This is a genomic window from Nocardia sp. NPDC051900, assembly GCF_044452545.1.
Classification (GTDB): Bacteria; Actinomycetota; Actinomycetes; order Mycobacteriales; family Mycobacteriaceae; genus Nocardia; species Nocardia sichangensis.
This window is the reverse complement of the sequence record NZ_JBITBU010000021.1, coordinates 57,672-115,342: the sequence shown is the minus strand read 5'-3', so window position 1 is coordinate 115,342 and position 57,671 is coordinate 57,672. Positions and strand designations below refer to the sequence as shown.

General features: G+C 66.5%; 47 protein-coding genes and 1 pseudogene (2 of these 48 cut by a window edge). 11 read left to right on the top strand and 37 right to left on the bottom strand.

What is annotated here, in order from left to right; translation table 11 throughout:
* Positions 1-498 carry the 3' portion of a GNAT family N-acetyltransferase gene (locus tag ACIA5H_RS30380; RefSeq protein ID WP_397079040.1) on the top strand. It extends 165 nt beyond the left edge of the window, so only the last 498 of its 663 coding nucleotides appear in the window; its start codon lies off the left edge, out of view; its stop codon occupies positions 496-498.
* Positions 495-1,460: a flavin-containing monooxygenase gene (locus tag ACIA5H_RS30375; protein WP_397079038.1), complete on the top strand. Its 966-nt coding sequence runs from the start codon at positions 495-497 to the stop codon at positions 1,458-1,460. Before ACIA5H_RS30380 ends, ACIA5H_RS30375 begins: the two co-directional genes overlap by 4 nt.
* A 30-nt stretch (positions 1,461-1,490) precedes the next feature.
* Here the strand turns inward: ACIA5H_RS30375 and ACIA5H_RS30370 are convergent, their stop codons facing one another.
* The gene (locus ACIA5H_RS30370; RefSeq protein ID WP_397079036.1) at positions 1,491-2,612 is read right to left on the bottom strand and encodes an ATP-binding protein; all 1,122 of its coding nucleotides are present in this window, start codon (positions 2,610-2,612) and stop codon (positions 1,491-1,493) included.
* 324 nt (positions 2,613-2,936) lie between these two features.
* Between ACIA5H_RS30370 and ACIA5H_RS30365 the strand changes: the two genes are divergently transcribed.
* The gene (locus ACIA5H_RS30365; RefSeq protein ID WP_397079034.1) at positions 2,937-3,461 is read left to right on the top strand and encodes a hypothetical protein; all 525 of its coding nucleotides are present in this window, start codon (positions 2,937-2,939) and stop codon (positions 3,459-3,461) included.
* A 7-nt stretch (positions 3,462-3,468) separates the two neighbouring features.
* Here the strand turns inward: ACIA5H_RS30365 and ACIA5H_RS30360 are convergent, their stop codons facing one another.
* Both ACIA5H_RS30360 and ACIA5H_RS30355 read right to left on the bottom strand, forming a co-directional pair.
* A complete protein-coding gene (locus ACIA5H_RS30360; protein WP_397079032.1) occupies positions 3,469-4,791 on the bottom strand; it encodes a hypothetical protein in 1,323 nt (440 codons plus the stop codon).
* 2 nt (positions 4,792-4,793) lie between these two features.
* The gene (locus ACIA5H_RS30355; protein ID WP_397079030.1) at positions 4,794-7,682 is read right to left on the bottom strand and encodes an ATP-binding protein; all 2,889 of its coding nucleotides are present in this window, start codon (positions 7,680-7,682) and stop codon (positions 4,794-4,796) included.
* A 292-nt stretch (positions 7,683-7,974) separates the two neighbouring features.
* Between ACIA5H_RS30355 and ACIA5H_RS30350 the strand changes: the two genes are divergently transcribed.
* From ACIA5H_RS30350 to ACIA5H_RS30320, 7 genes are all read left to right on the top strand, one after another.
* On the top strand, positions 7,975-8,781 hold the full coding sequence (locus tag ACIA5H_RS30350) for an SAM-dependent methyltransferase (RefSeq protein WP_397079028.1): 807 nt from the start codon (positions 7,975-7,977) through the stop codon (positions 8,779-8,781).
* 23 nt (positions 8,782-8,804) lie between these two features.
* Entirely contained in the window at positions 8,805-10,397 is a 1,593-nt protein-coding gene (locus tag ACIA5H_RS30345; protein WP_397079026.1) for an FAD-dependent monooxygenase, read from the top strand.
* 237 nt (positions 10,398-10,634) lie between these two features.
* Positions 10,635-11,822 (top strand): cytochrome P450, encoded by a 1,188-nt coding sequence (locus ACIA5H_RS30340; protein WP_397079024.1) that lies wholly within the window; start codon positions 10,635-10,637, stop codon positions 11,820-11,822.
* Positions 11,823-12,058: 236 nt separating this feature from the next.
* Positions 12,059-13,474 carry a helix-turn-helix domain-containing protein gene (locus tag ACIA5H_RS30335; RefSeq protein ID WP_397079022.1) on the top strand — a complete coding sequence of 472 codons (1,416 nt, stop codon included), beginning with the start codon at positions 12,059-12,061 and terminating at the stop codon, positions 13,472-13,474.
* Between the two features lie 22 nt (positions 13,475-13,496).
* Positions 13,497-14,600: a hypothetical protein gene (locus ACIA5H_RS30330; protein WP_397079020.1), complete on the top strand. Its 1,104-nt coding sequence runs from the start codon at positions 13,497-13,499 to the stop codon at positions 14,598-14,600.
* Positions 14,601-15,087: 487 nt separating this feature from the next.
* A complete protein-coding gene (locus tag ACIA5H_RS30325) occupies positions 15,088-16,329 on the top strand; it encodes a radical SAM protein (protein ID WP_397079018.1) in 1,242 nt (413 codons plus the stop codon).
* Positions 16,326-17,702 (top strand): radical SAM protein, encoded by a 1,377-nt coding sequence (locus ACIA5H_RS30320; protein ID WP_397079016.1) that lies wholly within the window; start codon positions 16,326-16,328, stop codon positions 17,700-17,702. The genes ACIA5H_RS30325 and ACIA5H_RS30320 overlap by 4 nt, the downstream gene beginning before the upstream one ends.
* A gap of 882 nt (positions 17,703-18,584) precedes the next feature.
* Here the strand turns inward: ACIA5H_RS30320 and ACIA5H_RS30315 are convergent.
* The 11 genes from ACIA5H_RS30315 to ACIA5H_RS30265 form a co-directional block, all read right to left on the bottom strand.
* Positions 18,585-19,457 (bottom strand): glycosyltransferase family 2 protein, encoded by an 873-nt coding sequence (locus tag ACIA5H_RS30315; protein ID WP_397079014.1) that lies wholly within the window; start codon positions 19,455-19,457, stop codon positions 18,585-18,587.
* 199 nt (positions 19,458-19,656) lie between these two features.
* Entirely contained in the window at positions 19,657-20,526 is an 870-nt protein-coding gene (locus ACIA5H_RS30310) for an SAM-dependent methyltransferase (protein ID WP_397079012.1), read from the bottom strand.
* A 199-nt stretch (positions 20,527-20,725) separates the two neighbouring features.
* Positions 20,726-21,346 (bottom strand): TetR/AcrR family transcriptional regulator, encoded by a 621-nt coding sequence (locus tag ACIA5H_RS30305; RefSeq protein ID WP_397079010.1) that lies wholly within the window; start codon positions 21,344-21,346, stop codon positions 20,726-20,728.
* Positions 21,343-21,543, bottom strand: a complete 201-nt coding sequence (locus tag ACIA5H_RS30300) for a cold-shock protein (RefSeq protein ID WP_397079008.1) — start codon at positions 21,541-21,543, stop codon at positions 21,343-21,345. The genes ACIA5H_RS30305 and ACIA5H_RS30300 overlap by 4 nt, the downstream gene beginning before the upstream one ends.
* A gap of 81 nt (positions 21,544-21,624) precedes the next feature.
* Positions 21,625-21,792, bottom strand: coding sequence for a hypothetical protein (locus tag ACIA5H_RS30295; protein ID WP_397079006.1), 168 nt, complete (start codon positions 21,790-21,792; stop codon positions 21,625-21,627).
* A complete protein-coding gene (locus ACIA5H_RS30290) occupies positions 21,789-22,799 on the bottom strand; it encodes a nucleoside hydrolase (RefSeq protein ID WP_397079004.1) in 1,011 nt (336 codons plus the stop codon). The genes ACIA5H_RS30295 and ACIA5H_RS30290 overlap by 4 nt, the downstream gene beginning before the upstream one ends.
* Before the next feature lie 93 nt (positions 22,800-22,892).
* Complete coding sequence (locus ACIA5H_RS30285; RefSeq protein ID WP_397079002.1) at positions 22,893-23,486, bottom strand: hypothetical protein; 594 nt, start codon at positions 23,484-23,486, stop codon at positions 22,893-22,895.
* On the bottom strand, positions 23,483-23,800 hold the full coding sequence (locus ACIA5H_RS30280) for a hypothetical protein (protein WP_397079000.1): 318 nt from the start codon (positions 23,798-23,800) through the stop codon (positions 23,483-23,485). Before ACIA5H_RS30280 ends, ACIA5H_RS30285 begins: the two co-directional genes overlap by 4 nt.
* 118 nt (positions 23,801-23,918) lie before the next feature.
* Complete coding sequence (locus tag ACIA5H_RS30275) at positions 23,919-24,425, bottom strand: hypothetical protein (RefSeq protein WP_397078998.1); 507 nt, start codon at positions 24,423-24,425, stop codon at positions 23,919-23,921.
* 38 nt (positions 24,426-24,463) lie between these two features.
* Positions 24,464-25,000, bottom strand: coding sequence for a hypothetical protein (locus ACIA5H_RS30270; protein WP_051021553.1), 537 nt, complete (start codon positions 24,998-25,000; stop codon positions 24,464-24,466).
* Positions 24,997-25,911 carry a hypothetical protein gene (locus ACIA5H_RS30265; protein WP_397078996.1) on the bottom strand — a complete coding sequence of 305 codons (915 nt, stop codon included), beginning with the start codon at positions 25,909-25,911 and terminating at the stop codon, positions 24,997-24,999. Before ACIA5H_RS30265 ends, ACIA5H_RS30270 begins: the two co-directional genes overlap by 4 nt.
* Positions 25,912-26,233: 322 nt before the next feature.
* Here ACIA5H_RS30265 and ACIA5H_RS30260 point away from each other — a divergent pair, with 322 nt between their 5' ends.
* Positions 26,234-27,568, top strand: coding sequence for a serine hydrolase domain-containing protein (locus tag ACIA5H_RS30260; RefSeq protein WP_397078994.1), 1,335 nt, complete (start codon positions 26,234-26,236; stop codon positions 27,566-27,568).
* On the opposite strand, the gene ACIA5H_RS30255 is transcribed toward ACIA5H_RS30260, so the two are convergent.
* From ACIA5H_RS30255 to ACIA5H_RS30145, 23 genes and pseudogenes are all read right to left on the bottom strand, one after another.
* Positions 27,549-28,385, bottom strand: coding sequence for a hypothetical protein (locus ACIA5H_RS30255; protein WP_397079102.1), 837 nt, complete (start codon positions 28,383-28,385; stop codon positions 27,549-27,551). The two genes, ACIA5H_RS30260 and ACIA5H_RS30255, sit on opposite strands and share 20 nt — an antisense overlap.
* Before the next feature lie 138 nt (positions 28,386-28,523).
* Positions 28,524-28,736: pseudogene (locus ACIA5H_RS30250) on the bottom strand (multiprotein-bridging factor 1 family protein); the annotation flags it as partial.
* A 100-nt stretch (positions 28,737-28,836) separates the two neighbouring features.
* Positions 28,837-34,860, bottom strand: coding sequence for a MobF family relaxase (gene mobF, locus ACIA5H_RS30245; protein WP_397078992.1), 6,024 nt, complete (start codon positions 34,858-34,860; stop codon positions 28,837-28,839).
* A 454-nt stretch (positions 34,861-35,314) separates the two neighbouring features.
* Positions 35,315-36,874 (bottom strand): hypothetical protein, encoded by a 1,560-nt coding sequence (locus tag ACIA5H_RS30240; protein WP_397078990.1) that lies wholly within the window; start codon positions 36,872-36,874, stop codon positions 35,315-35,317.
* A 412-nt stretch (positions 36,875-37,286) separates the two neighbouring features.
* Positions 37,287-37,820, bottom strand: a complete 534-nt coding sequence (locus ACIA5H_RS30235) for a single-stranded DNA-binding protein (protein ID WP_397078988.1) — start codon at positions 37,818-37,820, stop codon at positions 37,287-37,289.
* A gap of 124 nt (positions 37,821-37,944) precedes the next feature.
* Positions 37,945-39,630, bottom strand: a complete 1,686-nt coding sequence (locus tag ACIA5H_RS30230) for a ParB/RepB/Spo0J family partition protein (protein ID WP_397078986.1) — start codon at positions 39,628-39,630, stop codon at positions 37,945-37,947.
* Between the two features lie 113 nt (positions 39,631-39,743).
* A complete protein-coding gene (locus ACIA5H_RS30225) occupies positions 39,744-39,944 on the bottom strand; it encodes a hypothetical protein (protein ID WP_397078984.1) in 201 nt (66 codons plus the stop codon).
* Positions 39,945-40,086: 142 nt separating this feature from the next.
* On the bottom strand, positions 40,087-40,857 hold the full coding sequence (gene dprA, locus ACIA5H_RS30220) for a DNA-processing protein DprA (protein ID WP_397078982.1): 771 nt from the start codon (positions 40,855-40,857) through the stop codon (positions 40,087-40,089).
* A 200-nt stretch (positions 40,858-41,057) separates the two neighbouring features.
* Positions 41,058-42,032, bottom strand: a complete 975-nt coding sequence (locus tag ACIA5H_RS30215; protein ID WP_397078980.1) for a DUF4192 family protein — start codon at positions 42,030-42,032, stop codon at positions 41,058-41,060.
* 656 nt (positions 42,033-42,688) lie between these two features.
* Complete coding sequence (locus ACIA5H_RS30210; RefSeq protein ID WP_397078978.1) at positions 42,689-43,234, bottom strand: hypothetical protein; 546 nt, start codon at positions 43,232-43,234, stop codon at positions 42,689-42,691.
* A gap of 355 nt (positions 43,235-43,589) precedes the next feature.
* Complete coding sequence (locus ACIA5H_RS30205) at positions 43,590-44,276, bottom strand: hypothetical protein (RefSeq protein WP_397078976.1); 687 nt, start codon at positions 44,274-44,276, stop codon at positions 43,590-43,592.
* A gap of 61 nt (positions 44,277-44,337) precedes the next feature.
* Positions 44,338-44,547, bottom strand: a complete 210-nt coding sequence (locus ACIA5H_RS30200; RefSeq protein WP_397078974.1) for a hypothetical protein — start codon at positions 44,545-44,547, stop codon at positions 44,338-44,340.
* Positions 44,544-45,047, bottom strand: a complete 504-nt coding sequence (locus ACIA5H_RS30195; protein ID WP_397078972.1) for a hypothetical protein — start codon at positions 45,045-45,047, stop codon at positions 44,544-44,546. The genes ACIA5H_RS30200 and ACIA5H_RS30195 overlap by 4 nt, the downstream gene beginning before the upstream one ends.
* A gap of 5 nt (positions 45,048-45,052) precedes the next feature.
* Positions 45,053-45,529, bottom strand: a complete 477-nt coding sequence (locus ACIA5H_RS30190) for a DUF3085 domain-containing protein (RefSeq protein ID WP_397078970.1) — start codon at positions 45,527-45,529, stop codon at positions 45,053-45,055.
* A gap of 2 nt (positions 45,530-45,531) precedes the next feature.
* Positions 45,532-45,984, bottom strand: coding sequence for a hypothetical protein (locus ACIA5H_RS30185; RefSeq protein WP_397078968.1), 453 nt, complete (start codon positions 45,982-45,984; stop codon positions 45,532-45,534).
* Positions 45,981-46,238: a hypothetical protein gene (locus ACIA5H_RS30180; protein ID WP_397078966.1), complete on the bottom strand. Its 258-nt coding sequence runs from the start codon at positions 46,236-46,238 to the stop codon at positions 45,981-45,983. Before ACIA5H_RS30180 ends, ACIA5H_RS30185 begins: the two co-directional genes overlap by 4 nt.
* A 69-nt stretch (positions 46,239-46,307) precedes the next feature.
* Positions 46,308-47,063, bottom strand: a complete 756-nt coding sequence (locus ACIA5H_RS30175) for a hypothetical protein (RefSeq protein ID WP_397078964.1) — start codon at positions 47,061-47,063, stop codon at positions 46,308-46,310.
* Positions 47,051-48,277, bottom strand: coding sequence for a hypothetical protein (locus tag ACIA5H_RS30170; protein WP_397078962.1), 1,227 nt, complete (start codon positions 48,275-48,277; stop codon positions 47,051-47,053). The genes ACIA5H_RS30175 and ACIA5H_RS30170 overlap by 13 nt, the downstream gene beginning before the upstream one ends.
* 111 nt (positions 48,278-48,388) lie before the next feature.
* Positions 48,389-49,180: a class II glutamine amidotransferase gene (locus ACIA5H_RS30165; protein WP_397078960.1), complete on the bottom strand. Its 792-nt coding sequence runs from the start codon at positions 49,178-49,180 to the stop codon at positions 48,389-48,391.
* Complete coding sequence (locus ACIA5H_RS30160; RefSeq protein WP_397078958.1) at positions 49,168-50,361, bottom strand: hypothetical protein; 1,194 nt, start codon at positions 50,359-50,361, stop codon at positions 49,168-49,170. Before ACIA5H_RS30160 ends, ACIA5H_RS30165 begins: the two co-directional genes overlap by 13 nt.
* A gap of 186 nt (positions 50,362-50,547) precedes the next feature.
* On the bottom strand, positions 50,548-51,099 hold the full coding sequence (locus ACIA5H_RS30155; RefSeq protein WP_397078956.1) for a hypothetical protein: 552 nt from the start codon (positions 51,097-51,099) through the stop codon (positions 50,548-50,550).
* 336 nt (positions 51,100-51,435) lie between these two features.
* Positions 51,436-54,906, bottom strand: coding sequence for a hypothetical protein (locus tag ACIA5H_RS30150; RefSeq protein ID WP_397078954.1), 3,471 nt, complete (start codon positions 54,904-54,906; stop codon positions 51,436-51,438).
* Positions 54,907-54,969: 63 nt separating this feature from the next.
* On the bottom strand, positions 54,970-57,671 hold the 3' portion of the coding sequence (locus ACIA5H_RS30145; RefSeq protein ID WP_397078952.1) for a neuraminidase-like domain-containing protein. The gene runs 3,703 nt beyond the window's last position; the window shows 2,702 of its 6,405 coding nt (coding positions 3,704-6,405); the start codon falls outside the window, past its right edge — the gene reads right to left on this strand; it ends in the stop codon at positions 54,970-54,972.

Genomic DNA, 57,671 nt, shown 5'->3' with positions numbered 1-57,671 from the left:
CTCGCCACCGGCCTGACCCGCAGCTACGCCGCGGAGAAGCTGAACAGCCTCACCGTCCCCGGCGGCATTCCCACGGTGCTGGCCGCGCGAACGATGGCGCTGGTCGCCGTCGCCGACCATCCCATCGGCGGCCTGTCAGTCGGACCCTCGTTCTTTCTGTGCGCACAAATGACGACGCAGGGACCCGCCACTGTCCTGCACGCGGCGTTAGCGACGATGAAGATCCACGCCGTCGCAGTCAAGCCCGCCTGGCGACGCCGCGGTATCGGTACCGCGTTGCTGCGCCCCGCTCTCACCATCGCCCGCCAAGCCGGAGCGAGCGTGGTGTACGGCCAATTCAACACCGACACAGTTGGATTGACCGAGTTTTATCGCCACAGCGGCATGGACGTGTCCAACCCGGATGCGCCCCTGCACATGAACGCACTGATAGATCTGCCCGCCGTCATCACGCCACTGCCCGGGGAAACGCTGTTTCATCGGGTGGTGAACCAGTGAACACCACATCCAAACAGGACCTGATGGGATCGCTCGTTTCCGCCGCGACGCCGGCCGACGACGAACGCGCGGACCTACAGGTGGCTGTCGTCGGTGCCGGTTTCGGTGGGATCGGCATGGGGGTGGCGCTTCGGCGCGCGGGCATCGACCGCTTCGCCATCTACGAGAAAGCCGACGACGTCGGCGGCGTCTGGCGCGACAACACCTACCCGGGATGCAGCTGCGATGTCCCCGCGCATCTGTACTCGTTCTCCTTTGCGCCCTACCGCAACCGGCGCACACGCTACCCCGGCCAGCGGCGAACTCTCGACTACCTCCGCCAAGCCGCCACCGACCATGGGCTCACCGCACATCTGCGGCTGGGCACCGCCATCAGCGAAGCGACCTACCTCGATGACCGGGATCGCTGGCGGCTCACCACGGAATCCGGACAGCAGATAGTGGCCGAGGTCGTGGTTTTCGCGGTGGGGCAGCTGCACCGACCGAACATCCCCGACTACCCTGGGCGGACGCAGTTCACCGGGCCGGTGTTCCACACCGCCCGCTGGGACCACGACACCGACCTGTCCGGCCGCGATGTCGCGGTGATCGGCACCGGATCCAGCGCCGCTCAGATCCTGCCCGCCGTTGCGGAAACCGCGCGGTACGTGCGCGTATTTCAGCGAACTCCGCAGTGGGTGGTGCCCAAACCCGCCACGGACTTCGGGCCGCTGACCCGCACCGCGCTGCGCCTACCAGGCGCACACCACCTCTACCGCCACGCCCTGCACCACGGCGCGGACGCCGTGCTCGCTCCGATCATGCGCCGCGGCTGGTCGTCACGCCCCGCCGAACTCCTTGCCCGCTGGCACCTGCACCGGCAGATCCCCGATCCGGTGCTGCGCGCGAAACTCACTCCCCGCCACCCGATCGGCGGCAAACTGTGGGCGCTCACGTTATTCCCGGCTGGTCTGCTCGAGTAATCGGACAGGTGGTGGGTCCTGGTTGATGTTCTACCCGATGGCCTCCTTCGGTGGCTGGCCTGTGGTGGCGGGCCGTTTGTTGGGTCGGTAGGACGGTCCGTTCATGAATACTTGGTGGCTGGTGTTGATCAGCCGGTCCAGTAGCGATTCGGCGACGACGGGGTTGGGGAACAGTGGATACCAATCGACCGGCGATCTGTTCGAGGTCAGCACCATCGAGCCTCCCGCGGCGGCGCGTTCGGAGATCAGTTCGTAGAGGTCGTCGGCTTGGGTCGCGGTCAGCTCGCGCATGCCGAAGTCGTCGAGGATGAGCACTGCGGGCCGGATGAACTCGCGCAGCCGTCTGTCCCAGGTGCGGTCGGCGTGACCACCGGCCAGGGTGGCCAGCAGCCGGCTGGTTTTCATGAACCGGACCTCGGCGCCCTGGCGGATGGCCAGATGCCCGAGTCCCTGTGCCACATGCGTTTTCCCGACGCCGACCGGCCCGAGGTCCGGTCGCGCCACCCCGGTGCGCAGGTTGTCCGGCACCAATCGGGCCGGAACACCGCCGAAGAACGCGAACGCCTCCACGTGACATTCGGTCCAGGCCCGCTGGTCCATCGTCACCACCGGACGCACGAACATCATCCGCGACATCGCCAGCACCATCACGAATGCCCAGATCCGGCGCTTGCGGCCGCCGATCGGGTCGACCCACGAACCCAGATACCCGTAATCGATCTGGGCTTCGGCACCCGGAGGCGGGTCATCGCGCAGCACCGTCACCCGCTCACGCTGATCCTCTTCCGGCAGGTTCGCTGCGATATACCGCTTCAGCGACGCCGAGGAGGCAACCAAGCCTTCCTCATCGCGCAACCGCTGCCAGATCGTCTGCTTGCTCACCCCGGCCTTGAGCATCGCCACGATGAACTCGCGATACTTCTCGATCTCCGGCCACGTCACCTGCCGCAACCTCGTGTCAGCCAAGTGCGGGAACCACTCCCGCACCAGCTGCGCCCACTCATCCGACGACAGCCCCGGCCCACCCGGAGACAAACCTGCAGCGACCGCCGGATCCACATACTTCTTCACCGTCTTACGGTCCAACCCCAGGCTGGATGCGATCTGGCTCTGCGACCTACCCGCATGCCAGTGGATCAAGATCTCGGTCACATCGACCACGCTGAACGTTCTCCTCGCCAAACCAAGCTCCCACCGCTCGAACCGATGGGAGCAGCCAACTTGTTGCGAGGACCGCACCAGCCGCTAGGCACTCACCAAGACTGGGGAATTACGTGAGCGGCAACCTGAGGAATTACGTGAGCGGAAACCAGCTCACCGGGGGATTTCCGTGAGCGCCGACACAAACGCCTCATCCTCGACAACCACTACTACCCAGCACTGGCCCGGCCCGACGTCGAACTCATCACCGCCCCGATCACCCGGTTCACCTCCAGCGGGCTCGACACAGCCGACAGCGGCCACCACCGCGCCGACGTGGTCATCTACGCCACCGGCTTCCGCGCACCGGAGTTCCTCGTACCGGTCACCGTCCGCGGCCGCAACGGTCGACTGCTGCACGAGCACTGGGCTGAGGGCGCCTCGGCCTACCTCGGATTAGCAGTGCGAGGGTTTCCCAACGCCTTCCTCATCGCCGGACCGAACACCTTCAACCCCGCAGGCAGCAACCCAGCAATGAAGGAACACCAGATCACCTACATCATCCGCTGTTTGCGCTGGCGCGAACACATCGGCGCCGCAGCAATCGAAGTCGACGCAACCGCCATGCAGTCCTACCAGCAATGGCTCGAGCACGCCATCGACGACACCGTGTGGCCGCAGACCGGGCCGAGTTGGTACAAGCACCCCAACGGGCGGGTCACCAACCCGTGGCCGGGCTCGGCACGACAGTTCAAACAGTTCCTGCGCCGAGTGCCGGAAGAAGCCTTCGCCCCTGTCCGACCCGGCGCTCATCTTGAGGACAGAACACACCTTCCGGTGTCCGCTCCAGCAGCGTCCTGAAAGTTCTTTAGTCTGGGGCGGGGACTCCGAGCACCTCAGCGAGGGAAGCATCGGCGAGGTACCGCTGACGGATGGTCGGTGGGCTCAACGCCAGCGCACCCGAGATCCAGGCCCGGTCTCCGCGGACCGGTTCGCGCTCATCGAGGGGTGTGGCCAGCGGTCGCGTCGCGGTCCCCGCCGGGTCGCTGTCGTAGGGATAGGCACCCCAGGCTGCGGCTTCGCTGCGTGAGGGGTGGCACCAGAACGCGGCCATGAGTTCGTGGATCAGAGGGCGCAGATCCTCCTGCGGCAGGCTCGTCAGCTGCTGGGCGAAGGCGTAGAGGGTCGACCGATAGGTGCGCAGTCCCCACGCTGCGGCCGCGGGATTGCCTGGGGTTCGCAGGACTGGTTCGACCATTCCTTCGGCGGTTCTGCTGTAGCCGGTGACGATTCCGTGGTCGCCCATGCAGAACGTTTCGATGAGGAAGGGTGCGTCGGGTACCCGCCATTGCAGGCCGTTGCCGGTGGCGGTGTTGTACATGTACGCGGCAACCCGGTCGAGGTTGTCTGGGGCGGCTTTGCGTGGTTCGTAGCCCCACAGCAGGGCGCGCGGCCGCTGTTGTGTGTGGGTGCGGCAGGCGCGGAGCAGCGAGTCGATCATGCGGCCGGTCCATCCGGCGTCCACCAGGCCGGTGCGGGCGTCGAGGAGTGCGTGCTCGCTGGCGTAGTCGACCAGGAGGCGGCGGGTTTCGGTGATGCGGTCGGCGACGACTTCGATGATCTGTGGTGTGCGGAGGAATTGCCGCATGGCGCCGGCTTGTTGGGGTTGATCGGCGCGGCAGTCGGGATCCAGGGATACCCCTGCGGCGGCGAGCAGCGGTGTGTAATCGTCGAGCGGAAGGCCCAGGCGTGCGCACAGGTCGTGGGCGTTGGATTTCATGAAGCTGTTGAACAGCCACGCTTCCTCGTCGAGGCAGGTGGGGTCGCTGGCGGCCAGGCTCCATGTCAGGCGGCTGCTATAGACGTACTCGATGTCGAGTTCCACGCCGGAGATCGAGGCGAGGCGCCGGGTGAGTTCGTAGAAGATCTGCCCGTCGCGGGACAGGAAACGCAGCCGCGCCAAACCGCGTCGAGCGGCTTCGCGCAGCATCCACGCCACAGCGCCGACCAGCGCGGGTGCGGCGACACCGGCGGCGACATCCCGGATGACCTGCTCATGGTCACTGGACACCGGGACGAGCGCACGCGCTGCCTGACTGGCGTCGCAGAACATGGCCGCCGCGTCCCCGGCGCGCCGGGAGTGTTGGCGCATGATCTGCTCGTAGCGGGTCGGCTCGGCGGGTCCGGGCATCTTCACCATTCTTTCAACACCATCTCGATGCTGTCGGGTGTGGTGATTGCGTGGCGGTGGCAGATCGCCAGTGCTTCCTTCATCTCCGGTTCCGGGTCGACTCCTCGGCGTTGCGCGAGCCGGGCGAGGCTGGCGTGGACGCGGGCGATCCACAGCTGGTCGCCGAGGTTGGTGAACAGGGTGTGTGCGTCGACGAGGGCGGTGGTGGCGGTGTCGTAGTCGCCGCCGTCGCGGCAGAGGATGCCGAGTTGTCGTTGTGCGCGTGCTTGGGCGGGACGGTCGCCGGTGGTGCGGTAGATGATGTCGAAGGCGGTGTCGAGGGCGTGGTGGGCCTGGTCGATGTCGCCGTTGACGCGGTGTAGGTCGGTCAGGCTCAGCTGGCAGCGGGCGATCCAGCGGTGATCAGCGATCGATTCGAAGATTCCCCGGGCGCGGGTGATGTCGTCGGCCGCGGGGGCGTGGTGGCCGGCGAGGCGATGGGCGTCGCCTCGGTTGCGGAGGGTGACCGCGGCGCCGCGGCGGTCGGCGAGCTGATCGAACAGTGACAGCGATTGCTCGAACAACCCGAGTGCGTGGTCGAGGTTGCCGGTGTTGCGGTGGACGACGGCGATGTGGCGCAGGGTGCGTGCCTGCCAGCGCTGGTCATCGAATTCCTCGAGAACTGAGAGTGCTTGTTCGAACATGCGCAGGGCGTGGGAGTTGTTCCACTGGTCGCGGTGCACCAAGCCGTAGCGGACGAGGGTGCGCGCGTGGTCGAGTTCGTCGGCGAGTTTGCGGTAGATGGTGAGGCTTTCGGTGAAGTATCGGCCGGCTTCGGCGAAGCGGGACAGGCCACGGCTGGCGTCGCCGAGGCCGTTGAGGACACCGGCGACGGAGCGGTCGTCGGACTCGCATTGCGCGGTCAGCAGTGAGGCGGAGAACGCGTCGAGGGCATCGTCGAGCCGGCCCTGGTAGCGGCGGGTGTCACCGATGAGTTTCGTGGTGGCCGCCCATCGGCGCTGGTCGGCGCGGCGGCGGAAGAGTGCGGCCGCGCGGGTCAGCATCGTGGCGGCTTCCTCGAAGCGGCCCAGTTCCCGGTAGAGCGCACCGAGACTGCGCAGGATGACCGCTTCGCCGTGGCCGTCGGTGGCGACCCGGCGGGCGGCGTCCAGGGCCAGCTCATGGGTGTGGGCCCATGCTTGCCAGTCCGCGCGCCAATCGAACATCGCTGAGAGTGCGGCGGCCAGCTGCCAGGTCTGCTCCCACAGCCGGGAGTGGTGGGCAAGGCCCACAACGGCAACCAGATTGGGTTGCTCGACGGTGAACCATCGCCGGGGGTCGGCGCAGGCGATCTCGGCCGCGGCGGCTCGGTCGGCGCCGTCGGGGCTGTTGATGTCGGAGTCGGTTCCTGGGTGCAGGATCGACGCGGCAGCCTGTACGGCGTCGGTGTAGGTGCCGACGAGTCGTCGGGCTGCGTTACGGCGGGAATCGTCGGTGTCGTGGCGGGTGGAGCATTCGCGGGCGAAGACGCGGACGAGGTCGTGCAGGCGATAGCGCACAGCGCCGGTGGTGTCGATTCCGGCGATCTCGACCAGCTGGGCGTCGGCGAGATTCTCCAGCAGCTGCTCGGCCGTCTCCAGGTCGGTGTCGAGCAGAGCGGCGAGATTCCAGGCAGGAAAGTTCCCGGCGGTCAACGCCAGCATCCTGAAGGCGGCCTGCTCCTGGTCGCTGCGGCTGTGGTAGCTCAACGCGAACGACGCGCGCACTTGAAGATCCCCGACCGCCAGGAGATCCAGGCGACGGCTCTCATCCGCCAGACGGTCGGCGAACCACGCCACTGTCCAGTTCGGGCGTGACATCAGCCGAGCGCCCGCGATCCGCAGCGCCAGCGGCAGCCCGCCGCACAGCCGCGCAACCTCGCGCACCGCACCGGGCTCGGCGTCGGCGCGGTCAGCTCCGATGAGCAGCGACAGCAATTCGATGGCCTCGGTTTCGGGGAGCACATCGAGGGGCACGTGCATTCCTCCGAGCGTGGCGATGGGTGCGCGGCTGGTGACCAGAACAGCGGATCCGGCAGTGCCGGGAAGCAAAGGGCGGACCTGCGTTTCGTCGGCGGCATTATCCAGCACGACCAGCACTCGCCGCCCGGCAAGAGACGCACGGTACTTGCGGGCGCGTTCGTCGAGACCTTCGGGAATGTCACTGCCCTCGATACCGAACTCGCGCAGGAACCCGGCCAGAACATCGCCCGCCGCAGCGGGGCTGGTGTCGGTGCCGGCGAGGTCGACATACAGCTGCCCGTCGGGATAGGCGTCATGGAGCTGGTGGGCGAGGTGGATGGCCAACGCCGTCTTACCGACTCCGGCCGCGCCGGAGACCGCGGCGATCGTGACCGCCGCGGTGGACGGACTCTCGAGCAGACTCACCAATCGCGCGACCTCCTCGCGGTGGCCGGTGAACGCGTCGGTGGCCGGTGGCAGGTGCATCAGCGTGCGAGCAGCCAGCAGCGCTCCACGAGAAGATCGTGGTGGTGTGGCCGGGCCGTAGTCGGCGGCCCATCCCAGGGTGACAGGGTTGGTGCAGAACAGCCGTGACAGCAGGTCCTGGTAGTCCCAGCTCGGCCGTAACCCGGCCTCCCATTCCATCCACGAGCGCACGACCAGCCCGCGGGGTTTGAGGTTTTCGCGCCTGCACATCTGGTGGAATTCTTCGACGGCCTGCGCGACGGTCCATCCCCAGGCCAGCCGATTCGACTTGAACGCGGAATGCCCGCAATGATCGGCGATTTCGCCGGCGATCGCCTGCAACAATCCGATGGACGGCTGCTGCCCTTGCGCCTGCTGTGCGACGGTTCTGTCGCGAATGCGCCTGGCGCACGTCGGCTCGCATGATCGAGCCCTGTTGGTGTTCATCCCTCATCCGCCCCTGCCACGTACCCGGTGAACAGATCCACGGTAGTCCGACTTCGCTCCGATCCACCGGTGAACCCGCCACGCGGTGATCACCTCGCAGACCGGTGGTCAAGATGAGAGGTCACCTCATCACCGCAGTCGCTCACTGCTCAACAGTCGCTTGAGCAGCGGTGATGCGTGCAACTGGCCGCGCTGTTTGGGCGGACTGCTCTCATCTATCGCCGATCGCGGCTGCCCGAGACGCTGATCGTCACCGCCGTCTGGCGGTGTTGGACCAGCACGAGGGAGGACCATGGTGGCAGAACTCGGTGTCGGTGTGCCCGCCATCCGGACAGATATCCCGCAGTCGGCGCGGATCTGGAACTACTGGATGGGCGGCAAGGACTACTACGAGATCGACCGCATCGCAGGCGATGCCGGTATCGAAGTAGACCCCGACATCACCACGATGGCCGTGCAGTCCCGGCAATTCCTCATCCGCGTCGTGCGCTACCTCGCCCACGAGGCTGGAGCGCGGCAATTCCTCGACGTCGGAACGGGATTGCCGACGATGCAGAACACCCACGAGATAGCCCAAGCCATCACGCCAGAGGCCCGGATCGTCTACGTCGACAACGACCCGCTGGTCCTCACCCACGCGCGGGCGCTGCTCACCTCCACCACCGCCGAGGGCGTGGTCACCTACATCGACGCCGACTACCACGACCCCGAGCGGATCATCGCCGACGCTAAGAACGTCCTGAACTTCAACGAACCCATCGCCGTGATGTTCATGGGCGTGCTCGGCCACGCCAAAACCTACGACGAGCTGCTGCGCATCGTGCGCACCGTCATGGACGCCGTCGCGTCGGGCAGCTATCTGGCGCTGTGGGACGGCACCGACGACAGCCGCGCCTACGTCACCCTGTGCCTCAACTACACCGGCACCGGCGGCACACCCTACCTCCCGCGCCCGCAGGCGCAGCTGAAAGCCGTCTTCGACGGGCTGCAGCTGGTCGAGCCCGGCTTCGTGTCCATCACCCAATGGCGCTGCGGAGAGACCGAGGTCGGTGAAACCCGTCCGATCTCCGCCTACGGCGCGGTCGCCCGCAAACCGTAGCCCTCGATCAGGAAGGCCAATCCATGTCTCATGATTCCGAAGACAGCAACCGCATCCTCATCGTCGGCGCGGGACCGGTCGGGTCGCTGGCCGCGATCATCCTGCGGCGGTGGGGCGTGGCGTGCCGCGTGATCGATAGAGCGGGCGGTCGGGCGACAACCTCGAACGCGTGCGTCGTGCATGCGCGTTCGCTGGAACTGCTCGCCCACTGGGGGATCGCTGACCCCTTGGTTGCGCGGGGACGCCGTGCTCGACGGATGAACTATCACTTCCTGGGCACGAGCGAGGTCGCGCGACTGGACTTCACGCAGCTCGACAGCAGCTATCCGTTCATGCTGAACATCAGCCAGGCCGAGACCGAGCGGATCCTGCACGAGGAACACGCCTCGCTCGGAGGCGCCATCGAATGGAACACCGAATTGGTGTCCCTCAGCACCGACAGCGCCGGTCACATCACCGCGCGGGTGGTGAACAAAGCCAACGGTCGCGAGGAGATCCTGCATCCCCAGCGGCTGATCGGGTGCGATGGAGTGCACAGCACCGTCCGCCGGCAGATGGGCATGACCGTCGTCAGCGGCAAGTACTACGCCGACCAGATGAGAATGACCGACGCGCCGATATCCGGGCTCCCGCTGTCCGGCGAAGACCTCGATTACCTGGTCGAAGCCGACCGAATGACGCTGCTCATACCCCTGCCCGCCGACATCCACCGGCTGCTGGTCAGCGATATGAGCGCCGATCCCGAAACCGAAATCACGCAGGAAGCATTCCAGGCGGTGCTCGACCGCTGCTTCCACGGCACGGTCACCCTCGGCCAGCCCGAATGGGCGTCGAACTTCACCATCCGCATCGGCATCAGCGACTACCGGCGCGAAAACGTATTCCTGGCCGGGGACGCCGCCCACCACCACTCACCCGCCGGGGCCCAAGGCATGAATCTGGGCCTGCAGGATGCCTACAACCTCGCCTGGAAACTCGCCCTGGTCACCAAGGGAGAAGCCCGCGAGGAGCTACTCGACACCTACCAGCCGCAGCGGCGCCCTGCAGCCCAACAGGTCATCAAAAGGACCGAAACGCTGCACGACCTGCTCATGGCGCACGGCACGCCGCTCGCCGAGCGTCTGGCGATCATCCGGGAACCAGGATTCGTCGAACAAGCGGTGAACGGAATCTCCGGGATCGCGACCACTTACCGGCACACAGTCCCTACAGCGCCAGGAATCACGTCACTCGGTGGCCTCATCGCCGGGGACCGCGCCCCCGACGTTGCCCTGACCTCCCGACAGCGCTTGCACGAACTGCTGCACCATCCCGGACATACGCTGCTCGTATTCCAGCGCACCGCCGAGACGACTCCAGCATTGACGGCCTTGCGAGACCGGGTCGCGCAGCGGTTCGGTGAGCGGGTCCGCGTTTCGGTGATCACCTCTCCCGAGCAGCGTCGCGGCGCACCGGACGGTGCCGTCATCGCCGACACCGCTGCGGCCCACAAGCTGTACGGCGCCGACGAAGTCGACGGTTTGTGCATGTTGCAGCCCGACGGCCACATCTTCGGACTGTGCGAATTGCCCGAACAGGAAGCACTTCTCACCGCCATCGGCACCGTCTTGGCCTAGTCACACCGAACGCCATTCACCGCCCACCACCGTCTCGAGGCCAGACCACACCGACAACGTTGGGTGTTGCGTCCAGAACGCTCCGCGGCTCGAGATGCGCGCCCCAGTCCTGCCGACGACCGCTGCCTGCCCCCTGGAGTCCCGTCAATGTCCACCCCATCCTCGTCCCAGCACCCAATGCCTGATCGCGGCCCCGTCGGGCACGGTTCTCCCTACGACACCGGAGACGTTTCCCGTGTGTCTCTGCACAGTCCGGAGTTCGCGGCTGACCCGCACGGCACCTACCGGTCGTTGCGTCAGCAATTCGGGTCGGTAGCACCGGTCGAGTTGGCCCCGGGTGTCCCGGCGATGTTGATACTCCGCTACCGCACGGCGGTGAACATCCTGAACGACCCGGCCCGTTTCCCCGCCGACCCGCGCAAGTGGGAGCAAAGCATTCCGCGGGACTCACCCATTCATGCGATGCTCGGCTGGCAGCCCGCCGCCCGCTTCCACGACGGTCCGACGCACGAACGCTACCGGCAAGCGTCGTCGGACCCCATCACGAAAATCGAGCTGCATGGGCTGCAGACCCTCGTCGAAGCACTCGCTGTCCCGCGCATCAACACCTTCTGCAGGCGAGGCAGCGCCGACCTGGCCGCCGACTACGCGTTCCCCCTCGTGTTCGATGTCCTCAACCACCTGATCGGCTGCTCGCCGGAGATAGGGAGCGACGTCGCTGCGGGTATGGCCGCACGCTTCGACTCCGGCCGCGATGCGGCCGCGGGGATGGCCAGAGCCACCGCAGCACTGACTCAGTTGATTCGCCACAAGCGCGTCGACCCCGGCGATGACATCACCTCACGGCTGGCGCACCATCAAGCCGACCTCACCGAGCGCGAAATGCTCGCTCAGCTGCTGAGTATCTACGGCGCGGGGATCGAACCGATACGCAACCTCATCATCAACACCCTGCTGTTGATGCTCACCGACGACCGATTCGGCGGCGGCCTGCTCAGCGGTGCCTTGATGACCCGAGACGCCCTAGACGAAGTGCTGTTCACCGACCCGCCGATGGCGAACTTCTGCGCCACCTACCCCCGCCAGCCGACCATGGTCGACCGAACCTGGATACCTGCTGACCACCCCGTCCTCATCAGCATCAGCGCCTGCCATCGCGACCCCGAGATCGCTGGCGGTGACCTCACCGGCAACCGCTCCCATCTGGCATTCGGCGCCGGACCACACCTCTGTCCAGCCAAGGACGTGGCCTACGTCGTCGCCGAGCACGCCATCAACCAACTCCTCGACGTTCTCGCCGACGTGCGACTGGCCGTGTCCGTAGAACAGTTGACGTGGCGACCGGGTCCATTCCACCGCGCAGTGCAGCAACTGCCGGTGATCTTCCCCAGCACAACGCCATTGGACGTCGGCAGGTCAATCTGAACTGGGCAGCTCGCACACAGAGTGTAGTGAGAGGCCGACGGGTCCCTGACCTGGCAAAGTACGGTTGAGACAACTAGCCATTTTCGCCTATTAGGAAGGACTACGGCGGCACCGGCCTGTACCGTCAGGACAACCATCTCGCCTGCCGCCAGAACATCTCCTCAGATGATTCTGTCGCTGCTGCAGCAGTCATTCCAGGAGGAGTCGAAGTGGAGGGGGCACACGGACCCGCATGGTTGAGGCGTGAAACCGATTCTGGCCACATCCGCAACGTTGGTGAGGTCATTCGTGAGTATCGCCTGGCCATCGGGTTGAACCAGGCCGCTGTCGCGAGCGCACTGGGGATCACGCAACAATTCCTCAGTCAGCTCGAGACAGGTACCCGCAACCCAGACGTCGAGCACCGTCGGAGCATCGCAGCGGTCCTGGGAATTCCGCTCGAGGAACTCGGCATGGCCGGTCGGCAACGACGGCGAGCCGCAGAGGCCGTGACGCCGGCAGCCGTGGTGGCCAGCCGAGGACGCTGGCGGGTACAACGGCATTGGCTCAACCGGCAGCGCGCCGAACTCGGCCGGCTGGCGGCGCACTGGTATCCGAGTGATAACCGGCTGCCCGGGACCTCGCTTCTGACCGGGGAGGGTTGGCTGCCTTCTCGGCCAGTCGAACTGCAGTCGGTCCGGTTGCGCTTACACGAGGGGCCTCAGTCCGTCCAGGTGGCTGGTACCGAAGAGCAAACGTTGGCAGTTCGGCCGTTGCGTACGGCAGAGACCGCCTTCGATAGTTACTCGGCGGCGGTGAAACACCTCGACCCGCCGCGGCTGTTCGAGTCCCGCCCGAGTTACCGCTTGCTGGCTGGGTCGGTCTCGTCAGGAGTGCTGGACTTCGGACTGGCCTCCTACTTCGACAAGCTCGACGTCTCCGAGGCGCTGGCGCATGAGCTGTCCGCGGCATGCATGGAGCACTGGCCAGATCACGTCTCGAAGTTGCGGAGGCGGCTGCCATTTCGTGAGTTGGTGGGTGATCCCTTCGATCCGGCGCGGCGTGCTGTGATACCGGCGATCACTACTCTCACGATCCGGCTGCGCCGGTATCCGGCTGAGCCATCGTTCTTGTTGCATTGGCGTGACCCTGCCCGGGTGGCGACAGCTGCGGGCGTGTACGACGTCATCCCCGCCGGCGAGTTCCAGCCGTCGAGTGTTGCGTTATGGGATCGGCGTAACGACTTCTCACTGTGGCGCAACATGGTCCGCGAATACGCCGAGGAGCTGTTGGGATCGCCCGAGCACGACGGCAGCCGCAGCGCGGCGATCGACTACGAACGGTGGCCGCTGTATCAGCGGCTCGGTGCCGCCCAGACGGAAGGCAAGCTCCGTGCCCATATCCTCGGCCTCGGGGTCGATGCGCTGACCCTGGCGGCAACAATCCTGACGGTAGTCGTCATCGACGATGATGTCTTCGACGACGTGTTCGGCACGACCGTCCAGTTCAACGACGAAGGAGAAGTGGTCGCCGTCGAAGGCGGCCGAGCCGCCGACGGTGTGCCGTTCACCGCAGCGGCGATCGAGCGATTGTTGGACAATGAGCCGGTTGCCGCGCCGGGCGCTGCGTGTCTGACGTTGGCATGGCAGCACCGCGACAGCGTGATCAGCTAGGGCCGACCATGCGGAGGAAGTGATGGGTGCCAGTCCCCGCACGCTGACCCCCAGCGAACGCGCATGGCTCGACGTGCGCGCTTACCTGCGGTCACATCGAACCACCCTGGACGCCGCCGCAGCGGCGAGCTACCCCGACATAAGCCGGGTCGCCGGCACTCCATTGCTGACCCGCCTCGAATGGATCCCGCCCGCGCCGCTTCCGCTGGACGACATCACCCTCGAATGGTCAGCAGATGACAGCGCGGCTGCCGCACCGGCGAGGAGCTCAGTGCTGCCCGTGCGCACAAGCGACCAGCCGTATGAGACATACGCCGAGGTGGTGGGGGAGATCGCCGCCCCCGCAGTGTTCGAAAACCGGCCGACCTATCGTTTACTTCACGCTGAGCTGGCCAGCGACACCCCGGTACTTGGATTCGGCACGGGCCGCTATTTCGACAGCGTCAACGTCGGAGAAGCCGCTGCCCACGAATTCACCGCCGCCCACCTCGGGCACACGGTCGCCGACGGTATCCGTGCAGCCATCATCGACCCCTGCGATCCGAGACAGCGGCCCACCAACCTCGCGATCAGCACCTTGACCATACGGCGGGACGCCGCCGCCGACGCGCGATCGTTTCTGCTGCACTGGCGCGATCCCCGCAAGGTCGGGCACGCCGGAGGCATGTATCAAGTCGTGCCGGTGGGAATCTTCCAGCCTTCCGGGTACGCAGGATGGAACGTTGACAACGACTTCTCCCTGTGGCGCAACATGGTGCGGGAGTTCGCCGAAGAACTGTGCGGAGTAAGCGAAGACCACGGCAGTGACCTGGCGCCGATCGACTACGAGGCATGGGAATTCGCGGCTCGGCTCGAGCAAGCGCGCCGCGACGGCGCACTCACCGTCTATTGCCTCGGACTGGGAGTAGACCCGCTCAGCTTCGCCACGGACCTACTGACGGCCGTCGTCATCGACGCAGCGACCTTCGATGAGCTGTTCACAACGGCGACAGTGAACAACGCCGAAGGCCGCATCCTCGAACTACAGCCGTTCACCCACGAGCAGGTGCATCGCATCATCGACGAGCACCCGATGCAGGCCGCAGGGATCGCAGCCCTGCGATTGGCCATCACGCAGCTGGGCTGATCCATCACAACAAGGCGTTGTACAACACTGCGTTGTTGGCATCACCGACCCCGCGCGGGCGACGCTATCGGGTATGAACAGCTACGACCACGGCTGATGCCGCAGCATCCCCAACCGTAACAGCATTCGTCGATCCCCATGGCGGAGCAATGTTGGGCAGTAAGGGCGGGGAACCAACGTGCATATTCGACATCCCCACGCCTTGCGTGCGTGCGTCACGCGATTTCTCAACGCTGGCCGTCCCTTTGGGCTCCGCCTGAGCGCCGCCGCAGAAGCGAAGCGATCACAGCTGTGTCCGCATAAAGCCAGCCTCTTCGCTAAGGGGCCACGCTTCCGGTGAATCTATGCCATTAATCCGCGCATTTCGTGAAACTACAGCGCCCAATCAAAATGGGAATCAACTGCTTTGGAAAAATGGAAATCAGCTTCGGTCATTTCCGTCGCTACGGGTCCGATCGAGCCTGTCGGTCGCCCCCTACGTCTGGTCGTGGACGCGGTCAACGAGTGCAACCTTCGATGCAACTACTGCCACCCTGGGAAAGTGTGGCTCGAGCAGCAACTCCCGGCTGCGGTGGTCATCGACGCGCTTGCTGCCGCCGAGGATGCGGGGATCCTCGAGATCGTCTTGACGGGTGGCGAAGTAACGCTGCATAAGAACCTGCCTGAGCTTCTCGAGGCCACGCACGGGCTTGAGCGGTGCGCATCCACGCTGATCACGAACGCCACGAAGCTGACCGACCAGATACAGAGAAACCTCGCAGCCTCAAACCTTACGCGCATATGCACCAGCGTCGACGGGATCACCAACGAACTGCACGGGTCCGCGCGAGGGAAAAACCTGCCGACCGTACTTGAAGGTCTGCAGCGCCTGCACGACACCGGCAAACCGATCACGGTGATCACGGTCGTCCACCAAGGCAACTGGCGGCGAGTGATCGAGTTGAGCGACTACCTAGCCGAATCGGGACTGGCGACCCAGCATCACCTGTGCGCTCCAAGCTTCTCCGGCCAAGCCCGGCAACACTATCCGCGGCTCGCCCTGCGAGAGAACGACTTCCATGAAGTACAAGCCCTCGTCGATCGCCACCACCATCGCCTGCTCCACCAGGGGCTGTACCTGACGTTCAACTCCATGTGGCCGGCCACCGGTATCCGGCCCCTAACGGTCAACCCGGGCCGAACCATCACCCTGCAGCAGCTCTCCGAACAGGTCAAAGACACCCTCTGCAACATCCGCCCGAACGGAGAGTTCCGGCTGCAGGCCGCAACATGGGGCCGCGAGATGGTTGGAAACGCCGTAATCGGCTCGATCCACGATCGACCGGTCTCAGACCTCTTGGCCGCTGCGCAGTCGCTGCTGACCGACGGCGATGCCTGGCAACTGCCACGCACCGTCGAGGCGCAGCACAAGTTCCAACTCGGCGTCGCCGCCGACGAAGAGATCACCGACCAGCTCATCGGACGCACCGACAATGCGCCGCCGAACATCGAGATGACCCCGATCACGAGCGTCGACCAGCACTGGCTCATGAGTAACCCGCTGAACGCCTCGACAGTTGCAGCGCAGCTGCGCACCGACCCATCCAACAAGCGCATCGTGCAACACCCCACCGGCACCGTGCTCGTCTTCGACCGACAACGATCGCTGATCACGCTGCTCAGGCCCTCCGAATGGCAGGCGGTCCGCGACGAACTCCCGCTGGCCATCACCGAAACGAGTCCAGCATGACCCCCCATCTGCGAACCGCGCTCCAGGTGCTGCACGCCGATGAGCGCCTCGCCCAACTCACCGACAACGCGATCAACTCGGCGCCCCGCGACGAAGCCGTTCGGGCAGCGATCCTGCGGCACCTCGCCGAACCCTCAACGCCGGCGGCCGCCGTAGCCGCGGGCGTGGACACCGGGTTGGACACAGTACGTGCGGCATACCGCTTCTGCCGGGAAGCGCCGGCCATCAGGCAGCTCGTCGACTCTATGTACTACCCGCACCGGCTGCGATGGGCCTTCGCTGCGGCAACGGTCCAGCAGTGGCGACAAGCCCCCGAACGTCCCGGCCTCATCCGTGCCAGGCAACCAGTCCTTTCGGACACTGTCGAAATCCACCCGACCCGGGGCACCTGCAACTACGGCTGCGTGATGTGCTTGTGGTCAGATCAACAGAAACTCACCTACGCCACGAAAAAACTCGACACCGACGGCCTGATGACCACCGCTGAGTGGAGTCGTGTGCTACGCGAATTGCGGGACCACAATGTGAGTCGACTTGTCGTCTCTGGCGGTGGCGAAGCACTGCTCAACCCCGATCTGCCGCACCTTCTCGACAACGCAGCCGAGCTAGGATTCGAAATCCACGTTTACTCCACTGGATTCAGCATCCGACCAGGCACGCCGCTATTTCATGCGTTGCTGCGGTGCCAGCGTGTCCGGTTCAGCATCCATTCCCCAGACGCCGCCACATATGACCGCGTCGCCCGCATACGGCCCAAACTGCGCGCCCTTGAGCGCGTCACCGGTAATCTCGCAGCCCTACTTGGCGAGCGCGATAACCGCCTTGCTGTCGGAATCGGATTTGTGGTTCAGCCGATCAACCACCACCAGATCACCGCCATGGCTGAGTTCGCAGACGAACTCGGCGCCGACTGGCTGGACATACGCAAGGATGAGGTCGACGTCACTGACGGACTCACCATCGACCAACTCGCCAACGTCCGCGACCAGCTGCGCACGATCCGAAGCAACCCGCCACCACACACCCGAATCGACATCGCCGACGAACTTGTCGCCCTCGCCAACGGACACCCGCCCGACCGCACTCGCACCGACGAATGCCTCGCCCGCTACTTCCGACCCACCATTGGCGCCTACGGCCACCTCACACCCTGCGATCTCAAAGCCGAACCCCGCTTCGCGCAATCCGGTTATGACCTCGGGTCGGTTAAACGGACACGAATCCTGGATGTCGTATCGACATCAGCGCAACATCCAGTCCCCGACGACTGCGACCAATGCATGCCCTCTTCGCGAACCGGGAACCACGTCTTGCACAAGCTGCTTGCCGACCTCGACGCCGGAATTCGACTGGTAGAGCAGCCATTCGCCTGACAAGCAGGTGCGAGATGCCAGAGCGGTCCACTTCAGTCTGATGGTTTCGGCAACCCCATTACCCCGCAGCACGCCTCCCAGATGCTGGCTGAAGCGCCCGTCCGGGCGCGGCGCCTAGCTGTATGCGGAGTGATGTTCCGGCCAACCTGTGACTGGCCACTAGCGTCGAGAACGGCGTGGCCACCCACCGCAGGATGGTCGTGCTCGCCATACTCGCCGCGGTGCGGTCCTGTCCTGCGAAGCACTGCTGGCCGGTCGACCTCGACCGATTCGTTCACTCGCACCTGCCCCGGCGGCCGCCGGCCGCCGCTGGCGTGATGACGCGGATGCGCATGCGGCGGCGAATTCGCCGACTGGCGACCCGAGACGACGATCGGCAGCGACGCTACTCTCCGCCGGAGTGTGCGACGGCCCCCGTGAGCATGCCGCCGGGGGCCGCGCTGGGGTGTTGGACTCGAAGGCTGCGGCTGCTCAGCGGTCGACGAGTGGTCGGCGGGGGTGGGAGCCCCGAACGATGCGGTGCAGCAGGCATGGGCGTGCTGCACCGCAACTCATTGCCGCCGTCATCCCTTCATCGACGGGACTTTCCAGCCCGGCCGGGACCAGCCAGTGGTGGCTGGCGCGCTGACCGGCAGACTCCATCGCCATGCAACCCGCAGCCTCTCAACCTGACCCCGGTGCTGACGCGCTTCGGGACGGTGACTCTGGCCTGGTCCAGCCCATCCGACAGCGTATGCCGGTGGGCAGCCAGCGTGTTCTCCTACCACTACGGGTGGGTCGCCACCCGTGATAGCCATCCCGAGGCGTTACGCGCCGCGCTCGATGCGGCTGGGTTTGAGCGGGTCTTTCCGGACGATATCTGCGGCAAGCCTCGCGTCCGGCCTAGTGGGTCAGGCGCTGTGTGATTGCGGTCCGCAACACCGACAGCGCGCCCCGGACGACCAGTCCTGCTGCGACGACCGGAGCGAAGAGCAGCCAGGGAGAGCCTTGGTGGTAGTCGCAGTAGAAGCGCAGTGCGCTGCGGTGGTGGCTGCGGATCTTGCGGAATGGAGCGGAGCGCATGCTGCCGCCTTCGCGGTGCCGAATCTCGACGCTAGGGTCGAGTACGACTCGCCACCCGGCACGGTGCATGTCGAGCGCGACTTTGGTTTCTTCGAAGTAGAGGAAATAGCGGGTGTCGAATCCGCCGATCGCGTCGAAGGCTTCGCGGCGAAACAGCATGCAGCAGCCGGAGATCCAGTCGACGTCACTGATCGCTGTTACCGGTTCACCGAAATACCTTCGGGTTGCTGGGTTTTCTGGCCACACTCCCCCCAGCAAGGCGTGCGCGATTCCCACCGCGAGTGACGGGAATCGGCGGCCGGTCGGATAGGGAGTGCCGTCGAGCCGGGCTACCCTCGGTCCGATCATGCCGATCCGGTCGTCGGCCGCGGCGGTGTCGACGAGCGCGGCGATGGACCCCGGTGCCAAGCGGGTGTCGGGGTTGGCGACCAGGATCCAGCCTGCGTTGGTCGCGGCCGCGCCTTGGTTGATGGCGGCGGCCAAGCCGACATTTTTGCTGTTGCGGATGACCGTACCGCCGAATGCTTCGACTAGGTCGGCACTGCTGTCGGTGGAGGTGTTGTCGACACCGACGAAATCGAGGGTGTAGGGCTCCACTGCCGCCGGCAGTGACTCCAGGAACGGCGGCAGGTCCTCCGCGCTCTGGTAGGTGACCAGTACGAGGCCGACGGTCTTGTCGTCGCGAGCAGGCATGCCCGCGAACTTAGCAGGTGCGCCACTGCCTCGCCGACTGCCGTCCGAATGTGGGTCGTGCAATGTTGTTATCCTCTCTGACCTGCGGAAATGTGACAATCCGTGCGGTGTCGATGCTCTTCCCGCCGTCACGTCCTGGATTCGCCCATCGGGAGACCAGGTGCGCGGGCGCGGTAGGCCGGATGCCGGTCTTCCGGCTTTACCGGGTGACCATCCTGATGAGCTGGCGTGGGCGCGGTTTGTGCGCCAGACCGCCGAGGATGAGCCGCTCCTCGAGCAAGCGGGGCCGCTGCGCCGGCCCGGGGGGCCACCAGTCGTCGAGTTCGACCAGCCCCGGTTCGACGATTTCGAGGTCGGCGAAATAGTCGAGGATCTGGCGGCGCGTGCGGTACCAGCCCCAGCCCAGCCCAGCGTCGGTATACCGGCGTTGCAGTTCGCGGGCCAGGTCGTGGGCTTCGGAGCCGTCGTCCGGGTCCCAGAAGTGGGTGATCGCCAGATACGAGCCGGGTGAGAGTGCGTCGATGTACTCGCGGGTGACAGCGGCCGGGCCGAGGGCGTCATCGACGTGGTGGAGGATGCCGCCGAGGATCAGAGCGATCGGCCCGTCGAGATCGAGGTGTTCGGTGATTTCTGGCTGCTGGAGCAGTGCCTTGGGCACGGTGAGGTCCGCGCGGACGTAACGGGTCCTGGGGTCGGTTTCGAGTAGCGCTCGGCCGCAGGCGTAGCAGACGGGGTCGTTGTCGACGTAGACGACGCGAGCGTCGGGATTCTCTGTTTGGACGATGGTATGGGTGGTGAGGGCGGCAGGGAGCCCGGCGCCAAGGTCGAGAAACTGATCGATGCCCATGGTGGTGAGGTAGCGGACGACCCTGTGCACCCAGCGACGATGCATACCAGCGGCGTCGGCGAGGTTGGGTGCGACTTCGCGCAGTTTGTCGAAGACGTAGCGGTCGACGGCGTAGTTGTCCGTACCGCCGAGGCTGTAGTCGTAGACGCGAGCGATGCTCGCGTGGGTGGTGTCGATACCGCTCCGCGTGCGAACACCGGTGATCGGTAGGAGATCGGGCATATGGAACCTCCCCAGGAGGACTGCGGGCGTGTGGTCGGCCAGCTCGTGCGTCTGTTGGAACGTGATTGCGTGTTGCTTTGTGGTGGTGACAGTCCGCATGGCGGTGATCGTTCGGTGGCGCGTCAGTCGGGGTCGGCTGTGCAGCGCCGGAGCCGGATGGGAGCCCATGCATGTGGGTGAACCCGGAGCTGGGATGGTTTCAGGAGATTCCGGCGGTACGCAGAACGAACTCGACCTTGTCTCGGCTTTTGGCCCGTGCCACCTGGAGGTCGCCGGTGTCTTCGGTAGCCATGCCGACGATCGCCGAGAGTAGGAACGGGATCGTGAGATCGAGATCGATGCATGGGTCAGGCTGGTGAGTGCTGCTGGTGAGTAGATCGCGGACTTCGTTGCGCAGCTGGTTGAGCCGCCAGATGACTTGGGCGCGACTGGCTGTGCCGAGGGCAGCGAGTTCGAGTTCCAGACGGATCCACCCCGGGCGGGTGATGAGGATGGACGCCCACAGGGCCAGTGTCGTGACGAGCTGGTCGTCGCTGCGTGGCTGGAAACATCCGATTCTTCGGATAGCGTGGCGGGTCAGCCGGTCTGCGACGTCGTGGCCGATCTGCTGCAGGTGATCGAAGTGGCCGAAGAACTCGCTGCGCGCGAATCCGGCGTGCTCGGCGATCCGGTCGATGGAGGTGGCGGTGTAGCCGTCGGTGAGCAAAAGCTTCGTGGCCGACCGCAGCAAGCGTTGACGGGTGTAGTGCTTGCGCACAGCGCGTGGTGGCGGCGTGATGGTGTCGGTGATGCCGGTGTGGGACGGGCTGGTGGCGGTCACAGCGGTTGAACCTGTTGCGCGGCAGGTCCTTTCCTACCTTTGCCGATCGTGAATTGGACGCGCTGATCGGCGTCGAGGCTGCGGTAACCGCCTACGAGGATCGCCGAGTGGTGGACGAAGACGTCACTGCCACTGTCGCAGGCGATGAATCCATAGCCTTTTGATTTGTCGAACCATCTGACGGTTCCTTGTTCCATCGTCGGATTCCTTGTAGTTGAGGGAGGAAGCGTTGTTCTGAACTGGACCGGGGCAGTCGAGGTGCTCACGGGATTGCGGGCTCAGTTGTGGGTTGCGCCGGGGGTGGTGTCGTGGTCGGTGCCGTAGTGGGTGAGCACGTCGTGGGTGGTGGCAGCGGCGCGCCGATGCGCGAGGGTGGTGATGGCGTCGTAGAGGTAGAGCGCGGCGAGCGAGTAGAGGATGGTGGTGAGGGCGGTGCGGAGGGTCATGATGTGGAGATTCCTTCCGAAGCTGTCGTCGTGGTTTCCAGGCGGGTGGGTCGCTCCGCTGGTGGATCGAGGGGCAGGACTTCGGCCAGCCAGGTGCGGGCGGTGGGGTAGTCGATGCGGGTGGAGACTTCGATGCGGCGTCCGGCGGGGTCGCGGGTGATGCGGCCGTCGGCGGCGATCCGTACGGTTTCGGCACCGAATTCGACGGCCGGAACGCCGAGGGCAGCGGCGAGGGTGACCGGGTCGTTCATCCAGCTGGAGGGCCGGTGGGTGAACCATTCGGTGGCGTTGGCGGCGACGAGTTGAGCCCATGGTGGCGCGTCGGGGCCGGTCAGCCACGCATACAGGTGGGAGTCGGGGCCGACGGTCAGTTCGGGGGCGTTGGTGTGGGTGGACAGCACGCATCGGGGCCGGTGAGCGGCGCGCAGGACCAGCCCGAACGCGGCGGGGTCCATGCGCGGGTTGTGTGACGCTTTGCTGGGGTTGCGGTAGCGGTCGAGCCAGCCGCCCTGCATGGTGAACTCGATTTGCTCGATGTGGTGGGGGCAGGTGATGAAGAACTCGGCGAGGTTGGAGACGGGCCCACACCCGACCCAGATGATGTGGCGGGTGGAGGTCTCGCACACGCTGGAGAGGAAGTCGGTGACATCGGTGGGCACCGGCCGCGCCTCGGGCAGGTGGCCGTGCATGACGAACCGGCCGGCGGAACCGTCGAGTGTGCGGCCGGCGACGACGGGGACGTCCCGGCGGCCGATGCGGTCGAGGAAGGCGCGGGCGCAGCGGGCGCGGTCGTGGTTTGGGGTTTCGTCGTTGGTGACCACGATCAGGTTCGCGACGAGTTCGGCGGCGACCCATAGCGTCAGTGCGTCATCGAGGTCGTGACCGAGGTCGGTGTCCAGCACAACGGTCTGGTGTTCGAACACCGCGGAGCCAGACGGCCGCGCGACCGGCCAAGGCGATGGCGCGGCGGGCGCGCCGAGGGAGCCGTGGTGGGGTGGCGGATGCAAGAGAGAATCCCTTCGGGTGTGGTCGGGTTTGACCCAGCGGCGGTGCCTGCGCAGACGTCGCTGAGTCGGGTGACGGGTTGCAGATGTGGTTGGTCAGCGCGAGTCAGGCGCGGGCGAACGCAACCCGCCTTGCTCGCGGCCGCCGTCGCGGTGGGGCACGGCTATCAGCTCGATGCGCCGCGGTCGCTGGACAGGTGGCATGCCGTCGGCTCGGCGGCGGGGCTGGCGGCGACTACCCGTGAGAAGGCCGGTGATCAACGCGTCGTAGCGTCGACCGAACTCGGCGATGGCCGGTGTTAACGGGCAGTCACCCAGTTGGGGAGGCCATGTGGCGGAGATCGCGATCCACATGGAGAGTCGATCGATCAATTGCCCGGCGGTCACGATCTCGGGGAAGTCGTTATCGACAAAGACCACCGACCCCGGCCGGTTCCCCAGATACCAGGTCAGTTCGTCGTCGATCACACGGATGACGGTGTGGTCCGGATCAGCCTCCACCCCTTTGAGGAGTCGGTCTTGGACGTCGCCGGGGTTGGAGAAGTCCACCCCGTCGAGACAGGTCATCCACAGCGTGACCGCGACTCGAGCGGCGTGTTCGAGATTCGTCACCGGGTTCGCTACGCCGTCCCAGAGCGCGACCAGTCGGTTCATGTCGGGCAGCGGCGGCGTTGGCGGGTGTGTGCTCACAGGAGTCCTTCGAAGGTGTCCTCGCGGGTGGGGCCGGTGAGGAGGGCGAGTATGGAGCCACCGGGAACAGGGGTGGGGCGGTGCAGGGTGGCGCCGTCGTCGGTATCGGCGGTGACGATGCGGATGACCATGGTGCGGGTGGTCAGCAGCCGACGACCGCCGGGTAGATGGGTGGCGTCGGGGACGACGATCAGCCAGACATCGGGCTCGCGGCTGGCGTGCTGAGCCAGGGCGGCGATCGTGTGGCCGTGGCTGTGGTGGTCGAGATGTGTTCCGCCCCAGCGGTATCCCCAGCTCTGCGCGCGGTGTCGCATGAGCGCACCGACACGGTCGGGTTCTGCCAGAAGCGGGACCTGCATGTAACCGAGGGCGATCGGCGCATCAGCAGACAGCGGTGCGTGCGGGGGTGTCACAAAGCGCTCCTGGGATGGCTCACGACGCACCGCCGCGTGGAAGCGTCGAAAGCTGCTCGACCCGGGCGTTGTAGGCGCGCTGCGCGGCGAGTACCTCCACCAGCGTGGTTTCGTCTTGCGGATGGTGGGCGTAGGCCACCCACTGCTGCGCCATTGCGGACACCAGCTGACCCACCGCGATCTGCCCGGCGGGCACATCGAGCAGACCCGCGAGCTTCGCGTCGATCGTCCTCACACACCAGGCGATCTCGCTGTCGATCGCGCCGCGAGCTGCCCCGCTGGCCTGAGCCCGTCGGTGATGAATGTCGATGATCGACACAGACAGCATCGCCACCCACTCGAAGCTGTGGCCCATTGCGGCAGCAGTGCCGGTGTGGGATGCCCGACCGCGCAACCATGCCTTCGCTCGCCAGCCCGCGGTTGTGAAGACAGCCAGCAGTTTCCGGTATTTGTGCTGGGCGGGTAGTTGTGCGGCGAAGTGAGTAATCCATTCCTTCGCCTGTGGCAGCCCGGCCAGGCTCGGCACACGCGAGTCCATGGGTCGTGTCGCTCCTGTTCTCGTGGTCATGGTGTGGGTCGGATGCCGCGCCATCCCAGGGGCAGCTCCACACGGCGGGCATGGATATCGGCCAGCAGATCGGCGTAGCCTTCCCGGACTTCAGCGAGGTGGAACCACGCATCGTGGCGCAGCTGCTCGTCGTCGCTGTGGCGAACGGTCCACCAAGCCGAGGCGTATGTCTCGGCGACATGACTGATCACCTCGCCGAAGGAATGGGTGTGCCTGCGTGCACCGTTTGGGCGTGGCAGGTGAAACACCGCCCACGAGTTGATCTCGCCCACGACCGCCATGACCTGCTCGTGCACGTCGACCTGGCTGAAACCGGCGGCCTGATGCCGGCGATTGAGGCGCGAGGGCAGCAGCGTGGCGTGCAGATCGGCGAGGTCACGGGCGAACCCGATCAGCGGCGACGAGTTATCGGGGTCGAGGTGACCGGAGATCGCTGCCAGCAGCTGCTCGGGCGTCAACAACGCTTCCGCGCCGACATTGCAGGCGACCGTGGGCTGTTTGTGGGCCGTTCGCTCCGACGGCGCGCGGTTCACGACAGCCTGCCCACGCGTTCGGCGGCCGGTATCGGTGGTGACGCAAGTTGTGAGGACAGCGTGCATCGGGTGAACGTGTGACCGTGCGCGGTGTAGCGGTCGATGCGCGCGCACAGCGCCGCCAAGGCTGCGGTCGGCGCGTCGTCACGGTGGCGAGACTCCTGCAACTCGACCATCAACTGGCCGTCGTCACACTGCAACAGGCGGATAACGCCTTGGTGGCCGAACGGACTGATACCGAGTTCACCGGCAGCCATCGCGGCGGCATTGGCGTCATCAGCCAACGCCATATACAACGCGTCCACCGGCTCGATCAACTCCGACCACTCCAGCCGAGTCAACTCCGCGATGATGTCGAACCGGGTCACCGTCGGAATCGCACCCACCTTCGACTCCGCCAACACGCGCACGTCCACCCGAGGTGCCACGGAAACCCCGGACTCCGGCTCCGCCCCCCACCCGCGGTCGCGATCGGTGGTGCTCTGCAGGTAGTAGATGTGTGCCTGCGGCATGCGCGTGAGCCGTTGGATAACCGCCTTACCGGACGGCCCGAGACCGGTTAGATGCTCGCGCGACGGCACGATGAGATGGCCACCGCCTTGGCCCTCGATCTCCTCCATCACCCGCCACAGCGACTGCGTGCGCGGCGAGCCGGGGTCGAACAGCCGCTCCAGATCCACCTTCCACGCTGCGGCGACGTACTCTAACCGCCGCATCACCGCGAGAGCAGGATCCTGACGATCGACCTCCGCGACAATTGCCCGCAGCATCCGCTCTGGCGCCATCGGCTCGATGACCACCTCGCCAGGGCCGAACGCGAACGAGCTGGCGTACTCGTGCATCGCCCGCACGACGGCATCATGAGCCTGCGTGGTGGTCAAAAGTGCCGCTTGTGCGTATCCGAACCACATGGCACTGACTCCTCAGTAGTCATTGGGACTTGGCCGACAGAAGCGATACAGCCCAAACTTCACGGTTGCGATGAGCTTCCGCATGAGGCTGCGGTGGCTTGCTTGCTTTCGTGCTCTCCATCGCAGGCCCTCCTTGATCGGGGCACTCGGAGGACGGCTGACAAAACCTGGAAGCCAGCACGCCCAGCCGTCGAAGTTTTGGCGGATGAAACTGGGACGGCGTGCTGAGTGCTGGTCCTACCCTGGCCTGCAGGAATGCGCTGTGGAAGGCTTTTGCTGTTGACAAAATGGTTGTCCACAGAGCGCGGTGATGACTTGTGGGATGCTGGTGCTCAACCGAGAGGAGTTCATGGATAGCGACTTCCAAGCGGCACTGTCGGCACGTGTAGTCGAGGCACAGTCCACTGCGCGGGTCCCCAGCCTGACGGTGGGTGTCGGCGCCAGGGGGGTTCAGTTGGCTGCCGCCTCTGTCGGTTATGCAGACGTCGAGAATTCGATTCCCGCCACCGGTGAGAGCAGCTATCGCATCGGGTCGATCACGAAGACCTTCACCGCAGCGCTTGCCCTACTGCTCGTCGAACGGGGTGAGCTGATTCTGGATAGCCCGGTAGGTCGATATCTCCCGGGCACGCCCTTCAGCCATCTTCCTGTTCGCATGTTGCTGTCGCATAGCAGCGGCCTGCAGCGCGAAGCGCCCTCCGATATGTGGCAGAGCATGCACGGACCGTCACGAACCGAACTCCGCGATATGTTCGAGCGTACCGAACTTGTCGGGGCCCCTGGAGAGCGCTGGCATTACTCCAACCTCGGCTACGCGGTCCTCGGCCAGATCATCGAAGAGGTCACCAGTCAACCGTGCGACGCCTTGATCACGGAAACTCTGCTGAACCCACTGGGGCTAAACCAAACCAGCTGGGCTCCGCCGCCTAATGCTGTGGTCGGCTACCGGCTCGACCCGCACATCGATGCAGTCCACCGTGAGCCGGTCATGGACCAGGCTGCGATTGGCGTCGGGGGCCAAATGTGGTCTACCTCAGGTGATTTGCTTCGCTGGGGACATGTGTTGGGTGGAGGTGACGCGACCGTCCTGCCCCTCACAGTAGTGAAAAAGATGCACACGCTTCAGGTCATGGTCGATACGGTCGGCTGGACACGAGGTTGGGGGCTGGGCTTGATATTAGAGCGGCGGCACGACCGCATCGCCGCAGGGCATACCGGCGCGATGCCCGGCTTCCAATCCGCGCTGATGCTGGACCGTGCTACCGAACTCACAGTGGTGGTCTTATCCAATGCCACCCGAGGAATCAGAGCCGCTGACCTCGCCCTCGAAATTCTGGAAATGGCCGCAGCAGTCCAGCAGCCGACACCGGTGCTGCCTTGGTCCCCCGCACCGCCTTGCCCCGAGCACATTCAACCGATCCTGGGTAGCTGGTGGTCGGAAGCTGACGAAGTCGTATTCCGCTGGGAGCGAGATGGGCTGTATGCGTCCCTCCTCAGCGACCCTGTAGCGGGGGGGACTCACTTCGTCGAAGAAGGGCCAGGGAGATTCCGTGCTGTCGAAGGCAGACTGCAGGGGGAGTTGCTTGAGGTTGATCGAAAACCAAGCGGGATCGAAATGCGCTGGGCAACTTACCCGCTCACCCGAACTCCGCGATAAGGGTCGCCAAGCGTTCTTTGACCGGCGATACCGTGGGACCGTGACAGGTGTGTAATCGCAGTTCGGCGGACCGAAACATGTGCAAGACCCGTGGCGTAATCGAACTGGTGGCTACCCCGTTGATTGCCTCCTCGATCGAAGATGCGGCGGCTTCCTGGTCACCAATTCGCAGCTGGGCTTCGGCTTGCTCGAGCTGCCAGATAGTTCGGTTGCGCACAAAGACTGCCGGGCTAGCTGAATCCTGCTCTCGCAGATAGTTGATCGCGGATCGGAGTTGGCCGAGGTCCAACAGGGACGATCCTCGATGTCCAGCCAGAGCGGCATCATCGAACACCTCGAGCCAGACCGGGTCGGGCTCGCTCGGACGATGCCGTGACAACTCCGCCTCAGCGGTGACCAGCATTTGTGCACACAGGTCGGACTCACCCAACCTCGCGTGAGCTCGCGCTGCCATCGTGCAGACGAATGCGTTCAGTCGGTGATTGCCACTTCGCCGCGCCCATGCCAGAGACGCATAGGCTCGCTCGGCACCGCGCGCGGGATCGCCAGTCCACGTGCTCATGAAGCTTGCGTTCGGCCCTCCGATAAAGGCAAGCAAGTCCAGCGCGCCGGCCTGTTCGGCGACACGTTTAGCCGCAATGAACGATTTGTCGGCTAGCACGACGCTACCGCGGTCGAACAGCATCCAACCCGCCAGTTGATGCGCCTCGGCGATGACGCGCAGCAAGGAACTTCGATAGGACTTGGCAAGCTGGGGAACCATCTTCTTCGCTGCGTCGGCGTAGGCGACTACCTCGTCGAGGTGTTCACCGGCCATCGTGTGGTCCGCCGCTCGCACCCGTGCGATGAGCTCGCGGAGCGTAGTCTCTGCTGAATCTGGCTCAACCACAACGTGGCGTCTCGACAGTCGGGCAGATTCTGTGAACGGAGCCGCGAGACGACTCAATCGACCGCCTGTTTTCAGGACAGCGTCAAGACGATCCACCAGATCAGGGTGCGGGCGTCGTTCTGCTTTCTCGATCCGGGCCAGCAGGTCATGGCTGACAAGTACTAGCGGTGCCAGCTGTCGTAGCGACAATCCAGCAGCAACCCGCCGAGCACGAAGCTCAGCACCGAAGAGTGCTTCCGCTGTGGCAGGTGGTTCGAACGAGCGAGGGGCTGATCCCACCGGGCAATTATTGCGCGTGGCAATCCCGGCGCACCAGCAAGGAAGTTGCTTCGTTCGTTACTCCAGGCTTGGGCGAGGGTTTTGAAGCAGTTCGGTCAGGTCATAAACCAAGTTCGCCATCGTGCTGACGATGATATTCGGCAAGCGGGCTGGGAAGGTCTCGGTCGATGTTGTCGTCTGGTGGAGCAGGTGGATGATGCTGTTCGTGCGCGACTTGCGCCGAGTCAAGGGTGCGCCGCCGAAGGTGCTCTGCACAGTATTCGTCCAGCTCCTGATGAAGTTCGGTGATGCGCCGTATGTGAGCTTCGGCTGCGGTGTCGGCGTGCGTGTCGATCGGGCGGCGGCGATCGGAGAGAGCTGCTGCCGGGGTGCGCAGTAGACGGTCCCAGTTGTCGGAGGTTCCCGCAAGGAGGATTGCTTCGCGGTTGGCTTGGCGTGCCGCATAGCGGGCGATGGTGTGTTCGCGGCTGCGCTGGATTTGTTCGCTGACGAGGGTGTCGATTCGAGTTTGAAGTATGCGTCGTTGGTTGCGGCGGTAGCTGGGCGTGGTCTCAAGAGTGGCGCGTGCGTTGGCGAGTTCGGCTGCGCTGGCGTGGAAGGCTCTGGCGGTGGTGTGGAAGTGCTGGTCGGCGGTGCGGGCGTCGCGGATGGCTTGTTGCGCTGCAGTGTGGCGTCGGATCAGTTCGTCAGTGTCATGTGCGTGGTCGGTGGTGTGCTGGGCCGGGCCGTACAGGAAGTCGTCGGTGTCGGCGAGGGCGAGGCTCTGGCGAAGTTGTTCGATGCGTTCATCGAGTTGGGTGTCGGTGAGCGCGAACAGTGGATTGTTCACGGCTGGACCCGCGATGACGGCGTCGTCGGAGGCGGATCGCGACGCAGCGTCGGGTAGCGGGTGGTCACGCACCCAGGCTTCCATCGCGGCGCGATGCGCTGGATTTCGTGTCGCGCGCCAGTCACGGCGAAGCATCGCGAGGGCGGCGGGTGCGGGGTTGGTGGTGGTGATGTGATGGCAGCGGGCGGTGATGTGGTCGGTGGGGTCGTGGTCAGGGATGCCGGGTTGGTTGTTGTCGCGGCATTCCCCGCACAGTCCGTCGTCCGCTCGGCGCGGTGGTACGGGGGTGGTGTCAGTGCGGGTGCGTTCCAGGCCGCAGGCCACACATCCGAGCCAGCGGGTGTTAGGGACGGCGGCGAGGTCGTAGTCCAGCGTGTAGTAGTTCGGGCGGTCGTCGGGTAGTGCCTCATGGTAGTAGTGATGCACGACGCCGTCGGGGATGATGCGGTCGTAGGGCTGGTCGTCGACATCGGCGCGGGTATCGACGTAGTCCTGCTCGGCGCGGCGGGCAACGATCTGTGCGTCGGTGAGCGGGTCGCGGCGCCGAGTGGGGTTGATGTATTCGTAGTGATCGCGGGCTGCTTCGTGGCGTCGCTCGCGCCGATACGCCGGTGTGGTGGGTGTGGTGCTGGGTTGGTAGACGTGCGGGTCGGTGTCTGGTGTGCACGCTTCGATCAGTGCGCGATGTTGGGGGTAACGCTCGCCGGCCCACCGAAGTCGCGCGCGGGCGACGGGGAAGCTGTTGCGGTAGAACGTTTCTGCGATGTCGGCGAGGACGGCGCGTTGTTCGTCGGTGGCGATATCGCTGAAGTCGGCGAGCGCTTCGGCCGCGGCGGTGATCTGGCCGGTGTGCATCAGCTGCGCCACCGTGCGCAGGTGTTCGGGAAGCTCGGTCCCGGGTGCGTTCTCGGCGGCGCGCTCGGGACCGGTAGTTTGTGCCGCTTCGGCCTTGAGGCGTGCGCTGTCGTTGCGGGCGTGTCCGAGGTCGGAATCGGTCTGTGGGGTGGGGTGATCGGTGGATTCGGGCGTGGTCGTGGTGCTGGGTTGGTGGCTGGTGGTGTCGTTGGCTGGGGTAGGGGTGTGGTGGAGCAGGGCGTCGATGCGCCAGGCCAGGGCGTTGGCGAGCTGGTCCGGGCGCAGGCCGGTCGCGTTGTCCGGTTGGGCGCTGAGCAGTAGTTCGTGGGCGGTGGAGAGGATTTGGTGTGGTGCCCAGCCGGTGGCGGTGGCGCGATCGATCGCGGCGACGACACGGGGCCACGCAGAGTCGGTGAGGACGCGCTCGGCGGTTTCCCCGCCGAGGACTGCGTGCAGATCGGTGATCCATTCGGGTCGCAGGTTGCGGTGGCCGGTGGTGGTGTCGAGTGCGGAGGGTTCCAGTTCCAGGCGTGACCACAGTGCGGCGGCGGGCATCTCGTCGGGCAGCGGCCGCAGTCTCGCGGCGTTGGTGAGGAGGGTTTCGATGTCGAGTCCGGCGCGGGCGGCGACGTCGATTTTGTCGGCGAGGACCGGCCAATACGGGTCCGCCACGATCCGGGCGTCGAGGTGTTGGAGGCTCGGCGCCCATCGGTTGACCGGTCGATGGACGTCACCGATCGCGTCGGTGACCCGCGCGTCGAGCAGCTGCTGGTGCTCACGTTCGAGCACGCTGTAGCGGGTTGGGCCGGTGGGACGTATGTCGCGGTCGTCGACGTGCAGGCTCGCGCGCCAGACTGCGAGTTCACCGAGCAGGTCGGGGTCGGCGCCGATGAGGGGCCGCGCCCAGTGCGGCGCCGGGCTCGGGGTCCACGACTGGGCGTCGATGCGGATTTGTTCGGCGAGGTCGGTGACGATGCTGGCGCGGGCGGTGAGTTGAGTGGAGTCCAGGGCATCACGGAGACCGCGGGGGATGCCGTGCGCCCACGGCAGCGGTCCGGTGCCGGTGGAGTGGGTGCCGGTGGGGTCAAGGCGCCAGTCCAAGACGGCGGCGACGTCGTCGGCGGTGTCGAGTTCCCGCGCTCCGGCAGCGGTATACAGGGCGGCGACCGGGTCGCGCCCGGACACAGCGAGCACGGCCAGATGCTGGCGCAGCACCGGGTAGGCGGGGCTGTCGGTCAGGTGTGGGCGCAACGCTTCGGCCGCCCGGTCGATGCGCTCGATCCCGTCGGGACCGAGAGTCGTTTCGGCGGCGACGCCGATCACGTCGAGGTAGATGTCGAGCGCGCGCCCGATTCGGGTGTGGGGATCGAGGGCGTCGCGCAGTTGTGTGTGCGCGGACTTCTGCGCACCGTCGCGACCGAGTATGCGCACCAACCCCTCCACCGCGGTGCGCGGAAACACCGCCGATTCGCTCCAGAACGAACCCTCGGAACCGTCCAGCGCGGTGGGGATGTAGACGTGGTTGGCGTGCACCCCGCGGGTCATCGCGACATACAACTGCTGGCGTGACTCGCCGCCGGTGAGCGCGACATGGCACGTTTCGGCGGTGATTCCTTGCGCGGAATCGATCGTCGCCGCGTACCCGAGCCGCACGTGCGCGGCAACGTAGTCGGCGGACAACCGCACCCGGGCGCTCGGTTCTTTGTCCCCGGAGTGGACGCGGGTGGCGGTGAGACTGCCGTCGTCGTGGACGGCGGTGACGGTCCAGGCGTCGCCGTTGCGCACCCAATCGCGGGCGCCGACGCGCAGTCGCCTGTTGTTGCGGCGGGTGCGGATCGTGTCACCCACCGACGCGGCGAGCCCGTCGGCAAGTGCGCATTCCGCCTCCACAGTGCCGCCCGCGCGGGCGAGCCGGTCGGCGCGGGCGCGGGCGTTCAACGCGGCGACGACCTCGTGGTTGGCGGCCAGCATGATCGCCGTGCGCCCGGCGAGGTGGTCGTTCATCCACGCGGTGAAGGCGTCATCGTGGGTGGCGCCGTGATGGCCGCCGTGCACGCGCCCGTTGTCCAGATACCAGCCCAGCGCTGCCGGATCACCCTCGCGCAGCTGCAAACTGGCGGTCGATTCCGCCGAGGAGGCGAACCGCACCACGTGGGTGAGGATCAGGGTTTGGTCGGGTGCGGCGGCGTGCATGTCGGTGTCGGCGCCGCCGGCCTCGATCGCGGGCAGCTGGTGATCGTCGCCGATGCACCGCACCGTCGCGCCGCGTCCGGTCACGAACTGGAGCAGGCGTAGGCGTTTGAGGTTACCGAGTTTGACGTGCTCGTCGACGATCACCAACGTGCCGGAGTCGATCTGCAACACCCACTCCGGCAACGTAGTCGGCACCTCCCGCTCGAAAGCGGGGTCGTCTGGGTGCGGGGTGTGGCGGGACAAAATGTCGAGCAGTTTGTCGACGGTCTCCACGCGCGCGCCGATGGATGCGCCGAGTTCCGCAGCCGCCGCGGCGGTGGGCGCCAGGCCGAGGACCTGTCCGCCGCTGGCATGCCAGGCGTCGGTGAGCACCCGCATGGCGGTGGTTTTGCCGGTGCCTGCGGGAGCGTTGGCGGTGTGCACCCGCAGCCCGGAGGTGGCGAACCCTTCGACCACGCTGACCTGCCCGGCATTCAACGGCCGTTCCGGGTGCGCGGCGTTGTAGGCGCGCACAGCATCCGCGACCGTTCCCGGCAAGAGCTGTCGGGCGCCGGACTGCACCGACAGCTCGATCAACGCGTGTTCCACCGACAGAACCTGCTTCGAGCTGTACAGCTGTGAATTCGCCGCGGTGTACACGCTGGCACCGTGACGGCGGCGCAATAGTTCGGGCACATCGTCTAGTTCGGGCGCATCCGCGACATCGGGGTCTCCCCGCGCGATCGAGTACGCGGGCGAAAGTGCCTCAGCGACCACCGCTTCGGTGACCTGCTGCCACCGCTGCCCGCGGATGTGTCCGCGAATCTGCCGTTCGACTTCGGCGCGGACATTGTTGGGCCGCCACGTCGAGCGGTGCTCGCCGACCACCTCGAGCACCCGCTCGGCGGTGCGGGCGATCCACTGGCCCGACACCGCAACCCGCGGTGTCCGCTGTGGGTTCAGCGCCGCCGCCACCATCTGCGCCACCGGTGCCCGTCCGCCGAGCAAGGTCGTTGCCTCAGTCCGCCAGTCGGCGCGCTGTTCGGCCCGCGACCGCAGGTGGTGTTTGGCCGGGCGGGTTTCCAGGGTGGCGCGCTGCGCCAACTCATACATTTCCGACGGGACAGGTTCGCGCCCGAACCGCTGCTGGAAGTCCGCCGCGAGCTCGCCCACGCGGGCTTTGATCGCTGTTTCTCGCCGCGACCATGCTTGGATCAGTCGTGCGGGGATGCCGACGATCTCACGGACCGGGCGTTTGGCCGGATCCGCCGCCGGTAGTTCGGCGAATTCCACGCCTACGAGGTCTTCCAGGTGGTGCTCGAGCCGGGTGTTGTAGATCTCGGACACTGTGACCACGGCCTGGTAGATCGCGGTGCCGTCCAGAGTGCGCCACTTATCGTCCAGCGTGCGTACCCGGTTGGCGATCAGCACGTGCGTGTGCAGGTCCGGATCCCCGGCGCGGGAGTCGCGGTGGGTGAAGCACGCCGCGACCATGCCGTCGACGTCGACTTGGCGCACCCCGTTGCGGCCCAACCGGGTGAAGATGGCGTGCTGTTCGAGCCATCGCAAAGCGTCGCGTACCGCCTGCTGATGGGCGAGTTCGATCTGGTCCGCGACCGCGCGCGGTGCGACAGCCCAGAGCGCCGACACGGATTTGACGGGCGAGAAAGTGATGTCGAAACCCGCGACCGCGGTCGTGTTCGGCCGCGAGTTCTTGGCGACCCACCCCGACAACTCTCGCGCATCAACGGGTGCGCGCCCATACTCTTCGCTGAACATTTCCGATGCGATATGGGTGCGTATTGTTGCTCGTTCTGCATCGGGAATGGCGGCGTGCGGGTCTGCTCCGTGCGCGATATTGTGTTGCTCGAACGCTTTCGCGCATCGTTTTCGGAACGCGGAAACCGCGGCGTAAATGCGATAGGGATTGCCCAAACGCGACGCTTTGTCGGCCGCGCGTGCCGCATCCTTGTGCTTGGCGCCGAGGCGTATCTGCTCGTCGTAGACCTCGGCTTCGATCAGTTCGGCGTTCGGGTGGCGTCCCAGTCCGAACAGGGATTTCATCTGCTCTTCGGTGACTTCGGCGCCATCGGAGATGCCGAACGCGCCCAATCCGGTGCCGTGCCACACGCCGGGTGCTTCTCCGTGCGCGGAGTAGTAGTCGGCCAAGCTGTCACGGCCACGAGAGGTGGCGTCGTGCGCGGCGACATTGCGCAGGTAATACTGATAGCCATTGCCTGCCACGACTTTATGAATGGTCGCGGTCATATATCTATCAAGCGCTCGCAACGCCAATATCACCAGTGCTTGATTTGATTATTTTCAGTCAAATCGCGCATTTCCGCCGCTCGTTACCGAATCGTTATCCTCGATGCAAGAGGTGTGTTCGAGAAAAGAGGGAAGAAGAGGGTGGGGGGTGGGGGTAGGAGGACTGAGCGGAGTGGCGTGTGGACGGTATGTGGATGAATGAGGATGGGGCGTAGATGCGTGGTGCGGTAGCGGCATGGTGTCGCAGGGAGGTGGCGGGACGGGACGTGGACGTGGTCCTGTGCCGGTCGTCGGCGGTGGAGCGGTTCAGGCGCGCGCGTCCATCCGACGTCTCGGCGTGCGTGTGCGGCCGTCGATGGGTCTGTTCGACAGTTCGGGGTGGTGACCGGTCCGCCGTGGGCGCGGTGGCAGCCACGGCGGACCGGGGATTATCGGGTGAGGACGCGGGCGGGGTTCAGGCCGCGGTCGATTGGCGGCGGGCCGCGACGAGACCGAGGTCGATACGGCAGGTGGTGCAGTAGCCGTCGGTGTGGACGACACCGGGGCGGGCGCAGGCGTCGCAGCGGCCGATCCGCTGCCCGGCTCCCAGCGCCGCCGTTCTGCGTGGGCGGCGGGCGGCCGGGCGCGGTGTCGGAGCAACAGGGGTGGTCTGGTCGAGGTTCATCGCCATCCAGCGAGTGATCAAGCGCCAGGTGGGGCCGGTATTCGCGGCGGCGGCGCGGATGCGGTCGAGCATCGCGCGTGCCTGCCGCGGGTGCGTGGCGGCGATGTAGGCGCAGCGGGAGTCGACGAAGCTGCGCATGCCCCACCCCAGGGCCAGCGGCGCGATACCGGGGTGGCCGTCGGCGCGGCAGACGTCGCAGAGACCGTCGTCGCTGACGTGGTCGCCGTCGAGGGCGTGGAGCGCGCGCCGGTCGCTGGCGGGTCGGTCGATCCAGCAGCCGACGCACGGCCAGCCGAGGTAGGGGGTCATGGCCGCGAGGTCGTAGTCCAATCCCGATCCTTGCCAGGTGGACTCGCGGAGGTCGAGCTCGGTGTAGGGCAGATACTCGTCGCGGTCGTCCGGAACGGGCAGCCCGGTGCGCCGGGCTGCGAACCGGCTCTGGTCGGCCGGGGTGATCCTCGGCGGCAGGGCGGGGCGGGCACGGTGAGAGCGTGTGCGTCGATCACCGCCGCCCGCGGGAGCGGGGTCGGTGTCGTGGTCGCGCAGGAACGCGCGAGCGGCTTGATCGAGGGCGCTGTCACGGCCGTCGCGTGCGCCGCGGCGCGGAGATGACTCGGGCGCGAGGAGGTGTCGGTCGGCCTCGGTGTAGCAGTGGGCGACGTGCAGGAAGTAGCTGCGGTCCCACAGGTCGGCTTGCACGTGCGCCCACATCAGGTCGACGGGTTTGCGCGGTTCGGGCACCGGCGGGGTGCGGTCGGTGTCGGGCTCGGTGTCGATCGCGTAGAGCCGGTCGGCGGCGTAGGCGGCGTAGATCTGCTCGCCGCGCTCGGTGGCGCGGCGGTCGCGTTCACGGTGACGCAGATTGACCGTGGCGGGCACCGGCGTGCGGGCTGCGCGGCGAGCGGCGATCGCCTCGGCGCTCAGGCGCGCGGCGTCGGTGGCGGCGGTGGGGGTGGCGGTGAGCCGGTCACGGTTGCGCCGGTCGCGGATGGAGCGGCGCACCCATTCGGCGGCCTCGATCGAGATGTCGGATTGCTGGGGCATCTCGGGCCGATACAGACCGGGTTCGGAGTCGGCGGTGTAAGCGATGATCACGTCCCGCAGTTCGGGTCGGCTCTTGGCCATCCAGCCCAGCTGCCGGGACGCGACCTTGAACGGGGACCGGGTCAACAGGTCCGCGGCCCGGTCGAGCAGTTGGCGCTCCTGCGGGGAGGCCAAGGCCAGAACCTCGGTGAAACGCTCACGCGCCCGGTCGGGATCGACCTCGAGAAGGTACTCGATCTCACCGAGCGCCTCAGCGAACGGGGAATCGGCAACAGCAGTTTCGGGAGTGTTCAACGTAGCGGTCATCACGGACTCCTGTCGTGGTCGTGGAAACAGCTCGGCCCCGTACCGGATGCGCGCACAGCACGGACCCCGGTACGGGGCTGGGCGGCTGGTCGTCTGACCCGCCTGAGTGCGACCGACCAGGGTGGGATCCCGACACGGCGAAGGGAACGCGCCCACCCGGGCGGCGGCGAATTCGTGCGCTGAGCGCACCGGCCGGCGCGGGTGGTGGACGTCGCGCGGGCGAATTCGGTGACGGCCGGGGCGCGGGCCCGCAGCCGTGGCGGGATCACGGCCTGGTAGCACTCAGCAAGGCGGGACAGACGGCCAGACGATCAGCCCTCACCCACCGAAAACTCGACGGCACGAGCGATCAGCGGTGGCCGCACAGTGAATCTCCTGCCAGTACCGGCGACACGATGCGCGTGAGTTCGGATCAGAACGCCGGATCTTCCACCCCAGAGCCACCGCCGAAGGAGCTCACGGCGTTGAACCCCCATGGGTCATCGCTCCTAGTTCCCGCTACCGCGCCCACGAGGTCCCGGGCCCGGTCATCGCTGTCGGAACGACCGGCCGCCGTGCGGCTGTAGCCATTGCCGGGATGGCGGGAAACGCGGTTGACCTTGGCGGTGGCGAAGCGCAGCGATGGCCCGATCTCGTCGACCTCGAGTTCCATTCGGCTGCGCTTGTCGCCTTCGGCGGTCTGCCAGCTGCGCTGCCTCAACCGGCCGGACACGATCACTCGCGCACCTCTGGTCAGCGACTCGGCAACGTTCTCCGCGGCCTCGCGCCAGATGCTGCACGGCATGAACAGCGCCTCGCCGTCTTTCCACTCGTTGGCGTTGCGGTCGTGATACCGCGGGGTGGAGGCGACGGTGAAGTTCGCGACCGCGTGACCGGCGGGGGTGAACCTCAACTCTGGATCGGCGGTCAGGTTTCCGATCACGGTCAGCACGGTGTCTCCGGCCATGAGCATGCTCCTTCTCGAGGTGTGGACGGATGGGGATGGATCGGTGATCGTGCTGCCACCGAGTTGTGGCCCTCGGTGGCAGCACGGGCCGCCGGACCGCCTCACTCCCAGAACAGTGGTGGTGTCAGGAGGCGAGGTCGATGTGGTGGTAGTCGATGTCTCCGGCGGCGGCCTGTTCGACATCGAGCAGCGCGAAGTCCAGCTCGGTTCCGGCTACGGCGTCGGCGAGGAAATGCAGATACCGTTTGGTGGCCGCGGAGCTGTCGCGCCAGAAGCTCTTGCCGATCGGCGCTTCGGCGGCGGCGATCTGCATGGCGAGCACGATCATCCACGCCCGCGAGGGTGTCGCGGCGTGGATCGCTGCGACCAGTTGCTGGGTGGAGCCGCCGACGCCGAGCAGTTTGGTCACCTTCTGCAACACGCTCGGATCGAGGGTGTGGGAGATGGATTCGGCGACGAACGCCGCCGCTTGCCGCGGCGGGGTGCGTCCGGCCAGCAGGCGCGGCAGGAACTCCTGCCGCCGCGCGTTGGCCGCATCTCCGCGTTTGTTCAGCTCGATCACCCGCCGCCGGTCCTGGCGCGCCTGCTCCCGCTCGGCGGCCGCCTTCGCGGCGGCTTCTTCGGAGCCGTCACCGGTGTCGGGGACGATCTGTTGCAGGCCGCTGTCGGCCAGGGCGCTGGCGGGCAGGAAGTAGGTGGGGATCCAGCGGTCGCGCCACTGAACCTGCTCAGCGTGCACCCGCCCGTCGGCGGGCTCGGCGGACAGATCACCGCGGGTGCTCCAGTCGACGGCGTCAGGGTCGATGATCGCGCCGGTGTCCTTGTCGACCAGCAGCCCGTTCTCCTGCACCTTGAGGTACACCACCCAGCGGGCCGGGTCGGTGTAGATCTGTTCCTCGCTGACCGGCTCACCGTCGGCGGTGACCAGCTCGCTGGCCGGGATGTAGGCCGCGTCCGGTTCGCTGGTGTCAGGTTCGGTGGCGAGGATCCCGAACCCGTACGCGCCGTAGAGCAGCGACTCGTGAAGGCGGGCACGGGTTTCGGCGCGGTCGTTCTCGATCCGCTTGGCGGTGGCGGCGAAGCTCCACCGGCCCGCCGTCGCCAGCCGCTGCACCGCGTCGGTGTCGCCGAGGTTGTCGTAGTGGGCGATCACCGCGAGCTCATCGAGGGTGTACTGGCGCTGTTCCAACAGCCGTTTGGCGGTGTCGGAGCCGCCGACCGCGGCGGTCTTCTGAATCTCCGACCGCTTGCGCTGCAACCCTTTCGCGACCCGGGTGGCGGAGGCCCCCAGATCGAGCATCAACGCGATGCCGGTGGCGCGGTCGGCGTCGGTGAGCGGGACGCGGCGGTCGTTGAGGTTGATCTGGGTCAACGTCCGCGCGATCCGCCGCTCCTTCGGGTCGACGTCGGTGGGGGCGTCGGTGACCCACACCGGCACCCGCGTCAGGCCGACCTCGCGCGCGATCAGCGTGCGGATCTGCCCGTCGACGACATGCACGGAACCGTCGGGCTCGCGTTCGGCGCGGATGGGGTTGCCGACACCGAACTCCCTAATCGACGCCGCTTCCTCCGGATGCGCGGTGAGATCGAAACTCTTGCGGACGTTTTCGGCGATCACCAACTCCGCCGGATCCAGATACTCCGCCTTGGCCTCGGGCACATCGAGCACCACGGGCTCCTCGAGGACGGTGGAGTCCTCGACCACAGCAGTGCTCTGCTTCGCAGCCACGGATGTGGTCTCCTCGACAGTCACCGAGTCGATGCCAGGACCGGGGTCGGTGACGGCGGTCAGGGTGGAAGTAGTCAACATGGCTCCTTGATGACAAGCGGCGCGGCGACCCCACCAGTCACAGGTGAGGCCGCCGCGCCGGAAGACGGATACAGGCATGACGGGACGGGCGTGCGCCGAGGGCGGATGAGAGGTCAGGCGGCGCGTTGGGCGCTGTGGCGGGCGACGTTGATCGGGTGCAGTCGCAGCACGCCGTGTTCGCCGTCGTCGAGGAACGCCCAGTAGCGGCCCCGCCAGCCGGGGTAGTCGCCGCGCCCGCTCCAGCACCGCCGAATCGGTGATGGAGGGCGCGGCTCCGGCGTAGCCGAGGTGCTCGAGACGGTCGTAGTCGCCACGAGCAACGGACTGCACGGCAAGGCTGGATGCGGACATGAACAAACCTCCTGGGATCGATGGGACGGACTCGACGCCGCCGCAACGGGTGGGTCGGGTACGGACACGAAGTGCTGTCGCCAGATCAGCAATGCCTGCGGGCGGTTACGTGGTGGCAGCCCACGGATGCCTCTGGTCAGCCGAGCGCGGCGGGGTCGGCGTGCAGGTCGTCGATGACCTGGTGGGCATCGGTGACCAGGCGGCGTGCCCGGAGCGGATCAGGTCGTGGCAGCCCCTCGATGCCGAGGAGTAGACGGGGCCGGGGATCGCGAACACCGGGCGGTTGAGTTGGTGCGCCCAGCGGGCGGTATTGCGAGTACCGCCGCGGATCCCCGATTCTGGGATGACCAGTGCCCGTGACAGCGCCGCGACGAGCCGGTTGCGTTGCAGGAATTGGTGTTTGGCGGCCGGGGTGTCGGGTGGGTACTCGGAAATGAGCAGCCCGGTCTCGGCGATCCGGTCGAATAGCTCGCCATGTGGGGCGGGGTAGGTGCGACCCAACCCGGTCGCGACCACGGCGACCGTGCGACCACCCCGGTTGAGCGCCGCACGATGGGCGGCGGCGTCGATACCGAACGCTCCGCCGCTGATGACCGTCCAACCGCGCTCGGCCAGATCACCGGCGACATCATGGGTGACGTGCACCCCGTAGTCGGAGGCGGCGCGCGCTCCGAGGACCGCGACGTGGAACTGCGACAGCGGACTGTGCCGCATTGTGCCGCGCATCCACAACACCACCGGACTCCCCGCAGTGATGCCAGGCACGTCGAGGTCGGTCACAGCCCTCGGCCACTCGGCATCGTCGCGGGTGACCAGTCGAGCCCCAACCGAGGCAGCGTGGTCGAGGTCGCGGGCGGCCAGATCCGCCAAAAGCATCCGGAACACCGGTGGCGGCAACCCGACCGGTGGCCAGCTGGGCAGCGGCCTCCTCGACCTCGTGCGTGGCCATCAGCTCACGCACGACCGGCGCGGCGGTCAACGCGGCGCGGGCCAGGATCACCCATGCCAGCCGGCGGGAGAGGGTGTGCGATGCGGGAATCATGAAGCCTCCACAGGGATCGATGCGGGTGCGGGGTTCAGTCGATGTCGATGCCCAGTTGCGCGGCGCTCGCGCGCCCGGCACTGATCGCGGCGCGCAAGAGCGCGACCGGGACGGCGCGGTGGATTCCGGCAACCATCGCCTGCACTGTCGGGTTGTCGGGGTCATCGGCCACCGCGATGCCGATCGCCGCCGCGGCCCGGTCACGGTCACCGTCGACGTAGGCGGTGACCGCGCACAGCATTGCCGCCGCGGTGCGGTGCGGGGAGGGCAGCGTCCGCACCAACAGCGCCCACAACCGCTGTCCGCGTTGTCCCTTCGCGCCGACGGCGAAGGCATACAGGCTGTCACGGACCAGCCCGTCGGTCAGTGCGTCGGCGAGCTCGGCGACCTCCGCAGCCGACAGCACGCCCTCGTCCCGGACCGCCTCGACCTGCATCAAGGCCAGCCGCAGCCGTTCCCGCGACAGCTCAAGGTCACCGCCACGCACCGTCACCAGTGCGGCGACCTCGGCAGCCAGGCCGGCATCCGGCACCAGGTCGGGTGGAAGGTCGGCGGCGCTGCCGCCGCGCGGCGCGGCGTAGGGCAGCAGACCGTGCTCGCTGCCGAACAGACTCGCCCACGGGTGGCCAGGGTCGCGGCCGGTGACCGACCAGGCCGCCACCACCCCGACACCCAGGTCGGTGAGTTGATCGCGGATCCGGGCCGCTAGTACGCGGTGCTCGTCGCGGGGAAACCGTGTACCGAGGGGGTCGTCGACCACGACCACGGCGACGGCGTCCGGGCGATACTCGGCACACCAGCGGCGGATGTGGGCCAGGATCGGGCTGGTGGCCAGGTAATGGCCGGTTCGGGCCAGGTCTTCGTGGCGGAAGCGTTCCACTCCGATAAACCCGGCCGACCCGGACGTGGGTTCCCGCAAGGTCATCACGACCAGTGACCGGTGTGTCGGTTCCGGCAACCTGGCCAACACCTCGGCGATGAAACGGCCGGGATCATCAACGAACGACACGACAAACCTCCTCGATCACTGGGACAGGAGCGCGCCTCACCCACATCGGGCGAGACACAACAGGAAAGACACGCGCACCGAGCGGCGCGGGCCGCGCGACGGTGGCGGAATCGCTAGAGAGCGTGAGGCGGGGACGGTGGATGCGCCCTGGAGGGGGAGGGGCGCATCCACCATCGCGCCTCGACGCCGGGTGAAGCAGCGGGCGACAGCCCGGCGCGGGCAGCATCGGGCTTCGACCGACGGGAAAGCGAAAGTGACTGTCCCCCCGATGAAGTCCGAACCCCTGTAGGCAGACTAGCCCCGTCGCCCATTCGAACCAGAGGAGATGCCCTATTCAAACGCGCACCACACGCGGGAGATGCGGGCGGCCACACCATGGGTCTACTGCCGGTGAACCTCACCTGTTCGTCAACATGGCTACCGCAGGCAGAACGACCGGATCATCTACCAAGGGATCCATGGACGCCTCGACCCTCGTGCTGAGGATCTCGGTGAGGATCACACCGTCCACGAGGCCCACGCTGGCGACGACCTGCCGTTTCCGTGGTTTGTTCGGTCTGACCATCGGTGCTGGCGCTCCGATACATCGGTGCTATTCACAACGCTGTTTCGGCCGGGCGGGGCACAGTGACCTCGGAGTTGACGAAAAGCGCCTGCTACCAGTGTTCGATCAGGTCGAAATGCAGCTGCCCGTAGCCATCGGGGACGGCGGTTCCGACGGTGATGCGGTCACGAGCCCACGATCCCACTGCCTCGAATCCGAGATCGCCGATGGCGCGCTGCGGGTGGAGGTCGCCACCTCCTCGCCCATTGCCCTCCGCTGTCAGGATCGGAAGCGGATGAATGCGGAGCTCAACGTCGTTGGCCGGGACGACGTTCTTGTCCACGTAGACCCGCTTGTCATGGTTGATGACATAGCGGCCGATGACGGCCGAGTCCGGGACCGTGGCCTTAGTTGCGGAATCTGCACGGTCATAGAGGCTTTCCGGTGTGATACCACCGGGCTCGATGTCGGCATAGTGACCGGCCCACACGACCCGGGTTGGTTCGGTCAGCAACCGTTCAACTGCCTCAACGAATTCGTCGCCGATCCACGAATGCTCCATGATCTTGATGCTCATGTGGTAGTCCCACGGGTCGACATAGCCGACGATGTCGTCGGCGTCATCGGCGAGCAGGACAGCTCTGAAGAACTGGCCCATAGCGAGAGGCACCTTTCGAGAGAGATCGATGAAATGCGGAGGTGGAGCGCATGACGGGCCCCGGGACTCGCCTGATGCAGGCCACCAGCTCAGCGGCGCTGGTGATCACCACGGGCAGCGGTGGCCGGTGTGCCGGTCGAGGTCGCGCACCGCGTCCGCGACGGGTGCCCCGGGCTTCCTACAGGACGGCGACGGGCTTCGGTGTGCCGAGCGCTGAGCGTCCGGGCAGCGATTCGGTGCGGCGGGAGACGAGCCGGTCACACGACACCGGGACTTTTCTCGCAACCAGGCTGCACCGATCTTCGGGCGTGCGCGGCAGTGCGCCGATGCAGGCGCGCGTCCTGCCCGTGGGGTGTCACAGCCGCAGGCCCCCGTAGCCAAACATGGCTGCGAACGCGAGATGAGCGCGCAGCAGGTCGACCGGGTGAGACGTCCCGTCGGCGGCGGGTGCGGCGTCGCGGACCTTCCGGATCTTCAGCAGTTTCGCGCCGCGCAGCTTGATACCGGTCACCGGTGGTGTGGTGTCGGTGCCGGGATCGTGGAAGGTGGTGTAGTCCGAGATCGGAATCCACACCTCATACCAGGCGTCGGCGGGCTGGCCTTCGCGTGGCGCCTCCCGCGAGTCGCGTTCGTTGGCCTGCCACCGCCGGCAGGGACAGGCCGGGTCGTCGCAGCGAGCGAATTTCTCGGGCGGGTGCCGGTTGTAGCGGGTCTGTCGTCCCGCCAGCATGGGGCACGCCTTGCGGGAGTAGTGGCCGCATTCGGGATGTACGCCCGGCTCTGGGGAGATTCCGCGCAGGTGGTCGGCGGGGCGGATGTAGAGCATGACCCGGTCATCCAGGGGCTGCCCGCAGACCTGGCACAGCCTGCGGGACAGCGTCTCTTGTAGTCGTCGGTGGTCGATTTTGCCCCAGACCGGGCGGGTGCGGTCGCGGTGGGCGAGGGTGATGTGCGGGACCACCAGTCCCTGCGCCAGCGGTGCGTGCGCCAACCGCACAGGGATCGGCGGCCGCGCGGGTACTGGTACTTCGGAATCGGTCAACGACGATCACCTCGAATCACTCGGAGGATGGGCCCACCTGCAGTGGCAGACGGGCAGAGTGTCAGGACTCGGTGGACTGGATCGGTGCGGCCGAGACCTCGAGACGGATCACCCGCTCGGCGGTCCGGGGGGCATGGATGCGGACCTCGATCACCGCGCGCAACGCGCCCGGAACGGGCGGTTCGGCGACCCAGGGGGCGAACCGGTCGGGGTCGCGGTGGGGAAGGTTCGTTTCGATCCAGGTCACCAGCTCTGTAGCGTTGGTGATCACCACGGCCAGCGGCGACCGGTGTGCGGGTCGAGGTCGTGCACCGCGACCGCGACGGGTGCGCCGGGCACCTGGATGCTGACCGACCGCGGCAGCAACGCCTGGAGGCCGCTGGCAGCGAGATTGCCGCGCGCGACCACCCACCGGCCACGCTCATCGAGCTGGGCGGGCAGCAGCCGCCACCCGTACCCGCTCGGCAACCGATCGAACAGCTGTCGCTGCCAGAGGTCTCGGCTGCCGCCGTCCTCATCGACGGTGACTTGCGTGGTGTACTCGATGCGTACCAACGCCATCACGACCGCTGTTGGCGCCCCTACCCCGGCCGCGACAGGGTCCACGCCGGGGAACACGCCGATCGAGGCGCCCGGCCGGGGCGGGGTGGAGAACGCGGCGTGATACCCCGCGACGAGCACCTGTGCGGTGGAAGCGAGGTCGGGCAGGACCGAGCGGTATCGAGGATCGGTCTGCAGGCGGGCGAGGTAGCGGCTGGAGTCGATCCCCACCGCGATCACCCCACGCCTTGGGGCGGGTGCTGGTCAGCGCCGGAAGTTGGCGTGGGGGTGGGCGCTGTTGGGCTGAACATCATGGTGAAGCTGCTGGTTGAGACGGTGATGGACAGCCACCCGTTCACCGCGGCGTAGGCGCGGATCAGCTCGATGAGCGTGTGGCCGTCGAAATCCTCGGTGAGATCGAGGTATTCGACGAAGTCGTCACCGAGCGGGTCACCGTGGTTCCAGTGGGTTCCGGGGCCGTGGTCGAGGGCGTAGACGACGTGCGCCTGGTAGTCGGGGCTGTCGGGTTCGCCGGGCTGGTGGGGGATGCCGTTGCTCATCAGGTAGATGCCGTGGTCTTTGACCCAGATCAGCGACGGCACCGCCGGGCCGGGATCGGCATACGGACAGCGGGAATGCTGCGAAGCGGCCATGGCGTGCTCGGCGAGGTCGATCACCTTCGACAGCGGGAACCACAGTGCGACCGAAGCCATGTTCAGCACTCCTTTCGGTGGGAGAACTCGGTGGGCACCGCTTCGGGCGCGCCGCCGCCGAGTGGGCGGACGGATTCGATGAACCTCAACGGCAGCAGCACCCCGGCCTGCTCGCCAGCGCGGGTGAGCACGGTGTGGTGGCGGTGCACCACCTGGATGCGGACGTGGTCGTGGACATGGCCGCCGCGGGTGATGACCGTGGCCGCCACCCGGGCGCGGCGGAGCCGATGCAGTTCGGTCGCGAGGAGCGCGACTACCGGATCACCACCCTCGCTGTTCCCGGAGGCCGCGGCGGTGCTGGCCAGACGCTGGCGCAGCATGTCGCGGGCGGCACCGAGGTCGTCGAGGTCGGCCTCGGCGTCGAACCAGGCGTCGATGCGCGCGAGGACCAGGCGAAGGAACTGCTGCTCGGATGCCTCAGCGATCGGTGCTGGCGGGGTGTGGTAGTCGCTCATCGGCGACCGCCCCGCAGACGGCGCCACCACGTGGCTCGGCGGATCGGGCCGGGCCGGGAGCCAGTGGCCAGCGCTGTGGCGAGGATGTCGCAGGCGTTCGGGCTCAGGTCGGCGTAGCGCCAGTCGGTGTCGGGATTGTCGCGGTCGCGCAGCAGCAGCCGCACGTGGTGGCTGTCGGTGCTGGCGATAACGCTGTGGCCGTCGACGTCGTGCAGCCGGATGAGGATCGTGGCCAGATTCGGGTAGTAGGGCACGGAAAGATCCGCCTTTCTCGAAAGGGATGTTGAGGCCGAAGGTCGGCGCCCAAGCCGTGATGTGCGTGGTCAGGCGGTTTCGAGTTCGATGAGGTCGGCGTAGCGGTCCATGCCGTCGAACGCCTCGCAGTCGCATCGCGGAAACGGGCGCAGGCATTCGGCGCAGAATCCGCAGGCGGTGCAGTGCGGGCCGGGCTGTTCGGGGTCGAATTCGCCGCAGCCCAGGCACTCCCAGTCCACGGCGGCGCTGTAGCCCCAGGTGTGCGGCAGGTAGGTGCGGTTGGAGTACCAGATTCCGCCGTCCCAGTGCCCGTAGCGCTCGTTGAAGATGTAGGCGGAGTGCTTGTAGGCGGGGTCGACGGTCAAGATCACCATCTTGTCGCCGCCCAGCCACCGCTCCAGTCGCTCCCGCCCGGACCAGGAGTCCAGTGGCCCGAACGGCAGGGTCGGCAGGAAGTCCTCGGCGGCGATGCGGGTGTCGCTTCGACTGTCGCCTTTTGCGGGGTGGACGTTGTCGGGCAGGATCCCGTTGTGCGCGAGCACGGTTCGCTCGTCACCGCCGACGAGGAAGGGATGACAGTTGTCCACCGCGAGGTGGCCGTGGGTGGCCAGCCGGGAATGGAACAACGCCGCCCCCTCGGGATGACGCTCCCGCACGGTGGCGAACTCGGTGATCACTTCCTCGGCGTTCATGCCGCGGCCGACGATGATGCCGGTGTCGGTGAGCACGGCGTAGCCGTGGCCGTGCGGGTTGGCCAACGCCCCACTGGTCAGAGCGTCGAGGTCGGGGCTGATACCGGGTTTGAGAAAAACTAGGATGCACATGCGAGGGCCTCCATTTCGGCCAGCAGCGGGGAGTACTGGGGGTGTGAGCGCACCCAGGTGGTGAAGGAGGTCCATTCCCAGCCGCGTCGGCGCGCGATATCGGCCGCCGACAGCCCGCGGGTGTATTCGACTGACGCCGCGGCGAAGGCGAGGGCGGCTTGGACCTGCTGGGGGTGCAGGGAGCTGGCGAAGACTCGCAGCTCGAAGGTGTTTTCGGGGCAGACGTTGACGGCTTGGTAGCGGCCGTAGCCGTCGGTGCCGCCCTTGGCGTACTCCTGTGCGTTGGACCGCTGGTGGGAGGAGAATCGTGCCCATTCCGAGTCCCGCCGGCGCGCCAGGGTGGTGACGGAGCGTTCGTTGCGGTAGACGAATTTGAGCCAGCGGTAGGCGTGGGCGGGGTTGGTGAACCCGGCGCGGGAGAGGTGGACGTGGATGCCGACGCCGTCGTCGGTGTAGCAGCCCAGCAACCGCAGCCGACCCAGCAGCTGCCACGGAAAGCGTTGCAGCGCAAACTTATACGACATGGGATGGGTGACGAGTTCGAATCCGCAGGGGATCGAACCGTCTTCCTTCAGATACGCCAGATCCCGGACGTGCGCTACGGCGGTGTCGACCGCGTCGCGGTAGCTGCGGTCGGGGGTTTTGATCTCCAGTTCCATCCCGAGGAACAGCGGGCCGTCACCGTGGAACCGCAGTGCGGGGGTGTAGTAGGAGTCGTGGACGGCGTGATGGGTGGGGGAGTAGGTGTCGAAGCAGTTGTCGCAGTAGGTGGTGTCGACCGGGACGAGGGTGAAGCATTCGCAGCATTCGTGGTAGTCCTCGTCCGCGCACCGCTCGCACACCCGGTTGCCGCCGTCGACGCAATAGAGCTGGTCGGCGAGGCTGGCGCAGTCGTCGCAGGTCTCGTAACCGGACGCGCACTCGGCGCAGACTTCTGTGCTGGTGCCGACGACGCTGCGGACGGCGCGGGTGTAGATGGCGCAGTCCCCGCATCGCTGCCAGCCGGTCAGGCATTCGCGGCACAGCAGGGTGTCGTCGATGGTGCGGGCGAGGGTGTCGGTGCGGGCGTGGGCGGCGCAGCTGTCGCAGCGCGACAGCCCGTCCGCGCAATCCGGGCACACCCGGTCGCCGTCGATGGTGGCGATGAGGTCCTCGCCGCGGATCGGGCTGGAGCATTCCTCGCACGACGCGTCGGGGAGTGTGGAGGCGGGCATGACGAATCAGGTCCCTTCTCGTGGAATGGAAAGAACCCCGCACCCGGCCCGAGAAGCAGGCGGTTTGCGGGGTTCTGAATGGGCGGCAGCTCGTGGTGGCGTGTTCGTGGTTTATGGGGCGCTGGCTTGCTGGCGGGGCTGGTGATGCGCCGACGACAGTGCGCGGGGCCCTTCACGGCCTGACGTAGTGGTGGGTGCGGTGTGGCAGGTGCAGTCGGGGAATGCGGTTTCGCAGTCGAAGCACCAGCCGCAGTCACCGCAGTAGCGGCTGGCGCGGTGCAGGTCCAATTTCTGGCAGTACCCGCACAGGTACCGGCGTCGCTTCGGCCAGCGCAGCGCCAGGGGCAGGTAGCTGTTGTTGGAATACCAAATCTCGTCCTGCCAGTACCCGTGGTGGTGGCCGAACAGGTAAGCGTGGTGGGCGTAGGCCGGGTCGACGGTGAGGATCAGCAGTTTGCTCGCCCCCAGCCACGACGCCAGCCCCCGCGCCCCGCGATGGGTGTCGATCGACCCGAACGGCGCCTTCGGCAGGTACTCCTCCGCTGCGATGCGGGTGTCCGAGCGCGGGTCGTAAGGTCCGGGGTGTACCCGTTTGGGCAGTGTCCCGTTATGCGCCAACACGGTTCGGGGGTCACCACCGAGCCGGAACGGGTGACAGTTGTGGATGCCGATTGCGCCGTGGGTGGCGTAGCGGGAATGGAACAACGCCGGACCGGCCGGATGCGCGGCGCGCGCTTTGAGGAACTCGGTGATCACACGGTCGGCGTTCATCCCGCGCCCGACCAGGATCCGGTGGTCGGCCACGATCGCGAACCCGTGGCCGTGCGGGTTGGCTTGCGCACCGTAGGCCAACGCGTCCGGGTCCGGGGTCACCTGCGCGGGCAGGTAGGTCAACAGGCACATTCCAGGTCCTCCATCTCCGCCCACAGGGGCTGGTAGTCGGTGTGATCGGCGACCCAGGCGGCGAAGCGGCCCCATTCCCAGCCACCGGCGCGGACGTCGGCGACGCGCAGGCTGCGGGTGTAGTGGATGGAGGCGGCGGTGAACGCCAGCGCCGCCTGCACCCGCTGGATGTTCAGGGAGCTGGCGAACACCCGCAGTTCGAGGGTTTTGCGGGGGTAGGGGTTGATCGCCTGATACCGCTCCAAACCCAGCGCGTGCTGGGGGCCTTTGGCGGTGTCCTTCGCGCGTGCCCGCGCCGTGCGGTCGAACGGTGCGTATCGGGAGCGGCGCCGCGCGAGGGTGGAGACGGCGGATTCGTTGCGGTACAACAGCTTCATCCACCGGTAGATATGCGCGGGGGAATCGAACCCGTCGCGGCTGGCATGGACATGCAAACCGACAGAGGAGTCGGTGTCGCAGTCGAGGTCTTCCAACGCCTCGAGCAGCGGCCAGGGGAACCGGTCGATGGCATACCGGTAGGACATGGGATGGGTTACCAACTCGAATCCTGTGGGCTGGATCGAGGAATCCTGCTTCAGATACCCCAGGCCGCCGAGGTGTTCGGTGGCGACGGTGACGCATTCGCCGTAGCGGTAGTGCGGGACGATGATCTCCAGCTCCAACCCCAGAAACAGTGGGCCTTCGCCGTGGAAGCGGGGGTCGGGTTTGTAGGTGTAGTGCCACACATGGTCTCGGCCTGTCCGGCAGTCGCAGGTGTGACCGGGGCGGGTCAGGGTGTCGCAGTGCGGGCACGGGGTGAGCCGGTGGGCGCAGCGGGGGCAGGCGCGGTACCCGCCGGCGACGTAGCGGCCGTTGGCGGTGTAGCGGCTGCACTGGAAGCAGACGTCGAACAACACGGTCGCGCAGCGCAGGCACACCGGGTCGTCGGTGTCGGTACGCACTGCGGGGCTGGTGGGTTTGCGGCAGGAGACACACGGCCCCAAGCCGGGTACACATTGGGCGCAGTATTGCTGCTCATCGGCGGTGTCGATCAACGCGAGCGAGGGCTCGCGACAGCGATCACACAGCGATATCCGCCCCGCGCAGCGAGGACAGACGAACTGGTCTTCGACCGGGTACCGGTCACCGGGGTCACCACTGCCGCAGACCGCGCACAGCGCAACAGGGAGGGTATCGGGCATGACGGGCCACCTTCCGGAAACGACAGAACGCCAGACCGGAAGGCGTCCTCCGGTCCGGCGTTCAGGGGCAACAGGGCGTTGGTGATGTGGTGCACCGCGAAGCCGCGGGTCGGGGGCTCACGCGGACGAGTGGTCACCGCATTCGTCGGGGCGACAGGACCCCGCGACCAGTCGGGGAGACTGCGGCTATGCCGCGCCGCGGGCTGCCACGGCGTCGTGGGCGGCCTGCTCGAGGGCGAGCAGGGGTTCGTCGGCGTGGCCGTGCCAGCGGGTTTCGAACCCCGCCCGCTGTTTAGGCACCACACCGTCGGGTGCGGCGACGAAGAACTCCTCCAGCCGGGGATAGGTCGTCGCGTGCTCGGTCAGCCACACGCGGGTGTGGTCACCGTCGAGCGTGCAGGGGACCTGCAACCTTGCGGCGATTCGGTGCAGGATCTCCACGGTTTCGGCGCGGCTTCCGCGGGCGAGGGTGTCGACGGCACGCCAGGCGCGGGCGGGTGCGGTGTAGCAGCGGCGGACCCGGTAGACCGCCCACCGGCAGTGATCCAGCTGCGCTTCGGCCAGGGCGAGGATGTCGTGGGCGCCGTCGCGGCGCAACCGATCAGTCAACGTCTTCCCCGGTCCGAACAGTCCGGAGTTGCGGTTGAGCGCGACAGCGACGTACTCGTCCACCACATGCTTGAACGCCTCCGCCGGCGCGGCCTGGAAACGCGCCAGCTGCTCCGGCCACCCTGGCACTGATACGAAGCAGCATTTTCTTGCCGCAGTGACCGTGTCTAGATGAGAGCGTGTCCAGGTACAGCGTGTTGGCGCTGTACGGGTATTAATCTGGATCGGATGGTCACTTGTCTCGTTTCCAGGCGCGTCTGTGTGCTCTAGATCATATTGTTCGCGGTTGTCGCGATTGCACGATCGGCAGTGGCCGCGATGGCTGGCGCGCCTCACGCTGCGCTGCGGCGTGGGGCCGCCGTCAATTCAATTGGGTTGCATTGAAACACGACACGATCACGGGGGTGGCCACCTCTCGCCCAGCCCCCTGACCGGCAGCATCACCGACACGAGGTTCGGCTGGAGTTAGGCCTTCCATGTAGCCAGCAGCCACAAATCCTTGCTGGTCGGATCGTATGACCGGGTCCAGGGCGTGTCGAGCTTCGGTGCGTCCTGTCCTTCTGCGTCGAAGAGGAATTCCAGCTCGTCTCCGGGCACTGCGGGCGGCCGGTACACGGCGACCTTCTCGATCGCCGAGATCCGATTGGCGCTCCAGAAGGGGAACATGTCACGGGTCAGTGTGAGCGTCAACGGTGCTTGTTGTTCCTTGGAGGACGCGAACGTGGCCCACGAGTTGGGGAATTCGTGGCGCAACGAGAACAGGCGAACCCGGCCGGCGGTGCCGTTTTCCCCTTTGGTGAGTTTCTCCACGCGCGCCACCGCGTCCTTGCGGAGGTGGTTCCGGTCCTCGCGAGCAGTCAGTCGCATGTGCAGGATGATGTCGCTGATCGTGTCGTAGTCGAACAGTCGATATTCGCCGGCGTTCTGGCCGGGAAGTTCGACGGTCCAGGTGCTGATGGCCCCGGACAGTTCGAACGGCAGTCGACGGTTGTCGGTGCCGCTGGTATCGAACACTCCGCTGTCCTGCGATCCGCTGGAAATCACGACTTGCTCGATGGGCCGATGAGTGTCGGTGAGGTCGGCGTTGATTGACGTCCGAATCGAGCTTTTGTTCAACCGAAGTGTGCAGTTGATGCTCGCGTAGGGCCCTGTGACGCAGGGGATGCTCACCGCGACTGACCGAATCCGGCGGAAGTAGTGGCCGGGGCCGTCGAGATCGAAGAACTCCTCGGGTATGTCGAACTGACAGTGCCCGGTGGCCCGCAATTTGATCAGCTGCAACGGGTTGAGCGCAGCGAGGCTGATGTGCTTGGTCAACTCGAGCTCTCGAATGTTGTTGTCGTGGTATGCCAGTTCCATCCGTTTGAGGTCGAAGAGCAGCTTCTCGCCGGCTAGCAGTCCTTCCTTGCCGGCCTGGTAGTCGATTCGGATGAAGTTCAGCTTCGTGTCGCCGAGTTCGTACTGGAGCGCCAGCTGAGCTTTCGTCGCGAGTTCGGTCGCCAGTTCGAAGGTGCGTGAATATAGCAGGCGGACTTCACGTTTCATCCATGCGTACATGGCCTTGTTGGCTGCCCGCCCGTTGGATGCGGCACCCTCGGCGTTTAGGAATTCCTCGATTTCTTCCAGTTGGCTGATCTGCTTCTGGTGGTTGCGCCACTCGGTCTCAGCGACCGCTTCCCGTATCTGAGCGGCGCGCAATTGCTTGTAGATCTGGTTGATGTCGCTGGCCGCGAGGCTGCTTTGCTGCGCCCAGTCTTGTTCGCGGCGGGCGTATGACCCGGCCTTGGCGGCGATGCCGGCCTGGAAGTTCATCGAGTCGGCTAACGTCGTGGCGATGTCGGCGGCGAACCGGGCGAACTTGGATAGCTGAGTGCCGCCGAGCCCGAAGTCGCCGCCGAGGCCCCAGAAATGGAACTTGACGCCGAAGTCCGGGATCATCGAGAGCCCCTGGCCGGTGAGTTCGGCGATCTTGATGACGTCGTGGATCGTGCGCGCCGTGGTCAGCAGGTCGAGTTCTTCTGCCTCGAATCGGTTCAACAGGCGTCCGGCGGCTTCCTCGATCACGTCGCCGGCGATGTCGATCGGGACGTCGCGCTTGGCGATCGACGGTTCGGCGGCTTGCAGGTTGAACTCGGCAAGCGCCTTGATGTCCAACTCGTCGAGTTCGGGAATCTCGATGTCGCCGAGTGCACGCCCGAGTTGCTGCTCGTAGAAGGCGTAGCGGGTGACGGCGGTGTTCAAGGAGCCGACGAGCCCTTCGCGTGCCTTCACCGCTTCCTGTAGCTGGCCGTACTTGACGTGTTCGGTCAACGTCGCCAGGGTCCGCTCGTGGCGCGCGCGCAGCAGTGTGAGCGCTTCTCCGTCTTCTTTCTCCAACGCGGACAAGAGATTTGCTCCGAGCGTGGCCACCTGTTGCGCCAGTTCGGTGGCTTGGCGGTGCAGCAGGGAGAAGCGCACCAGCGGAAGCCGCTGCGCGGTGCCGTTGATGATCGCGCTGGTGTCCAGGCCTGCCGCGGCGGCGCGCGCCAGCAGGGCCGGGTCGATGGGCGGCTCGAACAACGGTATTTGTCGGAAGACTCCCTCGATGTTGCGGCTGTTGCGGATCTTGAATAGCCGATCCGCGACGGTGTCCCAATAGCCGATCAGCTTGTCGTTGCGCGGAACCCCGAAGTACAGGCTGCGGCCGATGCCGCGAACGGTCGACAGACCCGCGCCCTCGGATGCCCCGCGCGGTCGCGGCGCGATGTCGAACAGGAGTGAACTTTCGACGTCACGCATCGTGTTGCCGAAGGCATCGAGGCCGTTGCGCAGCGAGGCATAGGTCTGGACCCGCACCGACCCTTTGGACGGCACCGCCTGCGGCCGGGGACCAAGGATATTCGCAGCCAACACGTACAGCTGCAGCGCCTCGTCGATCGCCTCACCAGTATCTTGGCGGAACAATGAGTCCCCCCACGCGATGAGGTTGTCGAGGTAGGCCATCACCGTCTTGAACATGTAGGCCGACTGGCGGAACCGGGCCACCACATGCGGCCGGAACGGCGCGTCCTTCCATGCCTGGATCGCGTTGATCGTGTCTCGCGCCAGCACCGGGTCGGTGCCGGTCGACAGGTTCACCAATATCCTTTCGATGCTTTCGACGTCGATGGTCTGGAACGGCTTGACCTTCCAATAGCGTTCGGGGGAAATCTGTGCCGAGACGTCGGTGGGGTCGAACAAGAAGTGAAACCATTGCCGGGCTTCGGCGTAGCGTCCGCTGCGGCTGAGGTTGACTGCGATGATGAACGGCACGTGGTAGAACAGCTCCCAGTTGTAGACCGAGTACGCACCGCCGGGGGAGAAGTCGAGATCGTCTACAGGGTGTGGGGAGAGCGCGGTGTCGGGGACCAGCGCCGGGTTGGGGGCGTAGGCGGCGAACACGTCCCGCGACAGCGTCGGTCTCGGCGCGCCGTCGACGAGCGTCGCGGTCAGTTCGGCCGACAGCACGACCTCCGAACGGTTCGACCGTCGCACCACGGTGCCGGCAGGCACGCGCACCTCGTGGCCGGGGGCGGCGGCCACCGGTGTGCGGTCGGCGCCGAGGAGGTGACGCCCTGCTAGGTGGACGGCACCGGTACCGGTCAGTGTGAGGGTCACGTCGTCGGCGAGGGTCACCACTTCCGCGGCAGGGATGGTTACCGGTAGGCCACCCACTCCGCCGGTGGTTGCAGCCACGGGCGCCGACACCCGAAGCCGCAGTTGGTGTTCGGTGTCGACGGCCTGCAGCGCAGGAGTCGAGCCCGACAGAAGCCGGCGGGTGAGTTCGGTGACCCATGGGTGGTAGTGCGGGCTGAACTGGTAGGACAGGTTGCGCTCGCGCACGACGATCTGCTTCTGCTCGGTATGCGAGCCGGGCAGCCGCGGCCAGATTTTGCCGAGCAGGTCGGCGTCGATCAATCGGATGGCGGCGGCGTCCTTGGCCAGATGGAAGCTGCGGGCGGGATCGATGGTCATCGCTTGCTACCTTTCGAAAACTCGCAGTGCGTTTACATCGACGCGGGCCTTGCCGATCCCGGCGCCGGCTACCACCGTGATCTTCGTGTTGTCGGTCGCCAGGCCGGCCTTGTCCAATGCGTCGTGATCGACGAGCACGACGCGGTCCGGTGCCAGGTCCGCGATACCAGGGGACTGGTGCGCGTCGACGACGACGTGACGGACACCGCCGTCGATCATCACGTCGCGGATGCCTCCGTCGTCCACGACGTCCCCGACCCCGCCGACGACGACGGGGATGTCGCCATCGTCGCGAAGGTCGTTGAGGTTGAACTTCTTCACTGCATCGTTGCCGCCGGTGTGCGGGGTCACCACGGTTAGGTCGAGCCCGCCACGCGAGCCGAGCACGGTGTCGTCGAACAGCACCGCAACGTCGGGGGAGGTGATGATGTCGGGTCGGCGCGCGGTGGTCAGTTCCGGCCAGGGGTCCAGCAGCGGGTTGCCCGGATTGATCTTGTCCGGCACGCGTAACTCTTCGACAGGGATGAACGGCACCACGGTCCGGTCGTGGATGTCGCTGGGCGCGAACGAGACCCCCGGGTCGGGGTCGGGCACGATCCATTCCTCCCACGACTCGGTGGTGGTCTCCAACAGTGAGGGTTCGACGAAGAACGTCCGGCTGGCGTCCTGGAAGAAGAACGCACTCACCAGCGATCCGATGCCGCCGGTACCGATCGCGATCCCGTTGGCAGACGGCAGCACGCTGAACGGACCGCATTTTGCGAGAATGCCCAACGTGGACTTCGTCGGGGTCTCCGCGCTGCCGTTCACGCTGGTGAACTTTTGGGTGAACCCTACCGTCAGTGACCCCGACCCGCGATAGCGGTTGATCTCCGCGGTCCCCGCGTTGTACGGGGTCGGCGGCCGCTGGCCGGGCGTTCCCCGTTCCACCGGACTGTTACGTCCGCGCAGTAGGAAGGTCTGGGTCATGGCGCCAGTGAGGTGGATCTGTACACCGGCTTCCTCGCCCTCATCCTGATTCCACAGCGTGGCGTGCACGAACACATCAGCCGGATCGAACACCGAGTTCGTGAACCGGGCTGGCACCCGCCCGAAGCCGCCGGACGTGGTGGGCGACCACTTGCCGCGAACGTACTCGCTCCAGTGCAGCTGCACGTCGACGCGGCGCCCGACACCCTTCTTGCCGACCTCGCCTTGTACGTCGTCGACCGTCGCCTGCGCCAGCGGCGTCGGCTTCTTGCTCTTGGCGCCCGACCCTCCTAGCTGGAACGTCGCATCGATGGCAAGCTCGGCGGCGCCCAGCGGCTGACGGACGATCATCGTGAGGTCCGACCGATCGGCCTGGGGGTTGGAGTCGGAGGCATCGGACTTTTGCAGGAACGTCACCCAGAACACGTGCAGGCGGTCGCGCCACACGACCGGCACGATGTGATCGCCCTCGATGTCGATGCCCATAGGTTCCCACGGGGTCCACATCCCGTGCTGCAGGCGGCGGTAGAAGTACTGGTGCGGCAGGCCGTGCGTGCGTGCGATTACGTGCAATGTGGTGGAGCCCGGGTCGAGAAAATCCTGTTCTGTGTAGAAGCCGACTACGTCGAGGCGGGCGATCTCGTCGAGCTTGCGCAAATAGACCAGGAACGCGTCCTCGACCACGTCCGCGGAGACGTCGCTCTGCAGGAGCGTGCCCTCGAGTTCGCTGAACAGGTGCGACTTGTCGTCGCGGAACTCCGGCTCCAGCCAATTCTCGGGATAGAGGAAGATCTTGCGGTTGGCCTCCCAGACCCGGTATCGCTTCATCCATTCCCAGTGGTCGGCGTTGATCGCCGACGAGTGCACGCGCGGCTCGATGTTGAGCAGGCATCGCTGCACAAACAGCTGCAGCGACGATATCGCCTGCCGGATGCGCGTGGTGCGCAGCACCGGCTCGGAACCTGGGTCGATGAGCAACAACTGGTAGAGCTCGTCCACCGAGGTAAGCCCGGTGGTGTGCAGCACGGTGGCCACCAGCGCGTCGCGCTGGCGCTGGCGCAGTCGGTCGGAGATCGGTTTGGCGACCTGTCGCCAGCGGGCGGGTCCCAGATGGGCGCGGACGGCGTCCTTGACCTCACGGGCAATGCGGCGGCGGTCGTCGACCGTGGTGGCCGGGTCGACGACCTTGCACCACCCGGCCACGGTGGCGGCGTCGACACCGAGCCGCTCGATCAACGCCAGCACCGTCCATGCCCGGCGGACCCCGTCGAGTGTGCCGAGATCGGCGGCCGAGAGCCCGAGCCCTTTGACAGTCTCCCGGACCTGTTCGGGACGTCGCTTCGTGACGGCTGCCAACGCGTCGCTCGCGGCGTTGAGCGGATCGGCGCCGCCCCGCGCAGCGGACAGCACGTCGACCAGCCCTTCCGAACCCGCCGCGATCTCCTTGCGTAGCGCGACATAGCCGATCAGGCGCAGCAGTGCACCGAAGCGGTCGGTGGTGTCGTCGTCGGGTTCGACAGGCAGCGCGTCGAGACCGAACTCGCCGCACTCACGCGCGCTGAGGTCGAAACGATCGACAAGCATCAGCGCCTTGGTTAGCAGCAAGTGCGCCTTTCCAACCCGCTGAGGATCGGGGCCAGCGCCAGCGAGTGCGAGAAACGCCTCGACGAGTCGCGTGCCAGCAGGTCCCGACGGATCACCAAGGGCATCGTCGCTGTTCAGCAGGGCGGCGGTCACGC

Coding starts and splice junctions, on each gene's coding strand:
- ACIA5H_RS30360 (WP_397079032.1), bottom strand. CDS start 4,791: ATGCCCGGACCCGCCGAGCCGACCCGCTACGAGCAGATCATGCGCCAA.
- ACIA5H_RS30355 (WP_397079030.1), bottom strand. CDS start 7,682: ATGAACACCAACAGGGCTCGATCATGCGAGCCGACGTGCGCCAGGCGC.
- ACIA5H_RS30350 (WP_397079028.1), top strand. CDS start 7,975: ATGGTGGCAGAACTCGGTGTCGGTGTGCCCGCCATCCGGACAGATATC.
- ACIA5H_RS30345 (WP_397079026.1), top strand. CDS start 8,805: ATGTCTCATGATTCCGAAGACAGCAACCGCATCCTCATCGTCGGCGCG.
- ACIA5H_RS30330 (WP_397079020.1), top strand. CDS start 13,497: ATGGGTGCCAGTCCCCGCACGCTGACCCCCAGCGAACGCGCATGGCTC.
- ACIA5H_RS30320 (WP_397079016.1), top strand. CDS start 16,326: ATGACCCCCCATCTGCGAACCGCGCTCCAGGTGCTGCACGCCGATGAG.
- ACIA5H_RS30315 (WP_397079014.1), bottom strand. CDS start 19,457: ATGCCTGCTCGCGACGACAAGACCGTCGGCCTCGTACTGGTCACCTAC.
- ACIA5H_RS30310 (WP_397079012.1), bottom strand. CDS start 20,526: ATGCCCGATCTCCTACCGATCACCGGTGTTCGCACGCGGAGCGGTATC.
- ACIA5H_RS30300 (WP_397079008.1), bottom strand. CDS start 21,543: ATGGAACAAGGAACCGTCAGATGGTTCGACAAATCAAAAGGCTATGGA.
- ACIA5H_RS30295 (WP_397079006.1), bottom strand. CDS start 21,792: ATGACCCTCCGCACCGCCCTCACCACCATCCTCTACTCGCTCGCCGCG.
- ACIA5H_RS30280 (WP_397079000.1), bottom strand. CDS start 23,800: ATGCGACACCGCGCGCAGAGCTGGGGATACCGCTGGGGCGGAACACAT.
- ACIA5H_RS30265 (WP_397078996.1), bottom strand. CDS start 25,911: ATGTGGTTCGGATACGCACAAGCGGCACTTTTGACCACCACGCAGGCT.
- ACIA5H_RS30260 (WP_397078994.1), top strand. CDS start 26,234: ATGCTGGTGCTCAACCGAGAGGAGTTCATGGATAGCGACTTCCAAGCG.
- ACIA5H_RS30255 (WP_397079102.1), bottom strand. CDS start 28,385: ATGGCCGGTGAACACCTCGACGAGGTAGTCGCCTACGCCGACGCAGCG.
- mobF (WP_397078992.1), bottom strand. CDS start 34,860: ATGACCGCGACCATTCATAAAGTCGTGGCAGGCAATGGCTATCAGTAT.
- ACIA5H_RS30240 (WP_397078990.1), bottom strand. CDS start 36,874: ATGACCGCTACGTTGAACACTCCCGAAACTGCTGTTGCCGATTCCCCG.
- ACIA5H_RS30235 (WP_397078988.1), bottom strand. CDS start 37,820: ATGGCCGGAGACACCGTGCTGACCGTGATCGGAAACCTGACCGCCGAT.
- ACIA5H_RS30230 (WP_397078986.1), bottom strand. CDS start 39,630: ATGTTGACTACTTCCACCCTGACCGCCGTCACCGACCCCGGTCCTGGC.
- dprA (WP_397078982.1), bottom strand. CDS start 40,857: ATGCTTTTGGCGGATCTGGCCGCCCGCGACCTCGACCACGCTGCCTCG.
- ACIA5H_RS30210 (WP_397078978.1), bottom strand. CDS start 43,234: ATGGGCCAGTTCTTCAGAGCTGTCCTGCTCGCCGATGACGCCGACGAC.
- ACIA5H_RS30190 (WP_397078970.1), bottom strand. CDS start 45,529: ATGGCTTCGGTCGCACTGTGGTTCCCGCTGTCGAAGGTGATCGACCTC.
- ACIA5H_RS30185 (WP_397078968.1), bottom strand. CDS start 45,984: ATGAGCGACTACCACACCCCGCCAGCACCGATCGCTGAGGCATCCGAG.
- ACIA5H_RS30175 (WP_397078964.1), bottom strand. CDS start 47,063: ATGTGCATCCTAGTTTTTCTCAAACCCGGTATCAGCCCCGACCTCGAC.
- ACIA5H_RS30170 (WP_397078962.1), bottom strand. CDS start 48,277: ATGCCCGCCTCCACACTCCCCGACGCGTCGTGCGAGGAATGCTCCAGC.
- ACIA5H_RS30165 (WP_397078960.1), bottom strand. CDS start 49,180: ATGTGCCTGTTGACCTACCTGCCCGCGCAGGTGACCCCGGACCCGGAC.
- ACIA5H_RS30160 (WP_397078958.1), bottom strand. CDS start 50,361: ATGCCCGATACCCTCCCTGTTGCGCTGTGCGCGGTCTGCGGCAGTGGT.